Raw genomic sequence first — 56,665 nt, forward strand, 5'->3', positions numbered from 1 at the left:
GGATCCGGGCGCGCATCGGGCGGTCCAGCAGGTGTTTCGCGCCGCCGCCGATGTACGCGAGCCAGCCGATGTGCTTCTTCGCCGTCTCCGACGTGCCCTCCAGCATCTGCGCGTCGAACCCCATCCCGGCCATCACCACGAAGCACCTGTCGTCGAGCATGCCGACGTCGATCCGGCGGCGGCCACCCTCGAGAACCACCTGGAGGCCGGTGGCCGGGTCGCTGCCGAGTCCCAGGTTGGCGGCGAGCAGGTTGCCGGTGCCGGCCGGGAGCACGGCGAGGGCCACTTTGGTGCCGGCCAGGGCCGTGGCGACCGCGGTCACCGTGCCGTCGCCGCCGCACGCGAAGACCAGCTCCGCGCCGTCCGCCATTGCCTGCTTGGCCTGACCCCGGCCCGGGTCCTCGGCTGTGGTCTCGTACCACGTCGGCACGGGCCAGCCGGCTTTCGCCAGGCTGCCGCCGACGACGCGTTTCAACTGATCGAGATCAGCCACCTTGACGGGGTTGAACACGACGGCGGAACGGGGTCCAGTCACCTGGTCAGTCTGCCGGACACCGAGCACCCCGGCGACCCGGCCAGCCCGGCCTGGGTACCGTTACCTCGTGAGCGCGACATCTGTCACCTGGTGGGGACACAGCACCGTCTGGCTCGCCGACTCCGGCGTCACGCTGCTCACCGATCCGGTGCTCACCGACCGGCTGGTGCACCTGCGCCGGATGGCCGGTCCCTCGCCGGTCCTGCCCGGCACGCCCGACGCCGTGCTCCTCTCCCACCTGCACGCCGACCACTTCCACGTCGCCTCGCTCAAGTCGCTGCCGGGCGAGCCGCTGCTGATCGTTCCGCGCGGCGCCGGCTCATTCGCCGCGAAAGCCCTCGGCCGCGATGCGGCCCAGCGAATCATCGAGCTCGCCCCAGGCGACGAGACAGCCATTTCCGGGGTACGCGTACGCGCGGTGCCCGCCCGCCACGACGGTGGCCGTGGCCCGTGGTCCCGGGAGAAAGCGGTCGCCATCGGTTTCGTCGTCGAGGGCGCCGCCCGCACGTGGTTCGCCGGCGACACCGGGCTCTTCGAGGAGATGACCGGGATCGGACCGCTCGACCTCGCCCTGATACCGGTCGGCGGCTGGGGCCCGACGCTCGGCGCGCACGGTCATCTCGACCCGGTGGACGCGGCCGAGGCGCTGCGCCGGGTCAAGGCGTCCTGGGCGGTGCCGGTGCACTACGGCACGTTCTGGCCGGCCGGGATCGGCCGGATCCGGCGGCACATGTTCGACGAGCCGGGTGCGCGGTTCGCTGAGCACGCTGGGCGTACGTCGCCGGAGACCCGGGTGCGGGTGCTGACCCACGGCGAGACGCTGACGGTGGAACCCGCCTCGTGACCACCTCGGTTCTGCTCGCGGAACTCGGCACCATGGGCTGGCTGCTGCTTGTCGTGCTGTTCGGCGCGATCGTGCCCATCGTTCCGACCGGCGCCGCGGTCAGCGGCGCGGCCGCGCTCGCCTTCCACAACCAGCCGCTGACCGTGGTCCTGGTCGTGGCCGCCGGCGCGGCCGGGGCGTACCTCGGTGACCTGGTGGTGTACGCCATGTGCCGGCAGGGCGGGGAGTCCCTGGCCCGGCGGCTGCGCTGGCTGCGTGACGAGGACCGGCTCGCCTCGGTGAAACACCGCCTGGAGGAGAAGCAGGTGCCGGTGCTGCTGGTGTCCCGGCTGATCCCGGGCGGCCGGGTGCCGGTGCTGCTCGCCGCCGCGTTCGTCGGCCTGCCGTGGCGGACCTTCGTGGTCGCCAACGCGCCGGCCTGCGCCCTCTGGTCGGTCGTGTACGCCGCCATCGGCCTGGCCGGCGGCTCGATCTTCCCGGAGCCGTGGCAGGGCGTGGTGGCCGCCGTGGTGCTGATCCTGATCGTCAACCAGTCGATGACCTGGATCAGCAGGTGGCGCGATGCCCGCGCCAGCACCTCAGAGGCTTAGTACTTCAGGTTTGTCCTGGTCAGCTTGGCCGCTTTCTCCACGACCGTGATCCCGCCGGACATCGTCTTGTTGGCGTGCGACAGCACCGCGACCGAGACGTTCACGTCGTCTCCGGTGACCCGGCCGACCGTGTTGATGATCCAGAGGCCGCCCTCGGTGGAGCGGGACAGCCAGCCGTTCTTCACTGTCGCCTCCTCGCCCGTGGCCGCGATCGCCGGGATGCCCCAGTCCTGATCGGCGGAGACCGTGCTCATCAGGGTGTCCGCGTACTTGCGGGAGCTGGCGTTCAGCTCGCCGTCGTCGTCGACCAGGGCGTCGAGCAGTTTCACCTGGTCCTTCACCGTGGTCCGGGTCAGGCCCCAGGAGCTGCTGACCTTGGTCTGGGTGAGGCCGAGCCGCTTGTTGCAGGCGCTGATGGCACTGGCCCGGCCGAGCCTGCTGAACAGCGACGTGGTGGCGGCGTTGTCGCTGTACCGGATCATCTTCTTGGCGAGCGCGTCCTCGCTGGAGGTGACCTTGCGGTCGTTGTCCTGCGCGGTCAGCAGCAGACAGGCGAGGACCTGCACTTTCACCACGCTGGCCGTTTCGTACTTCTCGTCGCCACGGAACGCGTACGTCTCGCCGGTCTCCCGGTCGAGCACCGCCACGGAGAACTCGGGGACGGTTTTCGCGTACTTCTTCAGCGCCGCGTCGAGCGCCTTGACCCGCTTGGCGCGCGCCTGAGCGGCCAGCTCCTCGGGGGTCGGGCCGGTCGGTGACGGCGACGCGGACGCCTCCTGGAACACCCCGGCCAGGGGCAGCGCGCTGCTCGTGCCCTGCTCGCCACCGGTCATGCCGCGCGCCACCAGGACGCCGCCGCCCAGAATGCCGACAGCGGCCACCACCATGATGAGATTCCGGGTACGTCGCACCCATGCATAGTGCCGTGTCCCCCGCCTCCGATGCGGCCCAGAACCCTGTGGAAAAGATAAATTCGACCGTACGCCAGGGCCTCCGTACCGTGCGTCACCGATCTCAGGTGCGTCCCTGACGCATGATGGGAGGTATGGCCTTTCTCGTATCCCTCACCCGAGCCGCCCTGGCGGCCCCTGCGGTGGCCGCCGACCTCACCCGGTCCGCGATCGGCCAGGTCATCGAGACGGCCGCGACCGCAGCGACCATCCCGGTACGCGCGGTCGGTCTGATCGGCCAGGCCGAGCTCCTGATCAACCGGGTCAACCTGGCGGTCGCGCAGGCCGAGGACCTGATCGCCCGGGTCGGCACGGTGGCCGCCGCCGCCGAGTCGACGGTCTCCGAGGCCCGCGCCATCGCGACAGCGGCCGCCCTGACCGTCGAGGAGGCGGCCACCATCTCCGCGGCAGCGGGCTCTTTGGTACGCCGAGCCTCGACCACCGCCGAGGCCGCCAGCATGGTCATCGGCGACGCCGCGTCAGCCCTGGGCGAGGTGACAGCCATCACCACAGCCGCCTCCGGCGCGATCAGCGAGGTCTCCGGGATCACGGCTGCCGCTTCGTCAGCCGTCGGCGAGATCTCCGGGATCACGGCTGCCGCGTCCGGAGCCGTGTCCGAGATCTCCGGTATCACCGGCTCGGCGCGGGAGATCATCACGACCGCGTCCGGGGTCGCGGACCAGGCCCAGGGCGTGGTCACCCGGGCCGGCGCGATCTCAGGCGAGGTGGACGAGCTGCTCGGCGGCTATTCGCAGACGCTGCGCGACGCCGCCCCACTCGCGTCCCGCTTCGTCACCGAGCTGACGCCGGACGAGGTGACCGCCGCGATCCGGATGGTCGACCAGCTCCCCCAGCTCCAGGAGCACCTGATCAACGACGTGATGCCGCTGCTCGGCAAGCTCGACCAGGTTGGACCGGACCTGCACAAGCTGCTGGAGGTCACCGAAGACCTGCACCTGGCGATCGCCGGCCTCCCCGGCCTGAAAATGCTCCGCCGCCGCGGCGAAGAACGAGCCCACGAGTCCTGACCCGCCCGCGCATCCCCGGCCGCCCTGCAGCAGCCCGAAACCCCAAGTTCCGGCCCAGCCCGCTCTCGCGTACCGCCGCTCCCCGCCCCACCCCCGACGCGTGTTGATTTAGGGTGCGATTCAAACCTGAAGTCCACACGCAACAGCCGTTCCGCGGCGTGCGTGTGGACATGGGGTGCGGATCGAACCCTAAATCAACACACGGGGCTGTAAGCCCGACCCACTGGACCGCAAGCCGACATGCTGGGCCGTAAGCCGACACGCTGAGCCCCGGTCGTGCGGTCGTGCGGTCGTGCGGTCGTGCGGTCGTGCGGTCGTGCGGTCGCTCCGGCGCCGGGCGAAACGGTGCTGGGTGGTGGGTGCGGCGGTGGAACTTGTGGGGTGGGCACGCATGAATCCGGCGCCCCGAGGACGCCGGATTTATGCGACTTATCGTTTATAGAGCCGCCGAGAAACTCAGTAAACCGAGACGCCGTACGCGTTCAGGGCCTCCACGACCGGCTGGAAGTACGTGACGCCGCCGGAGGAGCAGTTGCCGCTTCCGCCCGAGGTCAGGCCGAGTGCGGTGCTGCCCGAGTACAGCGAGCCGCCGCTGTCGCCCGGCTCGGCGCAGACGGTGGTGCGGATCAGGCCGGAGACCGAGCCCTCGGCGTAGTTCACCGTGCTGTTCAGCGCGGTGACCCGGCCGGAGCGGGTGCCGGTGGTGGAGCCGCGGCGGGAGACCGTGGCGCCGACGGCCGGGGTGGCCGCCGAGGTGATGTCGATCGAGGTGCCCACGCCACCTGTCTTGGTGATGGTCGTGTTCGTGTAGCGGACGATGCCGTAGTCGTTGCCCGGGAAGCTGGTGCCGGACCGGGTGCCGAGCGTCGCCGAACCGTTGGTCCAGGTCGACGAGATGTTGGTGCAGTGGCCGGCGGTCAGGAAGTACGTGGTGCCGGCGCTGTTGCGCACGTTGAAGCCGAGCGAGCAACGACCGCCGCTGGGCGCGTAGATCGCGTCACCACCGGAGATCTTGACGGTCATCTTGCCGGCGACGGTCTCGATGCGCGCCGCGGAGCCGAGCTTCGCGACGGTGGCCTTGACCGCGGCGAGCTTCGCGCCGGTGACGCTCTCGTCGACGCTGACGACGACCTGGTTGCTGACCGGGTCGACAGCGAACGCCGTTCCGGGCGTCTTCAGGCTGGACTTCAGGGAGTTATCGGCGGCGGTCAGGGTGGCGCCGCTGCGGGTCACGTAACGAGGGGTCGCACCGGCCGCTGTCACTTCGGCGGCGGTCGCGGCGTCGGTCACGTTGACCACGAGCTTGCCGGAGGAGTCCACGTACGAGCCGGCGTCACGCGTACCCAGCTTGGTGTCGAGGTTGGTGGCCAGGGTCGACGTGGCATACAGCCCGTCGGCGGCGACCGGGGCGGCAGAGGCGAGGCCGGGCATGGCGGCCAGTCCGCTGCCGACGAGCACGCCCACGGCCAGGCCGACGATCGGCCGGCGCAGCTTCGGGTTGAGCACGGTTCCTCCCAGGGGGACGGGTGGTTGGCACGCCGGTCAGGCGTACCCGTGCTCGCAAGTATTTAAATCGATCTATCTTGTGGCAAGGGTCGGAGTGGATCACGAAAAGGCGATCAACACGGTCGTGAGCAGGTGAAACAACTGCCCCATACCGTGAGCCTATGACCCTTTCGGGATGAATCAGTAATGAACAGCCGAAAACAAAATCGGCCGGTGGCACCGAGGGCCACCGACCGATTTTTTCCGGTTGCTACATCGACACACGGCGTCTCCTGTTACCGGTCCACGACGGAGATCGGGGCTTCGTCGGCGAGCCGGTAACCCAGCCCGTACACCGTCGTGATCAGCTCCGGGTCGTCCAGCTTGGTACGCAGCCGGCTCACGTGGACGTCAACCGTGCGGTTGGTGGTGTGCCGGTGGCCCCACACATGGGTGAGCAGCTGCGCCCGGCTGAAAACCTGGCGCGGGTGGCGGGCCAGGAAGAGCAGCAGGTCGTACTCCAGGCGGCTGAGCTCGAGCAGCCGGCCGTCCCGGAACGCGGTGCGGGCGCGCGGGTCGAGCTGGATCTCCCCGTCGGCACGCGGCTCCGCCACGGCCGGGTCCAGTTCGACGGCGGCCGAGGGGCCGGCCGCGTCGACCAGCTCGCGCAGCGCGGCGAGCACCCGCTCGCGACCGCTGGCGCCACCACTGATGCTGATCGTCACGGTGACCGGCGGCTCCTCCTCCCTGATGGAGGGGACCGGCCGTAGCCGGACCGGCCGCGGGTACGTGGCATGTGGATGAGCGATGGCGAGAGCGGACATCTCAACTCCTTCGACGGATATCGAACAGGCACGAGGCGTAGAGCAACAATACATTTCCTATCTGTTAGATAGGCAAGATGCCACCCAGTGGCGGGCGTCTCATCCAGCATGGTGCTAATTCCCCATAGGTTTACTAGGATATATGGCAGGCACAGCCCAGCACCCCGAGGGGGACCCCCATGACCGTCAGCTCACTCGTGGACGCCGACCTCTTCCGCAACCTGCTCCGCCGGCACGCCGCGGCGGTGGTCGTCATCACCGCCCCGGAGCCGCAGCCCGGCGCGCAGCCGGCCGGTTTCACCGCGACCTCGTTCACGTCGGTCTCGCTCGACCCGCCGCTGGTCTCCTTCTGCCTGGCGCACACCGCGTCGGCCTGGCCCGCGGTCTCGAACGCCGACGTCGTCGCCGTGCACGTGCTCACCGAGGAGCAGGAGCACGTGGCGCGGACGTTCTCGAAGCGCGGCATCGACAGGTTCGCCGCGCACGGTGACTGGGAGCCCGGCCCCGGCGGCGTACCGCTGCTCGGTGGTGTCCTCGCGCGCCTCGTCTGCCGGGTGGTCCGGCGGGTCGAGGCCGGTGACCACACGATCGTGCTGGCCTCCCCGGTGGCCGGCGCTGTGCACGACGACCTCGCGGCGACGCCGCTGATGTACCACGACGGCACCTACCACAACCTGCGCAGAGCAGCCTGAGCAGAGCAGCCTGAAAGGACATATCGTGACGGGAATCGTGGTGATCTCCGGCAACCCCCGCGCCGGTTCACGGACCTCCACCCTGGCCTCGGCCGTCGGCGCGGCCATCGCCGAGCAGATCGGATCGCCGGAGCCGCACCTGATCGAGGTCGGCGCGCTCGGCGCCGGGCTGCTCACCCCCGGCGACGAGGCGACGAAGGCCGCCCTCGCGGCGATCAGCGACGCCAGCCTGCTGGTGGTGGCCACTCCGACGTACAAGGGCAGCTACACCGGCGTACTCAAGGTGTTGCTGGACAATCTCCCGGCGCAAGCCCTCGCCGGAAAGCTCGCGGTGCCGGTGGTGACCGCCGGCGTGGCGCCGCAGGCGACCGCCGCGGAAGCGCTGCTACGGCAACTGCTCGTGGAACTCGGTGCCATCGCGGTCCGGCCAGGGCTGCCGGTGATCGAGGCGGATCTCGCCGAGTCGGTGGCGATCTCGCAGAAGTACGCGGCAGCGCTGGACTGGTGAAACTCGAAAGGGGGCAGGCCTGAGGCCTGCCCCCTTCACCGGGATTCACACGATGAGCATCGTGAACGACCGCGTCGCCGCGCCGTTGAAGGAATCGGTGAAGCGCACGGTGAAGACGAACGCCCCCGCGGAGTCGCTGACCACGCCGCTGATCAGCCCGGTCGAATCCAGCGTGAGCCCGGCCGGCAGCGCGCCCGACTCCAGCGTCCAGGAACCCGAGCGCCCGTCCGCGACGGTGAGCTGCCCTTCGAAAGAATCACCGCTGACGGCGTCCGGCAGAACCGTCTCCACGATCGACGGCACCGAAGCAACCACCGGGATCACCACCTTGCGGGTCACCGCCTGCGGCACGTAATCGGTGAAGCGAACGGTCACCGTGCTGGTGCCCGGCGCGGTCGGCGTGCCGGACAGCACACCCGCCGAGGAAAGCTTCAAACCCGCCGGCAACGTCCCTGCCGCAAGCTGCCAGCTGCCGCGCCGGCTTGCGCCGAGCGCCAGCTTCATCGTGTACGCGTGACCGACCGTCGCCGTCGACGTCCGTGTCGTCGCGATCACCGGTGCCTTCGGAGGGGCCGGCACGAAGAGCAACCGGTCGGGCGCACCGGCCCGGGACGTGACCTTGCCTTTCGTGGAGTCGGCGACCAGCTTGTTGCGTACCTGGGCCGGGGTCAGCGCCGGGTTGGCGTCGAGCAGCAGCGCGGCGGCGCCGGCCACGTGCGGTGCGGCCATCGACGTGCCGCTCCAGGTCGCCTTCGCGGTGTTGCTCGTCGAGAGCGCCGAGGTGATGTCGACGCCCGGGGCGAAGATGTCGACCATGCTGCCGTAGTTGGAGAACGACGCCCGCTTGTCCCGCTTGTCGGTCGCCGCCACCGTGATCGCCTCGGGCACATCGGCCGGGCTGCTCAGCATGGCGTCGGTGTTCTCGTTGCCGGCCGCCGCCACGAACGTCACGCCCGACGCGATCGCGTCTCGAACCGCCCAGTCCAGAGCGGCGCTGCTGTCGCCGCCGAGGCTCATGTTCGCCACCGCCGGGTGCACGGCGTTCTCGGTGACCCAGTCGATGCCGTCGATCACGTCGGCGAGCGAGCCCGCGCCGTCGCAGTCCAGCACCCGTACGGCTACCAGCTTGACCTTCTTCGCGACCCCGTACGTGCTGCCGCCGATCGTGCCGGCCACGTGGGTGCCGTGCCCGTTGCAGTCGTCGGCCGAGGTGCCCCGGTCGACGAAGTCCTTGCCGGAGACGGCCCGCCCACCGAACTCCCGGTGCGTGGTCCGGATCCCGGTGTCGATCACGTACGCGTGCACCGAGTCCCCGTCCGCCGACGGCCGGTACGACTTCGACAGCGAACGGCTGCGCTGGTCGACGCGGTCCAGACCCCAGGTCGGGTTCTTCTGGGTGCCGGTGAGGCGTACCACGCGGTCCTTCTCGACGAAACGGACCGCCGGGTCGGCGGTGAGCAGCCGCGCCTGGGCAGCCGTCATCGAGGCGGTGAAGCCGGGGTACCGGCTGAACCGGTGCAGCACCCGTCCCGCACCGGCGCTCAACGTGGAGATCTCGGAACGTTCGCGAAGCGTGACGAGGTAACGGTCGGTGGACGCGGCCTGGGCCGGCATCGGAGCAACGACGAAGGCGGCGGCGACCGCCGCGGTGAGGGCCGAAGCCAGGGTCCACTTACGCATGCCCCGGAGATCGGACGTTTCGGATCGCCACTAAGAGCGGTTACGAGGCAGCCTGGTTGCGAACGGCTAGCAGGGCGAGCCGCACCCGGTTCGGGCTGCTGGTCTTGCTCATCAGCGCGGTGATGTGCGTCTTCACCGTGGTCACGCCGATGTGCATCCGCTCGCCGATCTCCGCGTTGCTCAGGCCCTCACCGACCAGGTCGAGCACTTCCTGCTCGCGGGCGGTCAGCCCGGCCGGCCGGCGCGGCGGCTCGGGACGGGCGTCGACAGCGCGCCGCACGAGCCGGCGCAGCACGTCCTGGCTGTACGGGCTCTCCCCCGCCGCGGCCAGCCGGATCCCGTTCAGCAGCTCGGCCGGCGGGGCGTCCTTGAGCAGGAACCCGCACGCACCCGCCTGCAATGCCGGGTACAGATGGTCGTCGTCACCGAACGTGGTAAGCACCAGCACCCGTGACGACGGCCGCTCGCCGATGATCCGGCTGGTCGCGGTGATCCCGTCGACGCCGGGCATCCGCAGGTCCATCACGATCACGTCGGGGGTGAGCCGGGCGGCCAGCTCGACGGCGGCCCGGCCGTCGCCGGCCTCACCGACCACCTCGATGCCGGTCTCGGCGTCGCAGAGCATCCGCAGGCCGGCCCGGACCAGCTGTTGATCGTCCACGAGCAGGACCCTGATCACGAAATCTCCCCTGGCAGGACCGTGGCGACCCGCCAGCCCTTGCCGGAAGGTCCGGCGGTCAGTGTCCCGCCGAGCACCTCGACCCTCTCACGCATCCCGATGAGGCCGTGCCCACCGCTCAGAGGAGCGCCGGCCACGGAAGAGCCTCCATCATCAACGACTTCCCACTCCAGATCAGACCCACGTAAAACCACCGAAAAGCGCGCCACCGAGCCAGGACCCGCATGTTTTGCCACGTTCGTCAGCGCCTCCTGGGTCAGCCGCAGCACTGCCAGCCCTCGCACCGCGTCCAGCGAACCCACCGCCGGGTCGATCTCCGCCTCCACGATCACGCCGGCCAGCCGGGCCGTCTCCACTGCCCCGTCGAGTGCCGCCGGAAGAGCAGAGGGGTCGATCGCGGTGAGTGCGGCGTCTCCGCGTACCCCATCGGGGTCTCGCAACACGGCAACCAGCCGGCGCAGGTCCGCCAAGGCCGCGGTCCCCGTCCGGTGGACGTCGTCGAAGACGGCGTCCACCGCGGGGTCGACCTTCGGAAGCACATGCTGAGCCACGCCCACACGCAGCACCATCGACGCGACGTGGTGCGCCACGACGTCGTGCAGCTCGCGCGCGATGGCGCTGCGTTCGTCGGCACGGGCCGCGCGCTGCTCGGAGATCATCCGGCGTTCGGCCTGAACGCCCAGCTCCCGGGTGGTCCGGACGACAGTGCCGATCAGCACCGGCAGGCCGAGGTTGATGCAGAGGCCGACAAGCGACTCGGTGAGCCCGTCGGTCTGCCGGTTGAAGACCAGATAGACGATCGAGACCCCGCCGACGGTGCCCCACAGATAGCGGCCGCGCGGCGCCCAGAGCGCCATCTCACCGAGCGCCCATGCCGTGCCGACCTGGTTGATCGTGGTGTCGTCAAGCGTCGCCAGCGCCACCGCGAAGAGCACTGTCTGCGCGAGCATGTTGATCGGTGGCCGGCGGTGCAGCAGCAGGCCCGACGCGAACGCGCAGGCCGCGAGCGTCCACTGCGGACCACTGACCGGGACGCCGGTCTGCCGGGGCACCAGCAACAGGTAGATCACGCCGGATGTGTTCAGCAGCAGCATCCGGGTGAACGTCTCCCGGACGTCGAAGAGACGCCCCATGATGGTCAGCCTAGAGCTTCCGGACCGCCAGATAGGCGGCCAGTCCCAGCGGTCCGAGCAGAATCGTGAGCAGCAGGATCGGTGCCATCACCAGCGGCGAGATCTCCCGCTCCCGGCTGTCCAGAAACGCCCACCGGCCGACGAACAGATCGAACGCGAGCATGTGCGCCCATCCCGCCGCCGCGCCGGCCGGTGAGCCGAGCAGCTCGGCCACCCCGTCCAGGGTCGGGTTCGTCACCGCCGGCAGCACGTCGCCGAACGCCGGGATCACCAGCACCGCGTAGATCACCACTATCGGCAGGACGATCAGCGGACTGGAGATGATCCGGTTCGTCCACGACCACCGCGGCAGCAGGATCATCAGCGCCCAGAACGGCGCCGCCAGCATGAACGTCAGGCTAAACAGAAAGCCGGTCATGTCCCTCATGCCCTTCTGGTTGCTGCGTATGTCGCGCTCGCGGTCACCGCGGCCAGGGCCGCGAACGCGATCATGGTGGTCCCATCCGGTTCCAGCAGCGGTTGCGCTCGCAGCGCCTGCCAGGTCAGCAGAAGCACGAGTACGGTGTACGCCCCACCGGCGATCAGCACGAGGCGGGCTCTCACCTTCCCGGCGAGCCGCGAGCGGCCCAGCAGATAGGCGATGATCGGCAGCGCCTGGAGGGCGTGCAACCCGATGAAATGGCCGATTCGCAGGTCGCCGCCGGTGGTGCTCCACCCGGTCAGCGGCATGCTCGGCCCGCCGTCCGGCACACCGACCGCGTGCGCGCCGATCGCGCCGCCGACGCCGGTCTGCGAGGTCATCAGGAACCCGAGAGCCATGCCGAGCAGCGAGATCAGCAGGCCGAGGCGGATCGCGAAGGCGGCCGGCCGGTCCGCGATCCGCTGGCGCAGCGCGGCGACAGCGATCACCACGTGCGCGAAGAACAGGACCATGATGGATGTTCCCATGGCCGACCAGAGGATCGCGTCGAGCGGCGTCGCCACGTTGTAGTGACTCGTCCGGCCCCGGATCACCTGGAACACGATGATCGTCAGCTCGATCACGGCGACACCGACGATCACGACGCCGGCCCACTCGCCGGCACGGCTGCGCTTCGGCAGGATCGCCAGCATCCAGGCGAGCGTCCAGGCGTAGACCACGAACGAGACGGCGAACTTGAACGGCTTCAGCCAGATCGGCACACCGGTCAGGATTCGCGGGTCGGTGAAGATCCCGATACCGGCGACGATCGCCAGGACCACCGACGCCACGGTGAGCGCCAGCAGGGCCCGGTTCCAGCGCACCGGGCTGCGCAGAGCGAGGGTATCGACCGTTGTCATAACGGCAGCCTCTCGCCCCAAGAGGGGTGAATCGCCCTACCGGCGGCCGCTCCTCTCCTCCTTTGGTAGGAGCCTTGGTAGGAGCTTGGCAGGGACGGCCATACTGGCGCGGTGCCTCACTCCCCCGCCCTGACCGACTTCCCCGCCGACGAGTCCGGTCGCCGCAGCAGCAGTGCTTTCGGCCAGGCCGTCGTCGCCGACGCGCTCCGGGCTGCCGACCCCGCCGCGGCTGACGCCGCGGAGCGGGAGACCGACTGGAGGCGCGGATACCTGCGCCATTTCAAGGCCCTCGTCGAGACCGGGTTGTCAGCGGACGGGACCGTTGCGTACGAGATCGCCGAGGCCGGACTGGCCTCGGTGCAGGCCCGGATGCGGTACCGCCGCGACGACGGCGAGTTCACCCTCGCCCAGGCGCTGATGGCAACGCCGTCGCGGCACCTGGAGACGGTCGAGGTGGCCGGCAGCGGCGCCGCCGAGAAAGAGCTGGTCCTGCCGTTCCAGGGCGCACTGCTCCGCGGCGACGACCTGTCCCGGCGGCTCGACCTCTGGGTGATGACCGGCGCGATCGAGGAGTCGGCCGCCGAGGCCATCCGCGAGGTGGCCGCCAACCCGGACTGGCTGAACCTCAGCGACCAGCGGCTCGTGACGTTCGGCGCCGGCTCCGAGATGGGCCCGCTCGCCTCCGTGCTGAGCTGGGGTGGCACGGTTCTCGCCGTCGACCTGCCCAGCCAGAAGTTGTGGGAGCGCACCGCGGCGCTGGCCTCGAAATCAGCCGGCCGTCTCCTTGCCCCGCTGACCGCCACCACCGGCCCGGTCGACGACCCGGTGGATGCCGCCGACCCGTCGGCCATCCCCCGGCCGGTCGCCGGCGTTCCCGGCGCGGACCTGCTCAGCGACCTCGCGCCGGTGGCGCAGTGGCTGCTCGGGTTCGACGAGCGGCTCATCCTCGGCAACTACGTCTACGCGCCGGGTGGCACGTACCCCCGGCTCGCCGCGGCCCTCGACGCCCTCTTCGTCCACGTACGCCACCAGCGGCCGGACACCGCGTTCGCCTTCCTCGCCACGCCTACCGACGTCTATGCCGTACCGGGCGGCGCGGTCGAGCAGAGCCGCGCGCGGTTCGCCGCCCGCTCCCAGCGCGCCCGGGCCGGGACTCTGCTCTCCGGCCGGCGGTTGCTGCGCCCGAACTATCCGTACGACGCCGTGCCGGGAATCAACGACAGCCTGGTGCCGCAGCAGGGCCCGAACTACGCCCTCGCGAAACGCATCCACCGCTGGCGGGCCACTGTCGCCCGGCGGGACGGGGTGGTCAGTTTCAACGTGGCGCCGCCTACGCGTACCCGCTCGGTGCTCAGCAACCGGCTGCTGGCCGCGGCGTACGCGGGCGCCCACCTCTTTGATGTCGAGATCTTCGAACCGGCGACGGCGAGCAGGCTGATGGCGGCCCTGATGGTCCATCAGATCCGCCGCCCCCGCCCGGCCGATCCGGCGGCGTGGAAGGACGAAGCGGTGGCGGCGGCACACGGTGGGTTGTGGCGCTCGGCCTACCACCCACGGACGGCGCTGCCGCTGGCCGCTGTCCGAGGGCTGGTCCGCCCTTAGCCCACCGGCCGTCCAACGCTGGCCGTTCCGGGGCGGTGGTGGCTGGCTGGGGTTTTTCGATCTTGTGGAGTTCCCCGCAAACGGTTCGGGAAAGTCCACAAGATCTGTGAGGGAGCGGAGCGCGCGAAGACGTGCGGCTGGCGATTGTCAGCCCCGCCAACCGCCCCGCCGGGTATCCGGCGGCGGCGATCTTTGGGGGCGCTATCGTCGGCGGATGAGTGTGGCTGGGCTGGTTCTGGCGGCCGGGGCCGGTCGTCGTTACGGGATGCCTAAGGCTCTCGTCCGGCACGAAGGGCAGCTGTTTGTCGAGCGGGCCGCCGACACCCTTCGCCGGGCCGGCTGTGAGCGGGTGCTCGTCGTTCTCGGCGCGGCCGCTGACGAGGTGCGCGCCGCCGCGCCCGGGCTACCCGAGACCGTCGTCAACCCGGACTGGGCGACCGGCATGGCGTCCTCGCTGCGCACCGGCCTGGCCACGCTGGCCGGGACACCCACCGCCACCCCGGGCGAAACGCCGGCCGCCACCCCGGAGGGCAGCAGACCGGTCACCGCCGTGGTCGTGCTGCTTGTCGACATGCCCGGGGTCGGTGCTGAGGCCGTTCGCCGGATTGCCGTGCACGCGAGCCCCGGCGCTCTTGTCATGGGCGGTTACCACGGTCGGCGTGGGCACCCGGTTCTGCTCGGGCGGGACCACTGGGCCGGCGTGGCCGCCACAGCCACCGGGGATCGAGGCGCGCGCGACTATCTGCGTACCCAAGAGGTCTTGATCGTCGATGTTGGTGATGTGGCCGATGACGAAGACTTTGATTTTCCGGGCAACCTTTCGGCGACCAGCGACCACTGAGCCTTTCGACACCTAAGTTCGAGGGAAGGCTTGACTGTGTTCAAGAATCTGCGGAAGCGCTGGCGTGCCGGGATCGTGGCGGTCGCCGCGGTCGGACTGGGCCTTGGTGCCGTGGTCTATACCCAGGGCGCTTCGGCGGCGACCTGGCCGAGCGCTACCGGCACGGTCAAGCTCACCGCGAGCAAGGCGGTCTCCGGCACGCTGGACGGCGGCCTGAAGCGGTACGTCGGCAGCGGCGCGCTCGGCAGCGACTCGCAGGACGAGGGCCAGGACCCGCTGTTCGTGCTGGCCGACGGCGCGGTGCTGAAGAACGTCATCATCGGTTCGCCGGCGGCTGACGGCGTGCACTGCAAGGGCTCCTGCACGATCCAGAACGTGTGGTGGGAGAACGTCGGCGAGGACGCGGCCACGTTCAAGGGTGGCTCCAGCGCGAAGTACACGGTCACCGGCGGCGGCGCGAAGTCGGCCGACGACAAGGTGTTCCAGCACAACGGTGGTGGCACGCTGACGATCAGCGGCTTCGACGTGAGCAACTTCGGCAAGCTGTACCGCTCCTGCGGCAACTGCTCGACGCAGTACAAGCGCACCGTCGTGGTGAAGAACGTGACCGTTGCCGCCCCGGGCAAGACCCTCGTCGGCATCAACACCAACTACGGCGACACCGCCACGCTCTCCGGCATCACGATCACCGGCGACAGCAGCAAGAAGATCTCGATCTGTGACCGCTTCACCGGCAACAAGACCGGCGCGGAGCCGACAAAGACCGGCAGTGGCCCGGACGGCACCTTCTGCAAGTACACGACGTCGAACATCACCTACAAGTAGGTCGCCAGTTCACGCAGCGTGCTGATGCGGTGCGCCTCGGAAGCCGGCCCGGTGCCGGTCCGGTCGAGGTGCACCGCCCGCAGGCCGGCCGTCCGCGCCGCCAGCACGTCGAAGGCGTGATTGTCGCCCACGCTGAGCACCGACCCGGGCTCGATCCCCCATCGAGAACAGGCGATCCGGAACGCGTCCGGGTCGGGTTTGGCGACCCCGAGATCGTCGGGAGTGAACACCGATGCGATGGAGCTCAGGCCCATCCGAGCCAGCTTGCCGCGCTGCTGAGCCGCGCTGCCATTGGTCAGCACCGCGACCGCCAGGCCGGCCTCGACAGCCCCGGCCACCGCAGCGGCCGCGTCGTCGTAGGCCTGATAACCGGTGTCGTAAAACGCGAGATAACCCGAAAAAATAGTATCTAGCGTCGGTTCTTGGTAGGAGACGCCAACCAGCGGCAGAAAATCTCGCAGCCGTCGCCGGCGCTGCTCGGCGTACCCGATCTCCCGCCGCCGCCAGGCGGCCAGATGCCGCTCGGTGATCTCTTCCCAGAGGGCCCTGTTCTCCGCCGAGGCCGGCACACCGATCGACGGCAGCCATGCGCCCAGCGCGGCTTCGACGGACCCGTCATGATCACCGAGCGTGCCGTCCAGGTCGAAGAGAACCCCATTCAAGATCATCAAACCAGGGTACGGGCTCGCAGGCGCCGCAACATCCGAGCGTCACCGAATCCCACGGCACGAGCCGCCGACTCCACGGTGGAGCCGTGGCCGATCAGATATTCGGCGCGTTCCACCCGCAGCTGCTGCTGATAACGCAGCGGCGTCTGCCCGGTGGCCGTGCTGAACAGCCGGGTCAGCGTCCGCTCGCTCACCCCGGCCTCGGCGGCGAGATCACCCAGCGGCAGCGGCTCGGCGAACCCGGCGTCGATCCGGTCCTGCACCCGGTGAACCACGTCGGACAGGTGCGAGCGGTGCCGCAGCATCGCGCTCTCCTGCTGCTCGTCGCCGTTGCGCCGGGCGTAGACCACCATCTCCCGGGCCACCTGCGCGGCGACCGCCGGGCCGTGCCGGAGCGCGACCAGGTGCAGTGCCAGGTCGATGCCGCTGGCGATGCCGGCCGAGGTGACCACCCGATCGTCGGAGACGAACAGCACGTCCGGCAGCACGGTCGCCGACGGATGACTGCGGGCCAGGCGTTCCTGCAGGTCGTGGTGGGTGGTGCAGCGGCGTCCGGCGAGCAGCCCGGCCCGGCCGAGGGCGTCGGCGCCGGAGCAGACGCTGGCCACGGTCCCACCGGCGGCGTGATGCGCGGCGATGCGGTCCAGCGTTTCCGGGGCGAAGAAGCCATATCCGGTACGCCAGCCCGGCACCAGAACCAGGTCGTCCGCGTCCAGCTCGGGCCAGGTCAGCTCGGCGTGCAGCGCGACGCCCTGCCACGTCGGCACCGGCGACTGCTCGGCGGTGTACGCCAGCTCGTAACCCGGGGCCGTGGCGAACACCTGCGCCGGGCCGGCCAGGTCGAGCAGGTGCACCTGAGGCGTCAGCACGAAGAGCACCCTGCTCACGATCCGGTCACTCCCCGAGAATCTCCGCGACGGTCCTGATCGTGGCGAACCGGCCGGCCAGAGCGTATTCGGTCCGGGTCACCACGTCCTGCGCGGAAAGCGTACGCGGGTCGGCCAGCAACTCCTCCACGGTCTGGTCGGCCGGGGCGTCCCGGTGCGGAATCGGGCTCGTGGAGGTGGCGTCGACAGCGAACGTGACGTCGTACCCGAGGTCGGACGCGACCCGGGCGGTGGTCTCCACGCACTGTTCGGTACGCAGACCGCAGACGGTCACCGCCCGCACCCCGCCGACGGTGAGCCGGTGCTGGAGATCGGTGCCGGTGAACGCGTTGTGCACGTACTTCACCAGCAGCGGCTCGTCCGCGGCCGGCTTCAGCTCGTCGACCACCCGGACGAATCCGCTCTCCGGGTCGAAGACGCCGCCGGTGCCCGGCTCCGAGTGCACCACCCAGATCACCGCGTCGCCGGCGGCCCGGGCGGCGTCCACCAGCCGGCCGACATTCTCGATCACGTCCGGGTTGCTGTTGGTCCGCCAGAGCGGCCGGGCCCGGAACGATTCCTGTACGTCGATCACGATCAGCGCGTTGGTCATGCTTCGATCAAACGCTGTCCGCGGCCGCCGCAGAAGGCATCATCGGGACCGGAGGCGGACCGATCCGGTCACGATTGGCGGCTCCAGGATCGCTCCCGCGCGTACTCCGCCAGCCGGTCGATCTCGGCGGCCGTGCGCGGTCCGGGATTCACCACGCTCCCCCAGCTCTGCACCCCGTAAGCCGGGTGCGGCACAAACACGTCCTCCGCCGCGAAGTCGATCTCCGCCCGTTTCGCGGCCAGCTCCTCCGGACCGAAACCGAATATCCGCCGGAACTCGTCGCGCCCCAGCTCCAGGTTGATCCGGAAGGTGTCCGGCCGGTTCAGCCGCGACTGTTCGTCGAAGCCCGGGACGTCGTGCCCGACAATCGTGGCGAACGGCCGCATCCGGTCCTCGCCCGCGAAGAAGAAACAGTCACCCCAGGTGTAGTCCGGCATGCCGGACTCCGGCTCGATGCGGGTCATCGCCACCCCCGGCAGCGCGAGAATCCGGGCGGCGAGAGATTCAACGGTCATGGCCTCTACCGTATCGTTGACTCCCCCAGTGAACGTTTCGTCGCTCTTCCCGCAGAGGTGCCGCTTGAAGTCTCAAAAGGGCATCTATCGCCCTGCGGACCTTGCCGAGCTGCACGGGCTCTCCGCGCAGGCCGTGCGCAACTACGAGCGCGACGGCTTCCTCCCGCCCGCGCGGCGATCCGCCGCCGGCTATCGCCTCTACACCGACCAGCATGTGGCCGCGCTCAGCGCCTTTCTCGCGCTTGTCCAGGGGTACGGGCATCACACGGCCGGCGTGATCATGCGGCTCGTCCACGAAGCTGATCTTCCGGGAGCGCTGGCCGCGATCGACCGGGCACACGTGCAGCTGCAGCGCGATCGGGAGACCCTGGAGTCCGTCTCCGAGGCGGTGACCGTTCTTGCCCACCCGGCGCTACCCACATTCACCGGGTCGGCCCCGGTCACCGTCGGCGTGCTCGCGCACCGGCTCGGCGTCGTCCCGGCCACGCTGCGCAAGTGGGAGCGCGCCGGAATCCTCACGCCGGCCCGCGACCGCACGGCCCGGGTCTATTCACCGGCCGACGTCCGGGACGCCGACCTGGCCCATCTGCTGCGCCGCGGCGGATACCTGCTCGGCCACATCGCGTCGGTGCTGCGCCAGGTCCGCTCGGCCGGTGGCCCGGAACCGCTCGCGGCATCCCTGGCCGGCTGGCAGGACCGGATCAACACCCGGGCGCGGCTCATGCTGACGGGCTCCGCGCGGCTCGCGTCCTACCTGGAATACGCCGCCCCGCCCGTGGGGGTTACGGGCGGGGCGGCGGTCCATGATGACGATCAGCGCGGATAGTCGCGGTAGTTCCCGGTGTAGTACTCACCGACCTGCTCGCGATAGTCCTGCGTCTCGAACGTCTCCTTGTCATACTCAGGAGAGCTCTTGATCTGCTCCTTCGTACGATCCACGTAGACCTTGCGGTCCGTGTGATCGATGTTCTGAACCGTGCCGGCCGGCAGAATCACCTTCCGCCCGAAAATCCACGGTCCCGTGTCGACCACGAGGTACGCAGCCTCGACGTCATAACTGGCCTGGTCGATGGACCCGATGTGCCCGTCGGTCGCCTCGACCTTGAATCCGACCAGATCCACACTGGACCGCCCGGTTTCGCTTTCCTCCAGGCTTTCGACTCCGGCCGGGTCACGGTCGCTCCCAGCCAGCCCAGCCGGATCCCGCCACGACCAGGGAGTGAACGGCGTTGGTTGCATCACAGCCTCCTCACACAGATGAATTGGCGTCCCCCAACCCGTACCCGCACCCCAACCCCACAAACCCCACCGCCCCCAACGACGCCGCACCGGGGCCGCCCGCCCGCGCTCACCCGGCGCTCACCCGGCGCTCACCGCTGCCGCCCGCCAGATCTTGAGTGATGTTCAACCTCCCGCGGTAGAAAATCGCTCAAGATCCGGAATCCCGCTGCCCGGAACCCCGCTGCCCGGAACCCCGCCGCCCGAAGCCCCGCCGCCCGGAACCCCGCCGCCCGGAACCCCGCCGCCCGAAGCCCCGCTGGCCGCGGAGTTCCGGGCCGTCTCAAGCTCGATCGTGGAACCAAAATCGACACGGCCCGGCGGCCGGCTACCGAACTCGTGAGTTTGCGGTCGATCGGACGGCCGAACCGCACAAGATCTGCAGCAACGCCTCGCGCCGCGAGCTGCCGCGCCGCCCGGCAACGGGCAGGTGGCGGCAGCCTGGAACCGTCAGCGGTTGATGTCTGTGCCGCCCAGGGACTGGAGGTCGGTTCGGGTGGGCAGGCCCTCGCAGTCCCCCGGCACCGTCACGGCAAATGCTCCCGCCTCGATCGCCGTACGCAAGCGGTTGGCCGCCGGCAACCCCGCCAGCCGGTCCGCCAGATAGCCCGCCACGAAGGCATCCCCCGCGCCGACCGGGTCGATCGACGACACCGACAGAGCCGGCAACGAGAAGCGGGAGCCGTCGATCAAGGCGACGCACCCACGAGCCCCGTCCTTCACGATCACCTCGGTCGGGCCAAGACCGGCCAGGCCCTCCACCGGATCAGCCGAGCCCAGGAAGATCGCTGCCTCGTCCGGGCCGGCGAAAACCACGTCGGCGCGGCTCACCAGGTCGCGCAGCACCGGCGCGGCGTCGTAGGTCGACCACAGCTTGCTGCGGTAGTTCACGTCGACCGACACCGTCACGCCGGCGGACCTGGCCGTCTCCACGGCGGCGAAGACCGCCGACCGGCAGCTGTCGCTCAGCGCCGGCGTGATCCCGGTGACGTGCAGGATCGAGGCGGCCGCGATCTCGGACTCGGGTACGTCGGACCGGCTGAGGCGGGATCCGGCACTGCCCGCCCGGTGGTAGTCGGCGTGGATGAACTGCGCGGACCGGCGGTACCTGATCATCAGGCCGGTGAACGCGTCGTCTTCGAGGGCGATCACGCGTACCCCGGAAGAGCGCAAGCGGGTCGCGATGAGCGACCCCGCAGCGTCCGTGCCCAGGCGGCCGAGCCAGGTGGCGTCGCCGCCGAGGCGCGCGACACCCATCGCCACGTTGCTCTCCGCGCCGGCGACGCCGAGCGTGAAGCCGCGGGCGTTGTCGAGAGTCCCGATGCCGTCGGCAACAAAGATCCCCATCGCCTCGCCGAAGGTCAGGAGGCCTCCAGTGCGGATCGGGGCGGCGGCCGGGGTAGCTGGGTGGGTGGTCATGAGCGCGCGTAAGCCACGGCGCCGACCGCGTGGCGGGCGCGGGCGGCCAGGGCGGTGAGGCTGCCACCGGACGCGGCGTCGCCGATCAGCGGACCGCCGACCCCGACCGCGGCGGCGCCGGCTTCCAGCCACTTCGCGATGTCGCCGAGGCCGATGCCACCGGTCGGCATGACGCGGACGTCGGGCAGCGGGCCGCGCAGGTCGCGCAGGTAGGACGGCCCGAGGCCACCCGCCGGGAAGAGTTTGATCAGGGGTGCGCCGGCCCGGTACGCCGTGAAGATCTCGGTCGGGCTGAACGTGCCCGGGTAGAACGGCACGTCGGTCGCGATCGGCACCGACGCCGGCGAGACCAGGAAGGTGGCGCCCGCGTCGACGGCTGCTTTCGCATCGTCGTCACTGAGCACCGTGCCGGCGCCGACCTGGACTGCCGACGGCAGCTGACGGCGCAGACCGGCGATGGCTTCCAGGGCGCCGTGCGACGTGAGGGTGATCTCGAGCGCGGTGACACCCGCCGTGACCAGCACGTCAGCAACGGCGGAGAAGGCAGCGGCGGTCGGCGCCCGCAGGATGGCGACGAGGCCCGCGTCGGCGATGGCGGCGGAGACAGGATCGAGGGGTGCGCGTTGGTCGGTCACACCTCGATCCTGCCCGATGTCCGCGGCAGCGAAAAAGCCCTCAGCGGGCTCCGTTCAGCGAAGCCGGCGGCGTGTCCTTGATCTGGAGTTCCTCACGGACCGCCGCCTCGAACTCCTGCATGACCAGCGGCACCTGGGCGAGCAGTTCCCGGAAGTGGGTACGCGGCTCGACACCGACCACCGCTGCCGGGTTCATCTCGCTGTGCAGCCGTTCCAGCTGGAGGTGCACGGCGAGCGCGGCCGAACGCACCGGCCCGGACGCGAGCAACCGGACCGGCATGAGCGCCGGACCGACCTGATCCATGTAGTCGAGAGGGCTCGGTGTCTTCTCACCGGCGTCATATGCCGCACGGAGCCGGTACGTGGCCCGCTCGAAAGCCGCCAATAACTGGACATATGCGTCTTTGCGCTCGTCGTACCACTGCCGGGAATGCCGGCGCCGGGTCAGCATTTCACTGTTACGGGAAGCGGCGAGAAACACGGCCGCCGCCCCGGCAAGGGCGAATACGACGGCCACCAGGGGAAGTCCCCACCACGGGATCTGAGACACCCGATAACGGTATCGACCCGGGGGCGGGCGGTCTGTCAACCACGCCCTCGCGCGAGCGCGGCTTCGATGGAACGGGCCGCTTCCTCGGTCACCCGGGCCGCCCCGAGTACCGTGCCACGCCGGGTCAGCTCCGCCACCCGGGCCACGCCGAGCCGTTCCCGGGCCGCCCCGCGCGCCCGCTCCAACCGTGCCGCCTCGGCGGGGTACACCCGGGCCGGCGGCAACGCCGCGTCGAGCAGCACCGCCGTCTCGTCCTCGCCGACCCGGGCCAGGAGCACGATCAGGTTGCGCAGCGCGGCCGTCTGGAGCGTGTTGTTGCCGGCCCGCCGCCACAGCCGCAGCACGTCCCGGAACGCGGCGAGCGCCAGCGCCGGATCACCGTGCCGGCTGCGGATCGCGACGGCTGCCGTACCGGAAGCTGCCTGGAAGAGCCGGTCGTCGACGGTCGCCGCCAGCGTTTTCGCCTCGCCGAGCAGCTCCAGCGCCCGCGGCGGGTCGAGGTCGCCGAGCGCTTCGCCGAGGCCGTACCGGGATTCGGCCCGCGCGCCGGGATTGCCGGTGCTGTCGGCGAGCTCGACGGCGGCGCGGCCGAGCGCCACCGCTTCGCCGGATCGGCCCGACCAGGCCAGGACCAGCGTTTCGCCGACCATGCCGGAGACCCGGGCGACGGGTTCGCCGGTCATCGCCCGATAGTGGGTGAGCGCGGTCTCGACGTCGCATTCGACGAGGGCCACATCGCCAAGGACCTCATGGGCGAGCGGGTGGGAGAGCGTGGCGAGGCGACGGGCTTCGGCCAGGTCGCCACGGCCCCAGGCGTAGGTGGCGGCCGAGGCGTTGTGCCCTGACGACGCGAGATGACCCCAGGCCAGCACCTCATATTGCTGACATCGGTACCCATATCGGTACATCGCTGCCACCAGCCGGCCCTTCACCCCGTCGTCACCCCGTGCGAATGCCAGCCGTAGATCGGGCAGAAGGGCGTCGATTTCGCGTACCGTCGCCGCCTGATCAACCCCCCGCATGCGTGAGTCGAGGTCCTCGGCCGCCGCGGCCATGGCCGCGGCGTGCCGATGCGCAGCCGCGGTGACCTCGGCGCCCTGCTCCAGCGCGGCGGCCCGCGCAGTCTCCAGCGCGTAGGCACGCACGGTCTCCAGCAGCCGGAACCGCCCCGGACCGTGCCGGACCACCAGCGACCTGTCGACAAGTCCGGCGAGAAGTCCCGCGACCCGGGTACGCGGCAACCGCTCATCACCGGCCACCGCCTCAGCCGTGGCAACCGTGAACCCACCAGCGAACACGGCGAGCCGCCGCAGCAACCGCGCCGAAGCCACATCGAGCAGCCCGAACGACCACTCCACCACGGCACGCAACGTCCGATGCCGCGGATCCGCACCCCGCCGTCCCCGGTCAAGCAGGTCGAGCCGATCGTCCAGCCGCGCGGCAAGCTCGTCCACACCGAGCGCGCCGGCTTGAACGGCAGCGAGCTCGATGGCGAGCGGCAACAGATCCAGCCGTTCGACGATCTCGCCGACGACACCGGACGGGGCAACCCGGGCACGCTCACAGAACAGCCTTCGCGCCGCCTGCGGATCCAGCGGCCCCAACCGCAGCACGCGTTCGCCGTCAGCCCGCAGACTTTCCTGACTGGTCACCACGACCCGAACCCCACGCAACGCCTCCACCAGCGCGGCTGCCGCACCCAGCACGTGCTCGCAGTTGTCCAGCACCACGACAGCCCGCGTAGCGGCAGCCTCAGCGATCACCGCCAGCGGCTCGTCATGCGGCGCCACCCGCGCACCGACCCCGACCGCGACGGCCTCCAGAAAGTCCGCCTCCCGCACATCGGCGGCATCCACCCACGCCACTCCGGGCGTAGCCCGCACGGTCTCCGCCACCAGCCGCGTCTTGCCCACCCCACCAGGCCCGACGACACTCACCAGGCCCGGCTCCGCGATCAGTCGCGCCAGCTGCCGCTGCTCACTCTCCCGACCCATGAAAGACGAAAATCTCAGGGGTACGCACAATGCCAGGCCCCTCTGGTTCTCCGGGGCGACCTGGGTGGTGGGCCAAGCCTTTGCCGCCCGTTCCGGGCGGAGCTGCAACTCATCGTTGACGTGGATGCCTCGAAGAAGAGCTCGCTGGATCTGCTGGACCCGCTCCGAAGGGTCCAATCCCAGCCGGTCGACCATCGCATCGGCGTGCCGGCGCAGCACCTCCAGCGCTTCACCCCGGCAGCCGGCCGCCACGAATGCCCCGGCCAGCGCGACCGCACCGTCCTCCCAGCAGGGGTCAGCGCCGGACGGCTCCCGCAACAGCTCAGCCGCGTCGGCGGGCGCCAGCGTCTCGGCATGCCGAACCAGCGCACCCCGATAGAGCGCCCCGAGCCTCGCCGCGATCCCCCGGAACGGCTCCCCCGGGAACTCCACGAGCGGCACCCCACGCCAGAGCCCCACCGCCTCCGCAACGTTTCCCGGCCGCGCATCCCGGCCGTTTCCCGGCCGCGCATCCCGGCCGTTTTCCGGCTGGGGAACCCGGCCACGCAGCAGAGACTCGAAGCGGAGCACGTCAACCGCGTCGCCCGGCAGATGGAGGCAGTAACCGGCCGGCCCATGAGTGATCAGCCCAGGAACACCGAGCCGCGAACGCAGCCGAGCCACATGAGACTGAAGCGTGTTACGAGCCGACACCGGCGGGTCCTCCGGCCAGAGCGCGTCAACCAGCTCACCGACCGCGACCGGCCGCCCAGCCCGCAGAGCGAGCAACGCCAGCACAGCACGCTGAGACCCACCGGCCACCACAACCGGCCCGCCCTCACCCTCCACTTCGAAGGGTCCCAACATCCGGACCAACACGCCCACGACGGTAGGCCGCCCCACCACACCCACCGCAACCCACAAACAGCCGAACCGCTGAAATCCGACTCTCCACTCCGGGCGCGGTTACTGAAGTTGGTAGAAGCGCCAGAAGTCGTTGGCGATGTCGAGGACTGCCGGCGACCGGAACCCTGCCTCGGCGGCCCAGGCCAGCAGGGTAGGCGCGCGCAGGATTGTGCCGTTGGCGAGTACCGGGTTCTCGGCTCGGGTGGCGGGCAGGCAGTGCAGGACGCTGAACGCGTACTGGAGGCGTTCCACCTCGCCGGCCGGGGCGGTGAACTCGTCGGCGACGCGCTCGTCGGCGACGAAGACGCCGCCGCCGGGGCTGAGCAGTCCACGGGCATTGCCGAGCACCCCCACCGGGTCCCCCATGTCGTGCAATGCCTCAAAAATCGTGATCAGGTGGTATGAACCGGTCACCGATGCCGCGTCGGCGACCGTGAAGCTGACCCGATCGGCCACCCCCGCCGCCGCGGCCACCGAGCGAGCCACGGCGATCGAGTCCTCGTCCAGGTCGACGCCCCGTACCGTCACGGCGGGGTAGGCCAAGGCCATCGCCACCGACGAATACCCCATGCCGCAGCCCAGATCGAGCACCCGCGCCCCCGACCGCAACCGAGCCTCGATCTCCGGTACCGCCGGCAGCCACGCCGTAGTGAGCAAGTGGTCGAACATCGGCCGGTTGAACCCGGCGATCCCATGCCGGACATGCGCGTATTCGGAGTAGGGCACCCCTTCCCCACTCCGGAACGCCGCGATGACCCGCGGAGTCAACAAGGCCACGCCGACAGCGAACTGGCTGGCCGCGCCGGCATAAAACGGCCCGCCCTCGTCCAGCAGCACCTCGGCAGCGCCCGGAGCAAGAGCGAAGTCAGGCGTCAGAAAACTGGCCGCGGCCTGCTGTTCCAGCCACTCCCGGGCATACCGATCGTCGATGCCGGCGGCCTTGGCGAGCTCCGACGGGGTCAGTGGGCCGTCCCGCAACGCGGCATACAGACCGAGCTCCCGCCCGATCTCGACGGTGAAGAGTTCCAGGGCGCCGGTGAGCGCGCCGAAAAGGCGTTCGCCCAAAGCTTCAGCAGTAGTCATGAGAAGAGCAGAACCCGGCCCGCGTGCAGAACGCTTGACCTCAACGTGAGTTCAGCTTGCAGGGTGGTCACATGAGAGCTGTCGTCTTCGACCGATACGGCCCGCCCGACGTCCTGCGCTTCGCCGACCTGCCCGATCCGGAGCCGCAGCCCGGCGAGGTCCTGATCCAGGTGTACGCGGCCGGGGTGCAACCGTTCGACGTTGCGGTCCGGACCGGCCGCATGCCGTGGGTACAGGCCCGATTCCCGCAACAAATCGGCCAGGAATACTCAGGTGTCGTGGTGAAAGGGGACTTGACTCCGGGCACCCCCGTCCTCGGCTCCACCATGCTCAACGGCGTATCCGAAAAACTCACCGTCCCGGCCGAGAACGTCGTGATCAAGCCGGACCACCTCGACTTCCCCACCGCAGCCGGCCTGGTGGCGGCCTCACAAACGGCAAGCGGCGCGATCCAGGAACTCGAGATCACCACCGGCGACGTCTTCCTGCTGCACGCCGCTGCAGGCTCGGTGGGAACGATCGCCACCCAGCTGGCGATCCGAGCGGGCGCCACGGTCATCGGCACGGCCAGCCCGAACAACCACGATTACCTGCGCGAACTGGGTGCGCTCCCGGTCGCGTACCAGGGTGGTCTGATCGAAGCAGTGCGCGCCACCGGCCTGAAGCCGACCGCCGCTCTCGACGCCGCAGGCGGCGATGCGATCGCCCAATCGATCGCGCTGGGCATTCCGGCGGAGCGCGTCGGCACGATCGCCGACGACAAGGCGGCGGCCGAGCACGGCGCCCGGGTGGTGCGTGCGGGGCGCTCGCCGCAGCGGCTGGCCGAGACGATCAACATCGCGGGCCTGCGAATGCCGATCCGCCAGTTCCCGTGGACGCAGGCCGCCGAGGCGCACGCCGCGGTCGAGTCCCGGCACGGCCGCGGCAAGGTCGTCCTAACGATCGATCATCACGGCTGACCCGCCGAGCAAGCGCGCAAGTATCGCGCCGGCACCCGCATCTCACCGAGCGCCGAGCCGCGCACCCCGAGCGCCGCACCCCGCGCCCCGCGCCCCGAGCCCCGCGCCCCGAGCCCCGCGCCCAGCACCCCGCACCCCGCGCCCCGAGCCCAGCACCCCGAGCGCCGAGCGCCGAGCGCCGAGCGCCGAGCCGATCATGGCAAGCGTCAGGTGCGGGTCCGGCGACCACCGTGCCGACGCCGGGCCGGGCACCGTGCCGATGCCGGCCGGGCCACCGTGAGCCCTTCCTCGCGCAGTGCCGCCTGGGCTTTCGTGGCGGTGGCGATCGCGATGCCCCACTCTCGGGTGATGGCCCGCGCCGATGGCACTCGCTCCCACGGGGCGGCGTGGCGGTTTCTCGGTGCGAGGTGCCGCTCAGAGATCTTGTGCGGTTCGGCCAGCCGATCGACCACAAGTGCACGACTTTGTGGGGACGGCCATCCACGGCATGTCGTTTCGGGTGGTTTGTGAGCGTTGTAGTGACGCTGCCACGACCGCGGGTGGACGGTTCCGGATCTTGGACAGTCATGGGTGTTCCATGCCCCACCGGTTTCCAAGGTCCGGCCGACGCGGTGCTTCCAGTTCCGACGTGGCGAACGCGGTTTTCACCGATCTTGTGGACTTCGGCGAACCGTTTGCGCGCAACTCCACAAGATCGGCCACGCCTGTTCGATCTTGTGGAGTTGCGCGGGCACGCCTGCGGAGAAATCCACAAGATCCAGGCGAGGCAGCACCAGGCGAGGCGGCACCAGGCGAGGCAGAGCGGCACCGGGCGGGGCAAAGCGGCACCAGGCAGAACGCCACCGGGCGAGGCAGCACCAGGCGAGGCAGAGCGCCACCGGGCGGGGCAAAGCGGCACCAGGCAGAGCGCCACGGCGCAGAGGCGTGGCAATCCGGTAGCCGCCGGTTGCAGCTCTGGATCACCCGCTCAGCGCCCGGCGGTACACGTCGAATCGCCGGGCATGCGCCTGCTGAACCGCCTCGTCGCCGTGTCCCTGGCCGCCGTCGTCGGCCTGGCCGCCCCCGCACCTCAAGCGGCCGGAGCAGCGCCTCTGCAAGCCCAGACCACCCCGATCCGGATCATGCCGCTCGGCGACAGCCTGACCTTCGGCAAGGGTGACCGGACCGAGAACGGTTACCGCACCGATCTGCACACCTGGCTCACCGCCGCCGGCGTCGACACCGACTTCGTCGGCTCGCAGGCCAACGGATCCGGCGCCGACACCGCCCACGAAGGACACCCCGGCTGGCGGATCTCCTGGATCACCCGGCACACCGGGTACTGGATGAAGAAGTACAAGCCGCAGGTCGTCCTGCTCGACATCGGCACCAACGACCTGCTGCGCCACCAGGCCCTCGGCGCCCCGCAGCGCCTCGACAAGCTGATTGACAAGATCATCGCGACCGACCCGGGCACCCGGATCGTCCTGGCGAAGCTGCTGATCGTGAAGGGCAAGCACGAGCGCGAGTTCCGGTCGTTCAACTCGAAGCTGGCCAAGGCCGCGGCTCGCCATCCGCGCAACGTCACGCTCGTCGACATGTCGGTCATCCCGGCGTCGGACACCGTCGACGGCGTGCACCCGAGCCAGGCCGGTTACCGCAAGATGGCCGCCCAGTGGTACCAGGGCCTGCGCAAGGTCCTGCCGATGACGACCCCGGTCACTCCAGATATGTGACGCCGTCCAGCGACACGGAACCGCTCTCCACCTGCACCTTGATGGTGTGCGTGCCACTCGCCGGCCACATCCGGGTCCACACCGCCTGCCGGAACATCGGCGTCGCCGACCGCAGATTCACCACACCCTGGTCACGCCCGTCGAGGAAGACGCGCACCGTGCCGGAGGTCGCCGTGCGTGCGGCCACGAGCGCGGCCGACCGGCCGGTGACGGTCCAGGTCAGCGACGCGCCGCGAGCAGACGCGCCGGCAGCTTCGCTGCCGATGAAAGCACTGTCGCGCTGGGTGCGCCAGGTTCCGGTCCGTCGTGCGCCGGCTTCGGCGACGAGCGCGAGGGTACGCGTAACCGAAGCGCTCGCCACGTTCCCCGCCCGGTCCGCGGCCGTCACGGTCCACGATCCGTTCTCGCCCAGCGGCACGGCCGAGTCGAAAGTCCGTGCGGCGCCGCTGAGCACGCCACGGCCGGTGCCGGTGACCCGTACCGATCGCAGGCCGCTGGCGTCGGCGGCGGTCCAGGCGACCCGCACCGGGACGGTGCCGGTGATCGAGCCGGTCCGCAACGTCACCTGCGGTTCGCCCGCGAACGACGGAGGCACCGGGTCGGCGAGGATCCGCGCGCTGGACAGTGCCGTGCGACCGGAGAGGTGGACCCCTTTGACCACGACGGTGTGTGCCCCGGCCGGCAGCTGCAGCCGGGACAGCCGGTGCCCGGCCGGCACGGCGGTGAAGAGCCGCCCGTCGAGCCACACCTCGAAGCGGTCCATCATCCGGGTGGGCGTGGAGAGCGTCCAGAGCGGCTGGACCAGTCCCCGGGTGTAGAACTTCCCGGCGTACGCGCTGGCGCCGCTGAGCTGCTGGAACCGCAGTCCGATCGGTGCGCCGCCGGCAAGCGCCCGGATCGACGGGAGCTGGGCGTACAGCCCGTTGCCCGGGCACTCGGTGGATCCGGCGTCGCGGTGCCCGGAGATCCGGTTGAGGTTCGCGGCCTTGCCGGCCGGATATTTGTTGCTGCCGCCGGACACGTACGACACCCGTCCGGCCGGCGGGCTCCCCCACGCCCCGAGTTTGTACGCCGCGACCTGCGCGACCGAAGCCCGCGCCTCCGCCGGGATCCCGGTGGCCCGGAAGTCGCCGATCACCGCGATGGCGCTGGCGTTGCTGTTGAAGCCGAGGGTGTGCGCGCCGAGCACCGAGCGGTGCACCCCGCCCCGGCGTCCCTCGAAGACGGTGCCGCACTTGTCGACCAGGAAGTTGTACCCGATGTCGTTCCAGCCCTTGCTCTTCACCTGGTACGCCTCGATGCCCCGCATGATGCTCGCCGACTGCCCGCAGTTGTAGCCGTTGCCGGACGCGGTGTGGTGCACGAAGACGACCTGGATCGGCCCGGTGAAAGCGGTCTGCCCCTTCACGATGGCCTCGTTGGCACCCCAGCCGGCTCGGGTGACGATCTTCGGGACCGGGCGGGCCGGCAGTTTCGGGCTCCGCCGGGCCTCGCTGACGGCGGCCACCGGGGCCATCACCGCCGGTGACGCCACAGCGCCGTCCGGGTTGATCAGGTCCACCCGCAGGTCATCGGGCACGTGTTTCCCCGCCATCCTGGCCTGCACGCCGTCGGACGGCCCGACCCAGAGCGGATCGCTGGCCCCGCGTGCCCCTTCGGCGCCGCCGGACGCGTCCGGGTTGTCGGTCTCCAGCACCTGCCACGGCGTCCACCGTCCGGTCTCGGCGGCCCGGGTACGCACCTCGATCCGGCCCTCACTCGCCGCGCGCGGATCCGCCCAGGTCACACCGACCATGCTGAACGGCTCGGTGGCACGCCGAGCGAGTTCGGCGAAGGAGGTTCTTTCAAAGGCGGCCAGCCTCAGGCCGTCCTGGCGTGCGAAACCGAACGTCTGCAGCACCGGGCCCGTGGTGACCGGCTCGCCCGGTTTCGCCACGGCTACGGCCACTGCGACCGCCGGGGTGACAGCGACCAGGGCGGCAAGCAGGCGACGCATGGAGACTCCCCCGGCCACCGGCGGAAGGGGTCAAAACGGGGCTTTCCGGTGACCATGTGCCACCTTGCCGGTGGACGGAGTGACGCGTGGGGAGTTCCGTGAAAAAAGCTCGGATTTTTACCCGTGAGGCTTTCTTACGTTGGAAGCCTCAGTTGGCCGACCAGATTGCCGCATTCAGGGCAGTGGCGAAGCCGACCCACCCCAGGTACGGCACCAGCAGCCCGGCGGCCACCTTGGAGACCGGCCGGAACTTCCAGATGGTCACCACGATCAGCACCCAGAGCACAACGATGTCGATCAGCGCGAGCCCGTACTGGCCGGCACCGAAAAAGATCGGGGTCCAGATCGCATTCAGGACCAGCTGGGCGGCGTACCAGTTGAGCGCGGCAGACCAGCCCGTACGGCGCCAGACCAGCCAGCCGCTCATTGCGATCATCGCGTACAGAACGGTCCAGACGGGGCCGAACAGCCACGATGGTGGCGCCCAGGACGGTTGATTGAGGCTGTTGTACTCGTTCGCGGTTCCGGCCACGCCGAGCCCACCGATCAGCGCCGCCACCGCGACGGCCACACCGAAACCGGCCAGGGCGAGCCAGGGCGAGACTCGCCTTCCGGAACGCACCACATGACTGCTCATGCCCTGCGAATTACCCGGCGGCGTGCCAATCAATCTCGATTATCAAGAATTCCCGCTTGCCTGGTTAACCAGTCCGGTGATCACCCAGTCCGCGATCTGCTCGAAGCCCGGCGGCGATCCGCCGCTCTCGGCGAAGGCCGCCGCAAGCCGCGGGAAGTCGCCGCTCGCCATCGCCGCGACGATCTGGGCGGCCTGTTCGGTGCCGGTCGAGTCACCGGCCAGCTCAGCGGTCACGTACGACGCGACGAAGCCGGTGAGCAGCGCGAGCACCGCCATCCGGGTGCCGCCGGAGAGGCCGGACGGCTCCAGCGCGCCGAGGCCGTGCTCCAGATAGGTGAGCAGGTTGAGCCCCGTCACCGACCGGCCGGTGAGCGCCCCGGTCAGCCACGGGTGCTTCAGCATCATCGCCCGCTGGACGCCGACCAGGGCGAACACGTCGGCCCGCCAATCGCCGGTGAGCGCCGGCAACGCCAGCTCGCCGGCCACCCGGTCCACCATCAGGTCGATGAGGTGTTCCCGGTCCGGCACATAGGTGTAGAGCGACATCGCCCCGGCGCCGATCTCGGACGCGACCCGCCGCATGGTGACGGCGTCCAGTCCGTTCGCGTCGGCGAGCCGGACCGCAGCGGCGAGCACCTGGTCACGGTTGTGGACCGGTGGACGGCCTCGTGGCACGGGAAACCTCCTGCTACTGTTTTCAGTACAGCGTACGAAAAAGGGAGCGTGACGTATGCAGCAGCTGCCCTTGATCCTCCGAATGATGCGGCGGCGGGCCCGCAAGGGCCCCGCCGCACGCTACGACGTCACCTGGGAGCGGGCGGTGCCGATGCCCGGCGCCGACGGGAACACCCTGCTCACCGACCACTACGCGCCGGTCACCGGCGAGCCGTGCCCGACGATCCTGCTGCGCGCGCCCTACGTGCGCGGCGGCTTCCCGTGGAACTACCTGTACGGCGCTCTCTTCGCTGAGCAGGGCTTCCACGTGCTGCTGCAGAGCAGCCGGGGCACCGGCGGGTCGGACGGCGAGTTCCACACCTGGCGCAACGAGGCGCCGGACGGCCAGGCCGCGGTCGAGTGGATCCGCAAGCAGGAGTGGTTCACCGGTGATCTGTTCACGCTCGGCGCGAGCTACATGACCTACAGCCAGCTCAGCCTCGCCGCTGAGCCGCCGCCCGAGTGGCGCGGAGCGATCGCCCAGGTCGGCCTGCTGAACCCGCAGCCGTTCTTCTGGCCGGGCGGGTCGTTCGCGCTGGAGCGCTCGCTCGTCGGCGGGCTGGGCATGTTCGGTCAGGCGGCCACCTTCTGGGACAACGTGAAGGCAGTACTCCGCCTGCAGCGTCACCTGCGCCGGGCCACCCTCGGCCTGCCGCTGGCCGAGGCATACCAGGCGCCGTTCGGCGGCCGGCGCCTCGAGTTCGAACGGTGGCTGGCCGCGCCCGACGCCGACGATCCGTATTGGGAGGGCGCCGACGTCACCGGCTCGGCCGCGGCGCTGCCCATCCCGGTCACCCTGATGACCGGCTGGCACGACCTCGCCACCGACCAGGTGATCGAGCTGTACCGGCGACGCCATGCCGCCGGGCTGCCAGTCGAGCTGCTGATCGGCCCGTGGACACACACCAGCTCGCTCGGTGAGGGCTGGACCGAGACGTTCACCCAGGCCCTGCGGACGCTGCGGGGCGAGACGCCGGCCCAGCCGGTCCGCGTACACATGGGTGGGATCGATGAGTGGCGCGACCTGCCCGATTGGCCGCCCCCCGGGCGTCCGTCCGCCCTCTTCCTCTCCGCAGGCACGTTGCGCTCCGAGGCCGGTCCCGGTTCCACCACATTTCGGTACGACCCAAACTCCCCGACGCCGTCGATCGGAGGCGCTCTCCAGTCGCCGACCCAGGGCACCCACGACAACGCCAAGCTGGAGAAACGATCCGATGTGATCCTCTTCGACACCGATCCGCTGCCCGATGCGGTCGAGGTGATGGGCGAGGTGCGATTCGTGGCCGACGCGTCGACCACCGCGGCCAGCGGCGATCTCTTCGCCCGGCTCTGCGACGTGTCCCCGGACGGGAAGTCGATAAATGTGTGTGACGGCCTGGCCCGGATCGCCGGCGGGCGGACCGAGGTGTCGCTCGGCTCCACGGCACACCGGTTCCGGCCCGGGCACCGGATCCGGCTGCTGGTCGCCGGCGGCGCGCACCCGAGGTTCCTGCGTAATTACGGGACCGGTGAGCCGCCCGGCCCGGCCACCCGCATGGTCACCACCGACACGACGGTCCGGAACACCTCGTTCGTGGTGCTTCCGGTCGTATAAGCGAGGGCTTGCGGTTTAGTGCTCATCGCGGTGGGGGTACAGCGTCGCCGCTCTACCCCCACTCATCGAGGAGCACTCATGTCCATCCAGGGACTCTTTTACTTGATCGCGATCATCCTGCTCGTCCTCGCGGCGCTGCCGATCGGCACCCGCGGCGTCAGCCTGGCCCTGCTCGGCGCGGCGTTCGCCCTGCTCGCGTACTCCTGGCCGACCCTGACCGAGGGCTGAGCCGGGTCTTTCTAGACCGACCTCCGATAGACCACGGCCTGCCAGGGGGCGATCGTCGCGTCGACGGGCGCCTCCGGCAGGTTGTTCAGGATCAGATCCCCGTCCAGATCCAAGTCGGCGACGACCGGCTCGCCGGTGAAGTTGCCGATCACCAGCAGTTCGGTGCCGCCGAGTCGTCGCGTGAAGGCGTACAGACGCTCGTCGTTGGGCAGCAGCATCGTGAAGTCGCCGTCGACAACGGCCGGCTCGGTGTGCCGCAGCTCGATGAGCTTGCGGTACCAGTGGAACACCGAATCCGCGTCGGCCTGCGCGGCAGCGGCGTTGATCTCGGTGTGGTTCGGGTTGACCGCCAGCCAGGGCGTCCCGGTGGTGAAGCCGGCGTGCGGCGAGCCGTCCCACTGCATCGGGGTACGCGCGTTGTCCCGCCCCCGCGCCCGCAGGACCGTCAGCACCTCGTCCGGACTCCGGCCCTCCATGTCGAGGGCCTGCCGGTACTGGCCGAGCGCCTCGATGTCGCGGAAGTCCTCGATCCCGGCGAACGGGTAGTTCGTCATCCCGAGCTCTTCGCCCTGATAGATGTACGGCGTCCCGCGGTGCAGGTGCAGCACCGTGCCGAGCATCTTGGCCGACGCCACCCGGTACTGCTTGCTGTCGTCGCCGTACCGGGAGACCGCGCGCGGCTGGTCGTGGTTGTTCCAGTACAGACTGTTCCAGCCCAGGTCGGCGAGCCCGGCCTGCCACCGGCCGAAGATCGCCTTCAGGTTGGTGAGCTGCAACGGCATCAGCAGCCACGGGTCCGGGCCCCGGTCGACCCACACGTGGTCGAACTGGAAGACCATGTCGACCTCGTGCCGTTCCGGGTCGGTGTGCAGCCGGGCCTGTTCCACGGTGACGCCGGGCGTCTCACCGACGGTCAGCAGACCCTCCCGGCCGGCGAAGACCTCCCGGTGCATCTCCTGGAGGAACTCGTGCAGCCTCGGGCCGCCGATGAAGGAGTCGGAGCCGTCCGCGTACGCCGCCCCGGCGCTGAGCCGCCCGTCGCGCAGCGATCCGTCCTCGCCGATCACCTTGGAGATCATGTTGATGACGTCCATCCGGAAGCCGTCCACGCCCCGGTCCAGCCACCAGCGCATCATCGCGTAGACGGCCTGGCGGACCTCCGGGTTCTCCCAGTTGAGGTCGGGTTGCTTCGTCGAGAACAGGTGCAGGTAGTACTCGCCGGTCTTCTCGTCGTACTTCCAGGCCGGGCCGCCGAAGACGGAACCCCAGTTGGTCGGCTCGGCGCCGGGTGTTCCCGGTTCCATGCCGTCGCGGGCCGGGCGCCACCAGTACCAGTCGCGTTTCGGGTTGTCCTTCGACGACCGGCTCTCGGCGAACCACTGATGCTCGTCGGAGCTGTGGTTCACCACCAGGTCCATGATCAGTTTCATGCCGCGGGCGTGCGCGCCGGCCAGCAGCTCGTCGAAGACCTCCAGGTCGCCGAAGAGCGGCTCGATGTTCTGGTAATCGCTGATGTCGTACCCGTTGTCATCCTGCGGCGACGGATAGATCGGCGACAGCCAGAGCACGTCGACGCCGAGTTCGGCCAGGTAGTCGAGGTGGCCGACGATGCCGCGCAGGTCGCCCATGCCGTCGCCGTCCGAGTCCGCGAAGCTTCGCGGATAGATCTGGTAGACGACAGCCTTCTTCCACCACGAATCCGTCATGGCTCTTCTCTAACACGAGTTCGCTCTTGATACCGGCCAGGCATACTGTCGACGTGGTTATGACAGGAACACGTGGAATGTCATGAAGGTCGCACTCCTGGGCCCCATCGCCTGGCGTACGCCACCGCTGCACTACGGCCCGTGGGAGCTGATCACCAGCCTGATCACCGAGGGGCTGGTCGCCCGCGGCGTCGACGTGACGCTCTTCGCCACCCTTGATTCGGTCACCGCGGCCAGCCTCGACGGCGTGGTACCCACCGGGTACGAGGAGAACGACGAGATCGACGGCCGGGTCTGGGAGGCGATCCACGTCAGCCACGCGCTCGAACGGTCCGGCGAGTTCGATCTCATCCACAACCATCTGGACTGGTTGCCGCTCGCCTTCTCGGCACACTGCCGGGCGCCGATGCTCACCACCATCCACGGTTTCTCCGGGCAGAACATCCTTCCGGCGTACCGAAGGAGTCGCTCGCACTTCGTGAGCATCTCCGACAGCGACCGTTCTCCCGATCTGGAATATGTGGCAACCGTTCATCACGGCATCGACCTGAGAGGTTTACCGTTCCATCCGGACGGCGGTGACGACCTGATCCTCTTCGGGCGCATCCATCCCGACAAAGGAACCGACATCGCCATCGAGATCGCCCGCCGGGCCGGGCGGCGGCTCATCATGTGCGGAATCGTGCAGGATCGCGATTACTTCGCCGAAAAAGTGGAACCCATGATCGACGGCGAGGGTGTGATCTATCGCGGTTCGGTCGGCCCGGAGGAACGGGCCGGGATCCTCGGCTCCGGAGCGGCGCTGCTGCACCCCATCAGGTTCGCCGAACCGTTCGGACTTTCCGTCGTCGAGGCCATGGCGTGCGGCACGCCGGTGATCGCGTACCGAAATGGTTCGATGCCTGAAGTGGTGGACGAGGGTGTCACGGGTTACGTTGTGGATACCGTCGACGAGGCGGTGGCGGCGGTCGGGATGATCGCCGCGGTCGATCGAGCGGCCTGTTCGGCACGTGCGCGGTTACGCTTCTCCGCCGACCGCATGGTCGAGGAGTACTTGGCGATTTACCGAAAAATCATCAGCTGATTAGCTGGATCTTGTTAACGTCGCAATGTGAATTGCGCGTTAAACGGCCCTTTTTCTCGGACCGCCTCTGCGCCGTTCCCGCGCGGTTTACGACACCGTGCCCGCGCGCGCTGAGTCCGTGCTGCGGGGAGGCAGCCGGCCGAGGAGAAAGGCCCTGTCATGCCCGCGACATACGGGTTTCTGAGCACATATCCACCCACGCAATGCGGTTTGGCGACATTCAATGCGGCACTCGCGACCCACCTGGTTGCCGGGTCCCCCGGCTCAGGCGTCGTACGCCTGCTCGCCAGCGACAACACGAGCGGTGGGATCGAGCTCGACGGGGCAGCCCCACGGGTCGTACACACCTGGCACACCGACCGCCCCGGCGGATGGGTCGCCGCCACCACGGCCCTGAACCGATTCGACGTGGTGATCGTCCAGCACGAGTACGGCATCTACCCGGGCGACGCCGGCGCCGAGATCCTGCCGGTGCTGCGCGGCCTGCGCGTCCCGGTGATCGTGGTCCTGCACACCGTGCTGACCCACCCGGACCAGCAGCAGCGGACCGTCCTGGAGCAGATCGTCGCCACGGCCGACGCCGTGGTGACGATGACCGACACCGCGCGTACCCGGCTCACCGGCTTCTACGACGTGGACCCTCGCAAGATCACTGTGATTCCGCACGGCGCGGCCAGTCACGCGGGCCTGCCCCGGTCGGCCGCGGACGAGCCGAACCACCGGCCGCACCTGCTCACCTGGGGCCTGCTCGGACCCGGCAAGGGCATCGAGTGGTCGCTGCGGGCGCTGGCGTTCCTCGACGATGTCGAGCCCAGGCCGATCTACACGGTCGCTGGGCGTACCCACCCTTCGGTCCTCCAGCAGCAGGGTGACGCGTACCGGGACTCGCTCAAGGCGATCGCCGAGGAACGCGGTGTCGCCGACTGTGTCCGCTGGGCCGACGTCTACCTCGACCCGGACGAGCTGTCCCGGCTGATCACCTCGGCCGACGCGGTCGTGCTGCCGTACGACTCCACCGAGCAGGTCACCTCGGGCGTGCTCATCGAGGCGGTGGCGGCCGGGATCCCGGTGGTCGCGACCGAGTTCCCGCACGCGGTCGAGCTGCTCGCGGACGGGCCCGGTCTGCTCGTACCCCATCAGGATCCGGAGGCGATGGCGATGGCGATCCGCAGGGTCCTGGCCGAGCCGGGCCTGCCCGGCCGGCTCACCGGCCTGGCCGGTGGTCCGACGCTGCGCTGGCCCGCCGTGGCCGCGCGGTACTCATCGCTCGCCGCCCGCCTGACCGCCGCCCGCCGGCCGCTCGCAGTGCAGACCATTTCCGCATGAGCGAGCCTGCGAGCTCATGCGGACGCATGAATTCAGTGGAGTTGGCAGCATGAGCGTTCCGTTGAGGCTGATTCCGCCGCCGATTCAGCTTCGTGATGTTCCGGAGCCCCGCTGGGATCACGTGTTCCGGCTTTCCGACGACACCGGACTGTTCGAGCACGCCCGCAACGCGATCGTCCGGCGCGAGCACGGATACTGCGTCGACGACGTGTCCCGCGGCCTGCTCGCGATCGCGCGCGAACCCCGGCCCGGACCCGAGCTGGTCCGGCTCGGCGAGCGCTACCTGGCGTTCCTCACCCACGCGCAGGGCGCGGCCGGCGCTTTCCGCAACCGGATGAGCTACGACCGCCGCTGGCACGACGAACCGTCCCTGGGTGACTGGTGGGGCCGGGCGCTGTGGGGTCTCGGCACCGCCGCGGCGCGGGCCCGGACGCCGTGGCTGCGGCGGGAGGCGATGCAGGCGTTCCGGCAGAGCGTGCGCTGCCGGTCACCGTGGCCGAAGGCGATGGCGTTCGCCGGGCTCGGCGCCGCCGAGGTGCTGCGCGCCGACCCCCGTGACCGCGAGGCCGCCCAGCTGCTCGGCGACGCGGCCACCGTGATCGGGCTGCCCGGCTCCGACCCGCACTGGATCTGGCCGGAGCGCGAGCTGACGTACGCGAGCGCGTCGTACGCCGAGGTCGTCATCGCCGCCGGTGACCTGCTCGGTGACGAGAGCATGCTCACCGACGGGCTGCGGATGCTGGCCTGGCTCTGCGAGGTCCAGGAGCACCACGGTCACCTCTCCACCGTCCCGGTCTGCGGCTGGCGGGCCGGCAAGCACCGCAGCCGGATCGGCGACATCGGCTCGCTCGCGCCCGACCTGCTCGACCAGCAGCCGATCGAGGCGGCCGCCACCGCGGACGCCTGCGCCACCGCGGCCGCGGTCACCGGCGACGAGCGCTGGGATGCCCCGCTCTTTCAGTCCATCGCCTGGTTTCTGGGCGACAACGACACCGGAACAGTGATGTGGGACAGCGAGACTTCTGGTTGTTATGACGGATTGACGGTTAATGGTCCTAATCTGAATCAAGGAGCCGAATCCACCCTCGCGCTCGTCTCCACCCTGCAGCACGCCCGCAGGCTGGCGAGCCGGAGCGCGACCCGACCGTCAGGCGGCCTAGCGTGACCGCAACCGTGAATACGCAAGACATCACCCGTCACAACCTCAGCATGACGCCGGACGCCCGTCGCGTCGTGATCAAGCTGTTCGTCCCCGGCGAGGACGCGCACGCCACCCACAACCGCGCGGCTTGCATGATCGAGCGGATGCTGCAACTCGACGAGAGCGACATCAACGCGCTGCTGGACGACGTGCTGAACCGTTTCGCCGGGCGGCACCACGACGTCCTGTCGACGTTTCAGCACCACTACGAGGTCGTCCAGCACCGCGTGCCGTCCGAGATCGAGCTGTCGCCGGCCGCCCGGACGCTCATCGGGGCGTACTTCAGCCACGAGTTCTCAGTGGAGGCGGCAGCGCTCTGCAACCCGTCGATCGTCCCGCACCCCGACCAGAGCGATGTCGCGCCCGGCGAGTTGCGGGCGGCGCTGAGCCTGCGGCAGATCGGCGAAGGGCACATCTCGTCCATCGGCTTCTGCAGCCTGATCCTCGGACCGGGCGGCGCCATCCGCCTGGAGGACCGGGACGGCCCGCTCGGCATCGGCCAGCGTGTCGGCGCCAAGCACATGCGGCACCAGCTCTTCGCCGCTCTCGGCGACGAGGACATCGACACCGAGGCGTCGGCCTACATCCTCGGAGCTCTTCCCGAACGGTACGACGACCAGGTGTTCGAGGACATCCTCAGCCACCTGCCGCCGGAGATCCTGGCCCGGCCGAACACGCCGATGACGCTGGAACTGATCCGGCGGATCGTCATGGACGACTACGCGGTCACCTACCCGCCGACAATGCCGCTGCACCAGCGGGTCATGTGGCCGACCACCCCGAGCGAGAGCCGGGGCATGGAGGACGCACGGTTCGTCCAGGTGATCGACCCGGACGGGCGGCCGGCGTACCAGGCGACGTACACCGCCTACGACGGGTTCAACATCTCCGGGCGGGTCATCTACAGCCGGGACCTGCGGCACTTCGAGGTCACCACGCTGCACGGACCCGCGGCCCGGAACAAAGGCATGGCGCTGTTCCCGCGGTACATCAACGGGAAGAAGATGGCGCTCTGCCGCTCCGACGGCGAGACCCTCGGGCTGGCCGTCCGCGACGAGAAACACCGGTGGCAGCCGGCCGGGCCGCTGCTCGTCCCGCATCGGGGCTGGGACCTGATCCAGGTCGGCAACTGCGGCTCACCGATCGAGACCGAAGCCGGGTGGCTGGTGCTCACCCACGGCGTCGGCCCGATGCGCCGGTACGCCATCGGCGCCATGCTGCTCGACCTGCACGATCCATCGAAGGTGATCTCGGATCTCCCGCAGGGCCTGATCGACCCGGACGAACTCGAGCGGGAGGGGTACGTGCCGAACGTGCTCTACTCCTGCGGCGGTCTCGTGCACGACGGCCGGTTCTGGCTGCCGTACGCGTCGAGCGACGTGCGGATCGCGTTCGCCAGCATGCCGCTGGACCGGCTCCTGCACCGCATGCAGCCGATCAACTAGAAGTCAGTCATCCGGGAACCGTCCCCGCCACCACCCAGATGGTGAGGACGGCCAGGAAGGTGCCGCTCGCCCCGGCCGCGTCGACGCAGGCAAGCCACTCGTCGCGCAGGCCGGGCGGCGTCGCCCAGGTCTCCTCCGGCACCCGCGGGTTGACCATCGGCAGCACCACGGCAGCCGACTCCGGCGTGGTGAAGACACAGGTCACCGGCGTCGCGGTGATGGTGCTCAGGCCGTTCGCCACGAGGCGGCGCCGCAGCGTACGCCCCATGTCGTGCTGTTTCGGGGTGAAGTGACCGCGGACGTGGGCCATCACCACCTCACCGAGGCCGGCCGGCATCCCGTCAAAACCGAGCGACGACCAGTCGGTGTCGACCAGGCAGATGCGCCCGCCCGGCCGGGTCACCCGGATCAGCTCGCCGATCGAAGCGTCGGCGCTGTCCACGTGCTGCAGGACGCGCTCGCACCAGACCCCGTCGACGCTGTCCGAGGGCAGGTCCATGGCGCCGACGTCGCCGGTCACGTACCGCACGTTGCTGCCGTCGTGCCGGGCGATCGCGGCGGCCGTGATCGACGCCGAGTGGTCCAGGGCGATCACCTCGCCGGTCGGCGACACCTCGGCGGCGAGCCGGCGGGCCACGTCACCACTGCCGGAACCCGCGTCCAGCAGCCGCTGCCCCGGACGTGGGCGCAGCATGTCGAACGCGACACGGCGAACCCGCCGGATCTCGGTATGCCGCCCCATCTCAGTGAGGGCGTCGAGCACCATCGCGGACATCGAGGCCGGCAAGCCGTCGATGTCGGCGAACGGGGTCCGTTCCTTCTGTGCGGGTTCCATGGGTCCGATTGAACATCGGCGAGGGCCCGATCGGCTGTCCCCGTCATCCATCTGACAGGGGCCGCACCTGCCCTTTCGCTAGATCGCACGTCCTTGTGTGCGTAATCCGCACGACGAACTGCCTCGACTTGCGATACACCCTGAGTGATGGGGCGTGCATCACACGTAACGGCGGAGATCGTGTGCAACAAGGTGGCAACGGATGTGAAAAACTTCCGGACATGATCGAGCGGGTTAAGTTCGGGCTGGTCGGCTACGGCACCGGTGGACGCGTCTTCCACGCGCCCCTGATCGCCTCTGCTCCGAACATCGAGTTCGTCGGCGTGGTCACCACCTCCGCGGAGCGCCGGGCCCAGGTCGCGGAGCAGTTGCCGGGTGTCGTGGCGTACGACTCCATCGCCGCTCTGGCCGCCGCCGGCGTCCAGGCCGTGGCGATCTCCACTCCGGCGTCCACCCATGCCGAGCTGGCCGCCGAGGCCATCGCGGCGGGCCTGGCCGTGGTCGTCGACAAGCCTTTCGCCCTGGACGCGGCGGCCGCCCGCAAGGTGGTGACGTCCGCCGAGGAGGCGGGCGTGCTGCTCACCGTCTATCAGAACCGGCGTTACGACTCCGATTTCCTGACCATCCGCAAGCTGATCGAGGACGGCCGCCTCGGCGACATCCGCCGCTTCGAGTCGCGGATGGAGCGCTGGGCGCCGGACCGCGAGCCCCCGGCGGCCGGCGGTGGCACGCTGCTCGACTTCGGCTCCCACCTCGTCGACCAGGCACTCCAGCTGCACGGCCCGGCCACCCGGGTCTACGCGGAGATGCGCGGCGAGCCGCTCGACGACGACTGGTTCGTGGCGCTGCACCACGCGAGCGGCGTCGAGTCGCACCTGTGGGGCAGCTGGCGTCAGGCCGGCCCGGGTCCTCGTTTCCGGGTCACCGGCACGGCCGGCACGTTCATCTCACCGGACCTGGATTACCAGGAGACGCTGCTCAAGGCGGGCAAGACCCCGGCGAAGCTGGGCGACCGCTGGGGTGTCGAGCCCGAGCACCGCTGGGGTCACCTCTTCCGCGGCGCGACCGGCGCACCGGTCGAGAGCTGCCGGGGACGCTGGGACACCTTCTACCCCGCGGTGGCCGACGCTGTCCTGGGCACCGGCGCGCTGCCGGTCGACCCGTGGGACTCGGTCCGCGCCATGGAGGTCCTCGACGCCGCCCGCCAGAGCGCCACAACAGGCGCCGCGGTGACCCTCTAACCCCTCCAGCGTGTTGAGTTCGGGTGCGCTCCGCACCCCAACTCCACACGCAACGAGTGGCGTCCTCAGTGCGAGCGGACGCTTTCGTCGACGACGCGGGCTGTTGCCAGGCAGTCGGCGAAGCCGTCCGGGTCCCATTCCAGGCCGCCCGCTACCCAGGCCACCTCGGAGCTATCACTTTCGGTCATGGCCGCCAGGATCGCGCTCGGGTCCAGGCCTGCGCCCCGCAACGACTCGACCTCGCGTGTGTTGATGCCGGCCGGCAGTGGGCCGTTGCCCAGGTCGGTGCCGTACCGGACGCTTCCCCCGTACGAAAGGAAGCGCCGCAGGTTGTCGACGGCGATCTCCCTCGCCGGGTCCGGATCTCCCCAGCCGTGGATGTCGAGCGTGCTGATCCATCGCATGCGCGAGGCGCAGGCGCGGGTGAGCGCCTCGTCGAGCCGCTCTGTCCAGGGCGTATGCGCCAAGATGTCGGCTCCGGCGGCCAGCGCGGCGGCGACCGTTCCGGCGCCCTCGGCGTGCATGACGACCTCGAGTCCGGACGCGTGCGCGGCGCTGACCAGCGCCCGCAGCGTGTCCTGCGGCAGCATCGGACCGCCCACGTGCGCGGTCACCTTGATCAGCGTGGCGCCGGACGACCGGGCCTCGGCGACGGCCACACCGGCGTCAGCAGGCGAGTTGATCTCACGCCAGCTGCCGGCAGGCGCCCACGGGCGATCGCTCGGATAACCGCCAGGAGCGATCAAAAACGGTCCGGCATAGCGGATGCGTGGCAGCTTCGCGCCCGGCTGCCGGGCGCGTTCGGCAAGATCTTCAACCGCCGACGGTACGCCGCCGAGGTCCCAGACCGCCCCGATCCCACCGGCCCGGACCGCACCGAGATCGACGAGCGCCGAGTGCACGTGCGCGTCGACGAGGCCGGGCAGCAGCGTCCCGGGGAAACGCCGGGTCCCGGCGACCGGGGCGAGCGCGGCCGGAACCGGCTTGATCACGCCATCGTCGCCGACGCGCAGCGCGACGCCCTTGCGGAGCCGCCCACCCCACCAGACCGAGTCCGCGATCAGCCACTTGGTCGGTGCGGCGCAGCCGCCCCGCAGCGCCGAGACCCCGCAACCGTCACCGGAAAGCCCACAGCAGGCAGCGCTCATCGCTGCTTCTCCAGCAGGTCGCGCAGCACCGCCAAGCCCTGGTGAACTTCGGTGAAGCTGGTGCTCAACGGCGCCGGCCCGATGCGCAGCCCGTCCGGGCGCCGGTAATCCGGGATGACCCCGCTGTCCCAGAGCGGCTCCAGCAGCGCCTCGAACCCGGCCCGCCGCAGGGTCACGTGCCCACCACGCCGTTCCTGATCACGCGGGCTGACGACCTCGACCCCGAACGGCGCCAGCCACTGATCCGCCAGGTCCAGCACGTAATCGGTCAGCAGCAGCGACTTGGACCGGACCTTCTCGATGCCGGCCTCGGCCAGCATGTCGAGGTTGGCGTGCAGTGGCACCATCGCGAGGATCGCCGGTGTGCCGCTGAGCAGCGCGCGGATGCCCGGCGCGGGCTCGTGGCCGTGTCCCATCTCGAACGACGCCCGGTGGCCCATCCAGCCCTGGATCGGCTGGCGCAGCGAGTCCTGCAGCTCCCGGCGCAGGTACGCGAAGGCAGGCGCGCCCGGCCCGCCGTTGAGGTACTTGTACGTGCATCCGACGGCGAGGTCGACACCCCACTCGTCGAGCGAGATCGGCACCGAACCGGCCGAGTGGCACAGGTCCCACATGGTCAGCGCACCGGCGGCGTGGGCGATCCGGTTGATTTCCGAAATGTCGGCAAGCCAGCCCGACCGGTAGGCGACGTGGCTGAACAGCACGAGCGCAGTCCGCTCATCGACGACCGAAGAGACCTGGTCAGGGTGCACACCGGAAACCGGGTCAGTGGAGATCCACACCAGTTCGAGGTTCCGCTCGGCGGCGATGCCCTCCAGGACATAGCGGTCGGTCGGGAAGTTGTCGGTGTCGAGCACCACCCGGTTGCGGCCCGGACGGGCGTCGACGGCGGCCCGCGCCAGCTTGTAGATCAGCACCGTGGTGGAGTCGCCGATCACGGTCTGCCCGGGCGCCGCACCGAGGGCGACGGCGCCGAGCCGGTCGCCGAGGGTGATCGGCCAGTCCAGCCAGCCGTCGGTCCAGCCACGGATCAGCCGGCCACCCCACTGCTCGCGGATGAACGACTCCATCAACTCGGCCGTGGCGGAAAGGGGCCGGCCCAGCGAGTTGCCGTCCAGGTAGGAGAGCAGGTCGGACCCGGGCGCGGTGAGGAACCTGTCCCGGAACGACGCGAGCGGATCGGCAGCGTCCAGAGCAGTGGCACGGCCCAGCAAGTCGCTCAACGGGGGACTCCTATCTCGGTACGGACGGCGTAAAGCTCCGGGAAGAATGTCAAATCGAGAGCCGCCTTCAGGAACGAGACCCCGGTCGAGCCGCCGGTGCCCCGTTTGAAGCCGATCGTCCGTTCCACCGTCTTGAGGTGCCGGAACCGCCAGAGCTGGAAGTTCTCCTCCAGGTCGACGAGTTCCTCGCAGGCCTCGTACACGTCCCAGTTCTGATCCGCGTTCTCGTAGATCGCTTGAAAGACCGGAAGAAGTGAAGCCTGGTAATCCCAGGGTTCGGTGACGTCCCGCTGAAGAACGTCGACCGGCACGTCATGGCCGCGCCGCGCCAGGAAGTGCAGGAACTCGTCATAGACCGACGGAGTCGCCAGGGCGTCCTCAAGCAGCGCGCGGGCGGCCGGCTGATCGTCGAAGATGCTCAGCATCCGGCGGTCCTTGTTGCCGAGCAGGAACTCGATCGCCCGGTACTGGTACGACTGGAAACCCGACGAGGTGCCGAGGAAGCTGCGGAACTCCGCGTACTCGGTCGGGGTGAGCGTGGCCAGCACGGACCACTGCTCGGTCAGGGTCCGCTGGATGTGCTTGACCCGGGCCAGGCCCTTGAGCGCCGGGCGCAGCTCGTCCTTCGCCAGGTACTGCTGCACCGCGCGCAGCTCGTGGATGACCAGTTTCAGCCAGAGCTCGGACGTCTGGTGCTGCAGGATGAAGAGCAGCTCGTCGTGATGCGCCGGCTGGCTCACCGGATGCTGCGCCTCAAGGATCTCGTCCAGGTGCAGGTACTCGCCGTACGAGAGGTTGACCTTGAAGTCGCGGACGATCCCGTCCTCGATCGGCCGCTGAGCCGGCATCTCATTCTCCTTCGAGCGGTAGTGGCCCCCAGTAGACCCACTGTCCCTCGTATCGCACGAACCGGCTCAGTTCTTCCATCACGCCGGGCTTGCCGCCTTCGCGGTAGTGCGCGCGGAATCGGACGGTTCCCTCGGCGTCGAACATCCCGCCGCCGGTGGTGCCGAGCACCTCCAGGCGTACCCACGTGAGGCCCGGCTCGTCGGCGAGGTCGGCCTCGTGCTCGGGCCGCGTCTCCGGATGCCAGGTGCGGTGGACGTAGTCGGTGCGTCCCAGCGCATACGCGCTGAAACGCGAGCGCATGAGAGCTTCCGGACTCGCCGCCGGCTTCCCGTCGTGCAAGGCCTGACAACAGCTTCGGTACGCCGGAGAGCCGCACGAACAGGTCGAGGAGGACACACGCCGTTTCGCCATGGCGGGATTGTTGCAAACCAGCCCAGTCAGCCGGCCTGCTGCTCCACGACGATGCCGCTGATCACCTTCTGGCAGCGGTCCAGCTCCTCGATGAGCCCCTGCATCTCCTCGATGGCGGAGACGGCGTTCTGGGTGTCCGAGCGGATCCCGCCGACCTGCGTACCGATGTCGTTCGTGGCCGTGGCGGTCTCGTTCGCCAGGTCCTTGACCTCGCTCGCCACCACGGCGAACCCGCGGCCCGCGTCACCGGCCCGCGCCGCCTCGATGGTCGCGTTGAGCGCCAGCAGGTTGGTCTGTTTGGCGATCGTGGCGATGAGCTGCACGACCTTGCCGATCTCGGTGCTGCTCGCTTCGAGCCGCTGGATCACCTGGACCGCGGTCTCGGCCGCCCGCACCGCCGCCTGGGTCGCGGTGGCCATGTCGTTGCTGACGTTGGCGAGCCGGGACACGGAGTCGCGCTGCCGTCCCTGCGCGCCCGCCGACCAGTCGTCCTGGATGGCTTCGTCCTGCTGCCAGTCGGACATGTGGTGGCGGCCCCTTTCTCACGGTTGTCGTAAACATCCCATCTCCACCGTTGTTTGCGAGGCGTTTTCCCTGAACAAGGCTGGCGCGGCCCCGACGGGGACGCACGAGGATTGCAAGCACTACCAAAATGGCCTCTCTCGAAGCGCTTCGCACGGTTCAGTTTTTGCAAGAAACTGACGTAGGATTCCGACGTGACCAAACGTCTTGCCGAGGTGGCAAAAAAAGCCGGGGTCAGTGAGGCGACCGTCAGCCGAGTCCTCAACGGGCGCAGCGGCGTCTCCGAGGCCACCCGCACGTCGGTTCTCACCGCCCTCGATGTGCTGGGCTACGAGCGGCCCACCAAACTCCGCGGCGAGCGCGCCCGCCTCGTCGGCCTGGTCCTGCCCGAGCTGCAGAACCCGATCTTCCCGGCCCTGGCCGAGGTGGTCACCGGCTCACTGGCGCAGCGCGGCTTCACCCCGGCCCTCTGCGCCCGCACGATCGGCGGCGTCCCCGAGTCGGATTACGTCGAGATGCTGCTCGACCACCAGGTCTCCGGCGTGATATTCGCCGGCGGGTCCTACGCGCTGACCGACGCCTCGCACGAGCACTATCGCCGGCTCACCGATCGCGGCCTTCCGGTCGTGCTGGTCAACGCGGGCGTCGACGAGCTGGGCTTCCCCCGGGTCTCCACCGACGACGCGGTCGCGGTCGAGCAGGCATGGGGTCACCTGCGCTCGCTGGGCCACGAGCGGATCGGCATGGTCCTCGGCCCGGAGGGGCACGTCCCGTCCGGCCGCAAGCTCGCCGCGATGATCCAGGTCGCCGGCGACAACCCGACGTTCGTCGAGCGCTCCAGCTTCTCCATGGAGGGCGCCCGGGTCGCCGCCACGAAACTGGTGGAGCGCGGCGTCACCGGCATCATCTGCGCCAGCGACGTGCTCGCCCTGGGTGCGATCCGGGCCGCCCGCCGGCTGGGCAAGGCCGTGCCGGCCGACGTCTCGGTTGTCGGTTTCGACGACTCCGCGTTCATGACCTGCACCGATCCGCCGCTCACCACGGTGCGCCAGCCGATCGAGACGATGGGCCAGGCCGCTGTGGACATCCTGGTCAGCCAGATCGAGGAGGCCCGGGTCCTCAGCGACGAGCTGCTCTTCGAGCCGGAGCTGGTGGTGCGCGGCTCCACCGGGCCGGCACCCGCCCACTAGAAAAATTCGGCAAGGCCGTCGACTGCTTCCAGCGGTCGGCGGCCTTTTTGCATGCGCAAAACCGGCCATGAAACACGGCCGAAACACATCGCATCGCCCAAAACGACCTCTTGTCAGAATCTGCCGATACAAAGTCGATTCTTTGCAAAGCACGATCGAAACCTTGCCGACATAAGTCCGTCTCGTTACAGTGACTCCACTCACTCCCCCACGGAGCGCAAGCCACCAGAAGCTCTCCGTGGGACCCACTGATTTCAAGCGATGACCGTGGATAACACCCGTTCCCGAAGGGATGGACAGATGTCCGTACCGAAAAACCGGAAGGTCGCAGCGCTGGCGCTCGTGGCCGGCCTGGGGCTCAGCCTTACGGCGTGCTCCACGAAGAGCGACGACGGCGGACAGGAGGCCGGCGGCAAGGTCACCATCACGGTCGACTGCCAGCCTGTCGGCGCGCAGAAGGAGCTCCTGGCGAACTGGAACGAGGACGTCGCGGCGTTCCAGCAGGAGAACCCCGACATCATCATCAAGAGCGTGAGCGTCGGCGAGCAGTGCAACAACCCGCCGGACTTCACGGCCCGCCTCGCCGGCGGCACCATGACCGACGTCTTCTACGGGTACATGACCGACCTGGCGCAGGTGCTGGACTCCGGTCAGGCGATGGACATCACCGAGTTCGCCACCAAGGAGAACATCCCGACCTGGGACAGCGTCGACCCCGCGCTCAAGGAGGTCTTCACCGACGGCGGCAAGCTCTACGCCGTGCCGGTGAAGAACTACTCGATGGGCCTGGTCTACAACAAGGTTCTGTTCCAGAAGGCGGGCCTCGACGCCGCCAACCCGCCGAAGACCTGGACCGAGGTCCGCGACGCGGCCAAGAAGATCTCCGCGCTGGGTGACGGCATCGCCGGGTACTCGGAGTACAGCGCCGGCAACACCGGCGGCTGGCACTTCACCTCGCTGCTCTACTCGCAGGGCGGCACCGTCCTGTCCGAGGACGGCAAGAAGGCCGCCTTCAACACCGCCGAGGGCAAGCAGGTCCTGCAGAACCTCAAGGACATGCGGTACGGCGACAACAGCATGGGCAGCCGTCAGCTGCTGCAGTGGGGCGACCTGCTGACCAACGCGGGCGCCGGCAAGGTCGGCATGTTCGTCGGCGCGCCGGACGCCACCCAGGCGATCGTCAGCCAGTTCCAGGGCAAGTTCGAGGACTGGGCGATGGCTCCGCTGCCCGGCCAGGCCGGCGCGGCCAAGGGCACCCTCGGCGGCGGCGAGGGCTACTTCTTCAAGAAGGGCCTCACTCCGGAGCAGGTCAAGGCCGGCCTGAAGTGGGTCGCGTACCAGAAGCTCACCCCGGGCAAGGGCCAGTTCGACTACGCGCGGGCCAAGCCGCAGAACTACCCGGTGGGCCTGCCCCAGCCGCTGCTCTTCGCGAACGGCACCGAGGCGCAGAAGCAGGAGTTCGACCTGCGTAAGGCGAACGCCAACGTGGACACCGCGAACTTCGCGCTCTTCGAGGCCACCCCGGTCGCGATCAAGGGTGAGCCGCGCAACGCGCAGGCGATCTACGCGGTGCTCGACTCGGCGATGTCCGGAGTCCTGACCGACAAGAACGCGAACATCGACGCGCTGCTCAAGACCGCTGAGGAGAAGGTCAACCGGCTGCTGGCCGCTGGTAGCTGACCCGGATAGGTGCGGGGGCCCCGGTGCCCCCGCACCTGTAGTGAACTAGGAGTTTCCCTTGGCGATCCTGACCGCCCCCGCGCCGCCCCGGACAGCGGCAGCACCCGCGCCCTCGTCGAAAAGCCGCCGCAAGATCCGGGACAACCTCACCGGTCACGCGTTCCTGATCGGGGCGGTCCTCTGTTTCGCCCTCTTCATGTGGTACCCGATGATCCGCGGCGTCGTGATGAGCTTCCAGCGCACCCGGCGCGGCGAAACCACCTGGGTGGGCTGGGACAACTACGTCCGGATCGTGGCCGACCCGAGCTTCTGGACCGCCTGGCAGAACACCTTCTACTTCACGGTCCTGGCGCTCGTCCTCGGTTACGTGATCCCGTTCCTGGTGGCGATCCTGCTCAACGAGTTCCGGCACGCCAAGGGTTACCTGCGGGTCCTGGTCTACCTGCCGGTGATGCTGCCGCCGGCCTCGGCCCTGTTCCTCTTCAAGTTCTATGCGTACGACCCGAGCGAGGCGGGACTGTTCAACGCGATCCTCGCCGGGCTGGGCCTGCCCACCTCGGAGTGGATGCAGTCACCGACGATGACGATCCCGGCCATGGTCATCGCGTCCACCTGGATGAACATGGGCAGCGCCGTCCTGATCTATCTGGCCTCGCTGCAGAACATCCCGGGCGAGCTCTACGAGGCGGCCGAGCTGGACGGCGCCGGCCTGGTGAAGCGGATCTGGCACGTGACGATCCCGCAGACCAAGCTGATCCTGGCGCTGCTGGCGATGCTCCAGATCGTCGCCACCATGCAGCTCTTCATCGAGCCGTTGATCCTGGCGAACGGCGCGGGCACCCAGGACTCGGCCACCTCGGTCGCGTACCTCATCTACCAGCACGGCTTCTTCCAGAACGACCTCAACGGCGCGGCCGCCCTCGGCGTGATCATGCTCGTGGTCCTGGCCGCCTTCTCCGCCGTGTACGTCCGGCTGAGCACGAAGGAGAACTGAGATGTCGTCCCGGACCCTCGTCTCGCAGGCTCAGCTTCAGCGTGGCCGCGGCAAGGTCGTGTACTGGATCCTGCTGTCGGTCGTCGTCCTCGGCTTCACCCTGGTCTTCCTCGGGCCGCTGTACTGGATGGTCACCGGCGCGCTGAAGAGCGGCCAGGAGATCGCGCAGACCCCGCCGACGCTGTGGCCGCAGGACCCGCAGACGCAGAACTACGTCGACGCCTGGACCAACCTGGCCCTCGGCAAGCTGCTCTTCAACACCTTTTACTACGCGGCCGGCGCGGTGGTGTTCCAGCTGGTTTTCGACACGGCGGCGGCGTACTCGCTGTCGAAGCTGCGGCCGGTTCTCGGCAACGTGATCCTCGGTCTCATGCTGGCGACGCTGATGATCCCGGCGATGGTGCTGATCGTCCCGCAGTACGTCACAGTGATCGACCTGCCGATCCTGCACATCAACCTGCTCGACTCGCCGTTCTCGATCTGGCTGCCGCTGGTCGCGAACGCGTTCAACATCTTCCTGCTCAAGCGGTTCTTCGACTCGATACCGGAGGACCTGATGGCGGCGGCGATGATGGACGGCGCGTCACCGCTGCGCACGCTCTGGTCGATCATCCTGCCGATGTCACGGCCGATCCTCGGCGTGGTCGCGATCTTCTCGGTGACGGCGGTCTGGAAGGACTTCCTCTGGCCGAAGCTGGTCATGCCGTCCCCGGAGACCCGTACGGTCAGTGTCGGTATCTACGCGTTTGCCGGCGGTACGCCGCAGAACGTGGTGATCGCGGCGTCGGTGATCGCGGCCATCCCGACGGTGATCATCTTCTTGATCTTCCAGCGCAACATCATGTCCGGCCTCACCTCGGGCAGCCTTAAAGGTTAAATCCGGATTTATCGGGGTGGACGATGTGGTCCGCCAGGTTCAGCACGCCCAAAAACGTCGCAGAAAGCAGGTGCTCGTGTCCTCTTGGTGGAAGAGCGCGGTGATCTACCAGGTGTACCCCCGAAGCTTCGCCGACTCGAACGGCGATGGTGTCGGCGACATCGGTGGCATCCGTGCCCGTCTGGGGCACCTGCGCGACCTCGGGGTCGACGCCATCTGGATGAGCCCCTGGTACCCGTCGCCGATGGCGGATGCCGGATACGACGTCGCCGACTTCCGCGACATCGACCCGGTCTTCGGCAGCCTCGCCGAGGCGGAGGCGCTCGTCGCCGAAGCGCACGCGGCCGGCATCAAGCTCATCGTCGACATCGTCCCGAACCACATCTCCAGCGCGCACCCGTGGTTCCAGGCCGCCCTGGCCTCGCCGGACGCACCGGAGCGAGACTACTTCTGGTTCCGTCCCGGTAAAGACGGAAAAATGCCTACTAAATGGACCGGGGAGTTCGGCGGCACCACCTGGACCCAGGCACCCGACGGTGATTGGTACCTGCATCTGTTCACCCCGGAGCAGCCCGACCTCAACTGGGAGCACCCGGACGTCCGGAAAGAGTTCGAGAGCATCCTGCGGTTCTGGTTCGACAGGGGTGTCGACGGCATCCGGATCGACTCGGCGGCGCTGCTCTTCAAGGACACGACGTTTCCCGAGGTGACCGACGGCGCCCCGCACCCGTTCCACGACCTGGACGCCGTGCATGACGTGTACCGCTCGTGGCGGCGGGTGGCCGACGAATATCCCGACCGGGCGCTGATCGGCGAGGTCTGGATGCCCGAGGTGGACCGTTTCACCAATTACCTGCGCCCGGACGAGCTGCACGCCGCGTTCAACTTCGACTTCCTCGGCTGTGCCTGGGATCCGGCGCTCATGCGGGCGTGCGTCGACCGTACCCTCGAAGCCCATGCGACGGTGGGCGCGCCGCCCACCTGGGTTCTCTCGAATCACGACGTCACCCGGCACGTGACCCGGTACGGCCGTGCCGACACCACGTTCAGCTTCGACAACAACCTCGACGGCACGCCGGTGGACCTCACGCTGGGCACCCGCCGGGCCCGGGCCGCCGCGCTGCTGTCCCTCTCACTGCCCGGCTCCGCCTACGTCTACCAGGGCGAAGAGCTCGGTCTCTGGGAGAACGAGAACATTCCGGAAGATCAAATTCAGGACCCGATGTACGCGCGACGCGGCCACACCCGGGACGGCTGCCGGGTTCCCCTGCCGTGGTCCGGCGACGAGCCGCCCTACACCTTCACCGAGGGTGACCCGTGGCTTCCGCAGCCCGCCGAGTGGAAGGACCGGACCGTCCAGGCGCAGACCGGCGACCCCAGCTCGATGCTGGAGCTGTACCGCGCGGCGATCACCCTGCGCCGGGCCGAGCCGGGGCTGCACGCGCCCGCGATGACCTGGCTCGACGGCGACCCGGACGTGCTCGCGTACACCCGCGGGCCGGACTTCGCCTGCGTGCTGAACCTGTCCGGCGGCCCGATCCCGCTGCCGGCCGGAACCACTCCGCTGCTGCTCAGCGGTCCTCTCGACGACGGTGGTCTCCTCCCCGTGGACACCGCCGCCTGGCTGCGGCTTTAAGACAGCCGCAGCCCTTTCGAGAACAGTCGTCCGGGCGTCACGGGTCCACCGCCGGTGACGCCCGGCGTGCACCACCCCCGTCCCCGTTCAGAGAGGCGCTCCCCAAGATGTCTCGACTACGACGAAGGATCATCGCCGCGACGGCCGCGGCCACTTTTGTCGCCGCGCTCGTCCACGCGCCGGCAGCATCGGCGGCCGGACCCAACCTGGCCGCCGGAAAGACGTTCACCGCCAGCAGCACCTCGGACGTCTACGGCGCCGGCAACGCCGGTGACAGCAACGCGAACACGTACTGGGAGAGCGCGAACAACGCCTTCCCGCAGTGGCTCCAGGTCGACCTCGGCGCCGCCACCGACGTCAACCAGGCCATCCTGAAACTGCCGCCGGCAACCGCGTGGGCCACCCGCACGCAGACGCTGACCGTGCAGGGCAGCACCAACGGCTCATCGTTCAGCACGCTCAAGGCCAGCGCGGGTTACGTCTTCAGCCCGGCTTCGGCAAACACCGTGACGATCGACTTCAGCACGGCGAACGTCCGCTACGTCCGGCTGACGATCACCGGCAACACCGGCTGGCCGGCCGGTCAGATCTCCGAGCTGGAGGTCTACGGCCCGACCGGCGGCAACCCCGACCCGGATCCGGACCCCACGACCCCGCCGCCGACCGGCACGAACCTCGCGGCCAAGAAGCCGATCGAGGCGTCGTCGACGGTGCACACGTTCGTCGCCACCAACGCGAACGACGAGGACACCAACACCTACTGGGAGGGTGGCGCGTACCCGGCCACGCTCACCACGAAGCTTGGCGCCAACGCGGCTCTGACCTCGGTCGTCGTCAAGCTCAACCCGAGCAGCGCGTGGGGCACCCGGACCCAGAGCTTCGCGATCCTGGGACGGGAGCAGTCGGCTACCTCTTTCACGACCGTGAAGGCCGGTGCGGCGTACACATTCAATCCCGCGAGTGGCAACACGGTGACCATTCCGGTCAGCGCGACCGTCTCTGACCTGCGTCTTTCCTTCACCGCGAACAGCGGTGCGCCGAGCGGTCAGGTCGCCGAGGTGCAGGCCTACGGCTCCTGGGCGCCCAACCCGGATCTCACGATCACCTCGACCGGCTTCACTCCCGCCGCGCCGGTGGAAACCGACGCGATCACCGCGTCAGCCACGGTGCGTAACGCGGGCTCCGCCGCGTCCGCGGCCACAAACGTCAACTTCTACGTCGGTACGCCCAGAGCGGGCACCGTAGCGGTTCCAGCTCTCGCGGCCGGTGCTTCGACGACCGTCTCGGTGAACATCGGCGCCCGTGACGCGGGCAGTTACCAGCTGTCCGCGAAGGTCGACGAGGCGAACACGGTCCTTGAGACCAACGAGGCGAACAACAGCTGGACCCACCCGTCGGCACTGGTCGTCACCCCGGTGAGCAGCTCCGACCTGGTCACCTCGGCGGTCAGCTGGTCCCCGGGCACCCCGGCGGCCGGCAACACCGTCACGTTCTCGGTGACCCTTCGCAACCAGGGCTCGGCCGCCTCGGCCGGTGGCGCGCACAACATCACGCTGACCGTGCTGAACGGCTCGACGGTGGTCCGGACGCTGACCGGTTCCTGGACCGGCACGCTCGCCGCCGGCGCTTCCTCCCCCGCGATCAACCTGGGCACCTGGACCGCGGCAAACGGCCGCTACACGGTCCGCACGGTAATCGCGAACGACGGCAACGAACTGCCGGTCAAGCAGGCGAACAACACCAGTGAGAAGCCGTTCTTCGTGGGTCGCGGCGCCAACATGCCGTTCGACTTCTACGAGGCCGAGGACGGGCAGACCGGTGGCGGCGCGGCGGTCGTCGGACCCAACCGTACCGTTGGTGATCTTGCTGGTGAGGCTTCCGGCCGCAAGGCCGTGACGCTCAACGCGACCGGCGCCTACGTGCAGTGGACCACCCGGGCCGCGACGAACACGGTGGTCGCGCGCTTCTCGATCCCGGATGGATCTTCCAGTTCGGTGAACGTCTATGTGAACGGCTCGCTCAACAAGACGCTGCCGCTGACCTCGCGGTTCGCGTGGCTGTACGGCAACGAGGCGGCGCCGCAGAACTCCGGCACCGGGCCGCGGCACATCTACGACGAGGCGAACATCATGCTGACCGGTTCGTTCCCGGCCGGCAGCACGATCAAGCTGCAGAAGGACGCCGCGAACTCGGGCAACATCGCGATCGACTTCATCAACACCGAGCAGGTCGCGGCCCTGCCGAACCCGGATGCGGCTCGCTATGTCGTGCCGGCCGGTTTCGATCAGCAGTCGGTGCAGAACGCGCTGGACTCCGCTCGCCAGGACACCTCGAAGCTCGGTGTGTACCTGCCGGCCGGTGACTACTCCACCTCGAACAAGTTCCAGGTCTACGGCCGGTCGATCAAGGTGGTCGGCGCCGGGCCGTGGTTCACCCGGTTCCGTACCCCGGACAGCCAGACCGAGACGGACGCCGGCTTCCGGGCCGACGCCACCGCCAACGGGTCGACGTTCGCGAACTTCGCGTTCTTCGGCAACTACACGATCCGCATCGACGGCCCCGGCAAGGTGTTCGACTTCGCCAACGTCGCCGACGTCACGATCGACAACATCTGGGCCGAGCACGTGGTCTGTCTCTACTGGGGCGCCAACACGGACCGCATGAAGATCACCAACTCGCGGATCCGGAACACGTTCGCCGACGGTGTGAACATGACCAACGGCAGCACCGACAACCTGGTCGACAACAACGAGGCCCGGGCCACCGGCGACGACAGCTTCGCGCTGTTCTCGGCGATCGACGCGGGCGGCGCGGACGAGATCAACAACGTCTTCTCCAACCTCACGTCGATCCTGACCTGGCGCGCCGCCGGCCTCGCGGTCTACGGCGGTTACGCCAACACGTTCAAGAACATCTACATCGCGGACACCCTGGTCTACTCGGGCATCACGATCAGCTCGCTCGACTTCGGGTACCCGATGAACGGGTTCGGCGCTTCCCCGCCGACCAGCTTCGACAACATCTCGATCGTGCGGGCGGGCGGCCACTTCTGGGGCGCTCAGGTCTTCCCGGCGATCTGGGTGTTCAGCGCGTCGAAGGTGTTCCAGGGCATCCGGGTCAGCAACGTCGACATCGTCGACCCGACGTACTCCGGGATCATGTTCCAGACCAACTACGTCGGTGGTCAGCCGCAGAACATCATCAAGGACACCATCTTCACCAACGTCACGATCACCGGGGCGCAGAAGAGCGGCGATCAGTACGACGCCAAGTCCGGTTACGGCATCTGGGCCAACCCGCTGCCGGAGGCCGGGCAGGGTCCCGCGGTCGGCTCGGTGACCTTCAACAACCTGCAGATGAGCAACAACTTCCGCGACATCGAGAACCCGACAAGCACGTTCACGATCACCCG

Annotated in this window: 52 protein-coding genes and 1 pseudogene (2 of these 53 running past the window's edge); 24 read left to right on the forward strand and 29 right to left on the reverse strand. The window is 69.3% G+C overall.

Features of this window, described 5'->3' with window-relative positions:
* Positions 1-535: the 5' portion of a diacylglycerol/lipid kinase family protein gene (locus ACQP2E_RS30795; protein ID WP_433826442.1), read on the reverse strand. 413 nt of this gene lie to the left of the window's left edge; the window shows 535 of its 948 coding nt (coding positions 1-535); its start codon is at positions 533-535; the stop codon falls past the left edge of the window.
* Between the two features lie 67 nt (positions 536-602).
* Here ACQP2E_RS30795 and ACQP2E_RS30800 point away from each other — a divergent pair, with 67 nt between their 5' ends.
* Both ACQP2E_RS30800 and ACQP2E_RS30805 read left to right on the forward strand, forming a co-directional pair.
* Positions 603-1,379 (forward strand): MBL fold metallo-hydrolase, encoded by a 777-nt coding sequence (locus ACQP2E_RS30800; protein ID WP_433826443.1) that lies wholly within the window; start codon positions 603-605, stop codon positions 1,377-1,379.
* The gene (locus ACQP2E_RS30805) at positions 1,376-1,969 is read left to right on the forward strand and encodes a DedA family protein (protein WP_433826444.1); all 594 of its coding nucleotides are present in this window, start codon (positions 1,376-1,378) and stop codon (positions 1,967-1,969) included. The genes ACQP2E_RS30800 and ACQP2E_RS30805 overlap by 4 nt, the downstream gene beginning before the upstream one ends.
* Here ACQP2E_RS30805 and ACQP2E_RS30810 read toward each other — a convergent pair.
* Positions 1,966-2,880 (reverse strand): serine hydrolase, encoded by a 915-nt coding sequence (locus ACQP2E_RS30810; protein WP_433826445.1) that lies wholly within the window; start codon positions 2,878-2,880, stop codon positions 1,966-1,968. The two genes, ACQP2E_RS30805 and ACQP2E_RS30810, sit on opposite strands and share 4 nt — an antisense overlap.
* Before the next feature lie 134 nt (positions 2,881-3,014).
* Here ACQP2E_RS30810 and ACQP2E_RS30815 point away from each other — a divergent pair, with 134 nt between their 5' ends.
* On the forward strand, positions 3,015-3,947 hold the full coding sequence (locus ACQP2E_RS30815; protein WP_433826446.1) for a hypothetical protein: 933 nt from the start codon (positions 3,015-3,017) through the stop codon (positions 3,945-3,947).
* A 456-nt stretch (positions 3,948-4,403) separates the two neighbouring features.
* Here the strand turns inward: ACQP2E_RS30815 and ACQP2E_RS30820 are convergent, their stop codons facing one another.
* Together ACQP2E_RS30820 and ACQP2E_RS30825 are read right to left on the reverse strand one after the other, a co-directional pair.
* Positions 4,404-5,453: a S1 family peptidase gene (locus tag ACQP2E_RS30820; RefSeq protein ID WP_433826447.1), complete on the reverse strand. Its 1,050-nt coding sequence runs from the start codon at positions 5,451-5,453 to the stop codon at positions 4,404-4,406.
* A 275-nt stretch (positions 5,454-5,728) separates the two neighbouring features.
* A complete protein-coding gene (locus tag ACQP2E_RS30825; protein ID WP_433826448.1) occupies positions 5,729-6,256 on the reverse strand; it encodes a winged helix-turn-helix domain-containing protein in 528 nt (175 codons plus the stop codon).
* A gap of 179 nt (positions 6,257-6,435) precedes the next feature.
* On the opposite strand from ACQP2E_RS30825, the gene ACQP2E_RS30830 reads away from it, so the two are divergent.
* Positions 6,436-6,948 (forward strand): flavin reductase family protein, encoded by a 513-nt coding sequence (locus ACQP2E_RS30830; RefSeq protein WP_433826449.1) that lies wholly within the window; start codon positions 6,436-6,438, stop codon positions 6,946-6,948.
* Positions 6,949-6,973: 25 nt separating this feature from the next.
* Positions 6,974-7,456, forward strand: a complete 483-nt coding sequence (locus ACQP2E_RS30835; RefSeq protein ID WP_433826450.1) for an NADPH-dependent FMN reductase — start codon at positions 6,974-6,976, stop codon at positions 7,454-7,456.
* A gap of 45 nt (positions 7,457-7,501) precedes the next feature.
* On the opposite strand, the gene ACQP2E_RS30840 is transcribed toward ACQP2E_RS30835, so the two are convergent.
* Genes ACQP2E_RS30840 through ACQP2E_RS30860 form a run of 5 tightly spaced genes read right to left on the reverse strand, consistent with a single transcriptional unit; the run spans position 7,502 to position 12,268 of the window.
* On the reverse strand, positions 7,502-9,136 hold the full coding sequence (locus ACQP2E_RS30840; protein WP_433826451.1) for a S8 family serine peptidase: 1,635 nt from the start codon (positions 9,134-9,136) through the stop codon (positions 7,502-7,504).
* 40 nt (positions 9,137-9,176) lie between these two features.
* Complete coding sequence (locus ACQP2E_RS30845; protein ID WP_433826452.1) at positions 9,177-9,815, reverse strand: response regulator transcription factor; 639 nt, start codon at positions 9,813-9,815, stop codon at positions 9,177-9,179.
* Positions 9,812-10,948 carry a sensor histidine kinase gene (locus ACQP2E_RS30850; RefSeq protein WP_433826453.1) on the reverse strand — a complete coding sequence of 379 codons (1,137 nt, stop codon included), beginning with the start codon at positions 10,946-10,948 and terminating at the stop codon, positions 9,812-9,814. Before ACQP2E_RS30850 ends, ACQP2E_RS30845 begins: the two co-directional genes overlap by 4 nt.
* A gap of 10 nt (positions 10,949-10,958) precedes the next feature.
* A complete protein-coding gene (locus ACQP2E_RS30855; RefSeq protein WP_433826454.1) occupies positions 10,959-11,366 on the reverse strand; it encodes an ABA4-like family protein in 408 nt (135 codons plus the stop codon).
* Positions 11,367-11,371: 5 nt separating this feature from the next.
* Positions 11,372-12,268, reverse strand: coding sequence for a hypothetical protein (locus tag ACQP2E_RS30860; RefSeq protein ID WP_433826455.1), 897 nt, complete (start codon positions 12,266-12,268; stop codon positions 11,372-11,374).
* A gap of 111 nt (positions 12,269-12,379) precedes the next feature.
* On the opposite strand from ACQP2E_RS30860, the gene ACQP2E_RS30865 reads away from it, so the two are divergent.
* The 3 genes from ACQP2E_RS30865 to ACQP2E_RS30875 all read left to right on the forward strand — a co-directional run bounded on the left by ACQP2E_RS30865 (position 12,380) and on the right by ACQP2E_RS30875 (position 15,536).
* Positions 12,380-13,870, forward strand: a complete 1,491-nt coding sequence (locus ACQP2E_RS30865) for a hypothetical protein (protein WP_433826456.1) — start codon at positions 12,380-12,382, stop codon at positions 13,868-13,870.
* Positions 13,871-14,084: 214 nt separating this feature from the next.
* Positions 14,085-14,711, forward strand: coding sequence for a nucleotidyltransferase family protein (locus ACQP2E_RS30870; RefSeq protein WP_433826457.1), 627 nt, complete (start codon positions 14,085-14,087; stop codon positions 14,709-14,711).
* Between the two features lie 36 nt (positions 14,712-14,747).
* Positions 14,748-15,536, forward strand: coding sequence for a pectate lyase (locus ACQP2E_RS30875; protein WP_433826458.1), 789 nt, complete (start codon positions 14,748-14,750; stop codon positions 15,534-15,536).
* Here the strand turns inward: ACQP2E_RS30875 and ACQP2E_RS30880 are convergent.
* From ACQP2E_RS30880 to ACQP2E_RS30895, 4 genes and pseudogenes are all read right to left on the reverse strand, one after another.
* Positions 15,527-16,204 carry an HAD family hydrolase gene (locus ACQP2E_RS30880; RefSeq protein WP_433826459.1) on the reverse strand — a complete coding sequence of 226 codons (678 nt, stop codon included), beginning with the start codon at positions 16,202-16,204 and terminating at the stop codon, positions 15,527-15,529. The genes ACQP2E_RS30875 and ACQP2E_RS30880 overlap by 10 nt on opposite strands.
* Positions 16,204-17,091, reverse strand: a complete 888-nt coding sequence (locus tag ACQP2E_RS30885; RefSeq protein WP_433826460.1) for a GlxA family transcriptional regulator — start codon at positions 17,089-17,091, stop codon at positions 16,204-16,206. Before ACQP2E_RS30885 ends, ACQP2E_RS30880 begins: the two co-directional genes overlap by 1 nt.
* 7 nt (positions 17,092-17,098) lie before the next feature.
* Entirely contained in the window at positions 17,099-17,683 is a 585-nt protein-coding gene (locus ACQP2E_RS30890; protein WP_433826461.1) for a cysteine hydrolase family protein, read from the reverse strand.
* Between the two features lie 68 nt (positions 17,684-17,751).
* Positions 17,752-18,180, reverse strand: a pseudogene (locus tag ACQP2E_RS30895) (DUF6194 family protein); the annotation flags it as partial.
* A 100-nt stretch (positions 18,181-18,280) separates the two neighbouring features.
* Between ACQP2E_RS30895 and ACQP2E_RS30900 the strand changes: the two are divergent.
* The gene (locus ACQP2E_RS30900) at positions 18,281-19,024 is read left to right on the forward strand and encodes a MerR family transcriptional regulator (RefSeq protein WP_433834102.1); all 744 of its coding nucleotides are present in this window, start codon (positions 18,281-18,283) and stop codon (positions 19,022-19,024) included.
* Here ACQP2E_RS30900 and ACQP2E_RS30905 read toward each other — a convergent pair.
* The 6 genes from ACQP2E_RS30905 to ACQP2E_RS30930 form a co-directional block, all read right to left on the reverse strand.
* Positions 19,012-19,437 carry a PRC-barrel domain-containing protein gene (locus ACQP2E_RS30905; RefSeq protein ID WP_433826462.1) on the reverse strand — a complete coding sequence of 142 codons (426 nt, stop codon included), beginning with the start codon at positions 19,435-19,437 and terminating at the stop codon, positions 19,012-19,014. The genes ACQP2E_RS30900 and ACQP2E_RS30905 overlap by 13 nt on opposite strands.
* Before the next feature lie 489 nt (positions 19,438-19,926).
* Positions 19,927-20,895, reverse strand: a complete 969-nt coding sequence (locus ACQP2E_RS30910; RefSeq protein WP_433826463.1) for a sugar kinase — start codon at positions 20,893-20,895, stop codon at positions 19,927-19,929.
* Positions 20,892-21,530, reverse strand: coding sequence for a bifunctional 4-hydroxy-2-oxoglutarate aldolase/2-dehydro-3-deoxy-phosphogluconate aldolase (locus tag ACQP2E_RS30915; RefSeq protein ID WP_433826464.1), 639 nt, complete (start codon positions 21,528-21,530; stop codon positions 20,892-20,894). Before ACQP2E_RS30915 ends, ACQP2E_RS30910 begins: the two co-directional genes overlap by 4 nt.
* Before the next feature lie 40 nt (positions 21,531-21,570).
* Positions 21,571-22,080, reverse strand: coding sequence for a hypothetical protein (locus ACQP2E_RS30920; RefSeq protein WP_433826465.1), 510 nt, complete (start codon positions 22,078-22,080; stop codon positions 21,571-21,573).
* A gap of 35 nt (positions 22,081-22,115) precedes the next feature.
* Positions 22,116-24,932, reverse strand: a complete 2,817-nt coding sequence (locus ACQP2E_RS30925) for an AfsR/SARP family transcriptional regulator (RefSeq protein ID WP_433826466.1) — start codon at positions 24,930-24,932, stop codon at positions 22,116-22,118.
* 87 nt (positions 24,933-25,019) lie between these two features.
* A complete protein-coding gene (locus tag ACQP2E_RS30930) occupies positions 25,020-26,042 on the reverse strand; it encodes a class I SAM-dependent methyltransferase (protein WP_433826467.1) in 1,023 nt (340 codons plus the stop codon).
* A 71-nt stretch (positions 26,043-26,113) separates the two neighbouring features.
* Between ACQP2E_RS30930 and ACQP2E_RS30935 the strand changes: the two genes are divergently transcribed.
* The gene (locus ACQP2E_RS30935) at positions 26,114-27,001 is read left to right on the forward strand and encodes an NADP-dependent oxidoreductase (protein ID WP_433826468.1); all 888 of its coding nucleotides are present in this window, start codon (positions 26,114-26,116) and stop codon (positions 26,999-27,001) included.
* Between the two features lie 1,001 nt (positions 27,002-28,002).
* Positions 28,003-28,716, forward strand: a complete 714-nt coding sequence (locus tag ACQP2E_RS30940) for an SGNH/GDSL hydrolase family protein (RefSeq protein WP_433826469.1) — start codon at positions 28,003-28,005, stop codon at positions 28,714-28,716.
* On the opposite strand, the gene ACQP2E_RS30945 is transcribed toward ACQP2E_RS30940, so the two are convergent.
* The 3 genes from ACQP2E_RS30945 to ACQP2E_RS30955 form a co-directional block, all read right to left on the reverse strand.
* Entirely contained in the window at positions 28,700-30,712 is a 2,013-nt protein-coding gene (locus ACQP2E_RS30945; RefSeq protein WP_433826470.1) for a peptidoglycan recognition protein family protein, read from the reverse strand. The genes ACQP2E_RS30940 and ACQP2E_RS30945 overlap by 17 nt on opposite strands.
* 148 nt (positions 30,713-30,860) lie before the next feature.
* The gene (locus ACQP2E_RS30950; RefSeq protein WP_433826471.1) at positions 30,861-31,349 is read right to left on the reverse strand and encodes a TspO/MBR family protein; all 489 of its coding nucleotides are present in this window, start codon (positions 31,347-31,349) and stop codon (positions 30,861-30,863) included.
* 42 nt (positions 31,350-31,391) lie between these two features.
* Positions 31,392-32,024, reverse strand: a complete 633-nt coding sequence (locus ACQP2E_RS30955) for a TetR/AcrR family transcriptional regulator (protein WP_433826472.1) — start codon at positions 32,022-32,024, stop codon at positions 31,392-31,394.
* 55 nt (positions 32,025-32,079) lie between these two features.
* Between ACQP2E_RS30955 and ACQP2E_RS30960 the strand changes: the two genes are divergently transcribed.
* Both ACQP2E_RS30960 and ACQP2E_RS30965 read left to right on the forward strand, forming a co-directional pair.
* On the forward strand, positions 32,080-33,657 hold the full coding sequence (locus ACQP2E_RS30960) for a CocE/NonD family hydrolase (protein WP_433826473.1): 1,578 nt from the start codon (positions 32,080-32,082) through the stop codon (positions 33,655-33,657).
* Positions 33,658-33,735: 78 nt separating this feature from the next.
* Positions 33,736-33,885 carry a hypothetical protein gene (locus ACQP2E_RS30965; protein WP_181557796.1) on the forward strand — a complete coding sequence of 50 codons (150 nt, stop codon included), beginning with the start codon at positions 33,736-33,738 and terminating at the stop codon, positions 33,883-33,885.
* Between the two features lie 11 nt (positions 33,886-33,896).
* Here the strand turns inward: ACQP2E_RS30965 and ACQP2E_RS30970 are convergent, their stop codons facing one another.
* Positions 33,897-35,591 (reverse strand): glycoside hydrolase family 13 protein, encoded by a 1,695-nt coding sequence (locus tag ACQP2E_RS30970; RefSeq protein WP_433826475.1) that lies wholly within the window; start codon positions 35,589-35,591, stop codon positions 33,897-33,899.
* A gap of 82 nt (positions 35,592-35,673) precedes the next feature.
* Here ACQP2E_RS30970 and ACQP2E_RS30975 point away from each other — a divergent pair, with 82 nt between their 5' ends.
* The 4 genes from ACQP2E_RS30975 to ACQP2E_RS30990 all read left to right on the forward strand — a co-directional run bounded on the left by ACQP2E_RS30975 (position 35,674) and on the right by ACQP2E_RS30990 (position 40,647).
* Positions 35,674-36,675, forward strand: coding sequence for a glycosyltransferase family 4 protein (locus ACQP2E_RS30975; protein ID WP_433826476.1), 1,002 nt, complete (start codon positions 35,674-35,676; stop codon positions 36,673-36,675).
* A 159-nt stretch (positions 36,676-36,834) separates the two neighbouring features.
* Positions 36,835-38,001 carry a glycosyltransferase gene (locus ACQP2E_RS30980; RefSeq protein ID WP_433826477.1) on the forward strand — a complete coding sequence of 389 codons (1,167 nt, stop codon included), beginning with the start codon at positions 36,835-36,837 and terminating at the stop codon, positions 37,999-38,001.
* Positions 38,002-38,050: 49 nt separating this feature from the next.
* On the forward strand, positions 38,051-39,166 hold the full coding sequence (locus ACQP2E_RS30985) for a glycosyltransferase (protein WP_433826478.1): 1,116 nt from the start codon (positions 38,051-38,053) through the stop codon (positions 39,164-39,166).
* 8 nt (positions 39,167-39,174) lie between these two features.
* Positions 39,175-40,647: a glycoside hydrolase family 130 protein gene (locus tag ACQP2E_RS30990; protein WP_433826479.1), complete on the forward strand. Its 1,473-nt coding sequence runs from the start codon at positions 39,175-39,177 to the stop codon at positions 40,645-40,647.
* A gap of 7 nt (positions 40,648-40,654) precedes the next feature.
* On the opposite strand, the gene ACQP2E_RS30995 is transcribed toward ACQP2E_RS30990, so the two are convergent.
* On the reverse strand, positions 40,655-41,482 hold the full coding sequence (locus ACQP2E_RS30995; RefSeq protein WP_433826480.1) for a methyltransferase domain-containing protein: 828 nt from the start codon (positions 41,480-41,482) through the stop codon (positions 40,655-40,657).
* Between the two features lie 221 nt (positions 41,483-41,703).
* On the opposite strand from ACQP2E_RS30995, the gene ACQP2E_RS31000 reads away from it, so the two are divergent.
* Positions 41,704-42,723, forward strand: a complete 1,020-nt coding sequence (locus ACQP2E_RS31000; protein ID WP_433826481.1) for a Gfo/Idh/MocA family protein — start codon at positions 41,704-41,706, stop codon at positions 42,721-42,723.
* Positions 42,724-42,788: 65 nt separating this feature from the next.
* On the opposite strand, the gene ACQP2E_RS31005 is transcribed toward ACQP2E_RS31000, so the two are convergent.
* The 5 genes from ACQP2E_RS31005 to ACQP2E_RS31025 all read right to left on the reverse strand — a co-directional run bounded on the left by ACQP2E_RS31005 (position 42,789) and on the right by ACQP2E_RS31025 (position 46,878).
* Entirely contained in the window at positions 42,789-43,871 is a 1,083-nt protein-coding gene (locus tag ACQP2E_RS31005; RefSeq protein WP_433826483.1) for an amidohydrolase family protein, read from the reverse strand.
* A complete protein-coding gene (gene kynU / locus ACQP2E_RS31010; protein WP_433826484.1) occupies positions 43,868-45,094 on the reverse strand; it encodes a kynureninase in 1,227 nt (408 codons plus the stop codon). Before kynU ends, ACQP2E_RS31005 begins: the two co-directional genes overlap by 4 nt.
* The gene (locus ACQP2E_RS31015) at positions 45,091-45,942 is read right to left on the reverse strand and encodes a tryptophan 2,3-dioxygenase (protein ID WP_433826486.1); all 852 of its coding nucleotides are present in this window, start codon (positions 45,940-45,942) and stop codon (positions 45,091-45,093) included. The genes kynU and ACQP2E_RS31015 overlap by 4 nt, the downstream gene beginning before the upstream one ends.
* A gap of 1 nt (position 45,943) precedes the next feature.
* On the reverse strand, positions 45,944-46,243 hold the full coding sequence (locus tag ACQP2E_RS31020) for a YchJ family protein (RefSeq protein WP_433826488.1): 300 nt from the start codon (positions 46,241-46,243) through the stop codon (positions 45,944-45,946).
* A gap of 137 nt (positions 46,244-46,380) precedes the next feature.
* Complete coding sequence (locus ACQP2E_RS31025) at positions 46,381-46,878, reverse strand: methyl-accepting chemotaxis protein (RefSeq protein WP_433826489.1); 498 nt, start codon at positions 46,876-46,878, stop codon at positions 46,381-46,383.
* A gap of 192 nt (positions 46,879-47,070) precedes the next feature.
* Between ACQP2E_RS31025 and ACQP2E_RS31030 the strand changes: the two genes are divergently transcribed.
* The 6 genes from ACQP2E_RS31030 to ACQP2E_RS31055 form a co-directional block, all read left to right on the forward strand.
* Positions 47,071-48,066 carry a LacI family DNA-binding transcriptional regulator gene (locus ACQP2E_RS31030; RefSeq protein ID WP_433826490.1) on the forward strand — a complete coding sequence of 332 codons (996 nt, stop codon included), beginning with the start codon at positions 47,071-47,073 and terminating at the stop codon, positions 48,064-48,066.
* Positions 48,067-48,366: 300 nt separating this feature from the next.
* The gene (locus ACQP2E_RS31035) at positions 48,367-49,746 is read left to right on the forward strand and encodes an ABC transporter substrate-binding protein (protein WP_433826492.1); all 1,380 of its coding nucleotides are present in this window, start codon (positions 48,367-48,369) and stop codon (positions 49,744-49,746) included.
* Between the two features lie 58 nt (positions 49,747-49,804).
* Positions 49,805-50,740 carry a carbohydrate ABC transporter permease gene (locus ACQP2E_RS31040; protein ID WP_433826493.1) on the forward strand — a complete coding sequence of 312 codons (936 nt, stop codon included), beginning with the start codon at positions 49,805-49,807 and terminating at the stop codon, positions 50,738-50,740.
* 1 nt (position 50,741) lies between these two features.
* On the forward strand, positions 50,742-51,617 hold the full coding sequence (locus tag ACQP2E_RS31045) for a carbohydrate ABC transporter permease (protein ID WP_433826494.1): 876 nt from the start codon (positions 50,742-50,744) through the stop codon (positions 51,615-51,617).
* A gap of 76 nt (positions 51,618-51,693) precedes the next feature.
* Positions 51,694-53,253, forward strand: coding sequence for a glycoside hydrolase family 13 protein (locus tag ACQP2E_RS31050; RefSeq protein WP_433826495.1), 1,560 nt, complete (start codon positions 51,694-51,696; stop codon positions 53,251-53,253).
* 107 nt (positions 53,254-53,360) lie between these two features.
* On the forward strand, positions 53,361-56,665 hold the 5' portion of the coding sequence (locus ACQP2E_RS31055; RefSeq protein WP_433826496.1) for a discoidin domain-containing protein. 7 nt of this gene lie beyond the right edge of the window; the window shows 3,305 of its 3,312 coding nt (coding positions 1-3,305); the start codon lies at positions 53,361-53,363; the stop codon falls past the right edge of the window.

Source organism: Actinoplanes sp. CA-015351, from assembly GCF_050955685.1.
GTDB lineage: Bacteria > Actinomycetota > Actinomycetes > Mycobacteriales > Micromonosporaceae > Actinoplanes.

Excerpts from the sequence above, each read along its gene's own strand:
- ACQP2E_RS30815 (WP_433826446.1), top strand. The coding sequence starts at position 3,015 with ATGGCCTTTCTCGTATCCCTCACCCGAGCCGCCCTGGCGGCCCCTGCG.
- ACQP2E_RS30825 (WP_433826448.1), bottom strand. The coding sequence starts at position 6,256 with ATGTCCGCTCTCGCCATCGCTCATCCACATGCCACGTACCCGCGGCCG.
- ACQP2E_RS30830 (WP_433826449.1), top strand. The coding sequence starts at position 6,436 with ATGACCGTCAGCTCACTCGTGGACGCCGACCTCTTCCGCAACCTGCTC.
- ACQP2E_RS30840 (WP_433826451.1), bottom strand. The coding sequence starts at position 9,136 with ATGCGTAAGTGGACCCTGGCTTCGGCCCTCACCGCGGCGGTCGCCGCC.
- ACQP2E_RS30850 (WP_433826453.1), bottom strand. The coding sequence starts at position 10,948 with ATGGGGCGTCTCTTCGACGTCCGGGAGACGTTCACCCGGATGCTGCTG.
- ACQP2E_RS30855 (WP_433826454.1), bottom strand. The coding sequence starts at position 11,366 with ATGACCGGCTTTCTGTTTAGCCTGACGTTCATGCTGGCGGCGCCGTTC.
- ACQP2E_RS30860 (WP_433826455.1), bottom strand. The coding sequence starts at position 12,268 with ATGACAACGGTCGATACCCTCGCTCTGCGCAGCCCGGTGCGCTGGAAC.
- ACQP2E_RS30870 (WP_433826457.1), top strand. The coding sequence starts at position 14,085 with ATGAGTGTGGCTGGGCTGGTTCTGGCGGCCGGGGCCGGTCGTCGTTAC.
- ACQP2E_RS30880 (WP_433826459.1), bottom strand. The coding sequence starts at position 16,204 with ATGATCTTGAATGGGGTTCTCTTCGACCTGGACGGCACGCTCGGTGAT.
- ACQP2E_RS30890 (WP_433826461.1), bottom strand. The coding sequence starts at position 17,683 with ATGACCAACGCGCTGATCGTGATCGACGTACAGGAATCGTTCCGGGCC.
- ACQP2E_RS30905 (WP_433826462.1), bottom strand. The coding sequence starts at position 19,437 with ATGCAACCAACGCCGTTCACTCCCTGGTCGTGGCGGGATCCGGCTGGG.
- ACQP2E_RS30910 (WP_433826463.1), bottom strand. The coding sequence starts at position 20,895 with ATGACCACCCACCCAGCTACCCCGGCCGCCGCCCCGATCCGCACTGGA.
- ACQP2E_RS30930 (WP_433826467.1), bottom strand. The coding sequence starts at position 26,042 with ATGACTACTGCTGAAGCTTTGGGCGAACGCCTTTTCGGCGCGCTCACC.
- ACQP2E_RS30935 (WP_433826468.1), top strand. The coding sequence starts at position 26,114 with ATGAGAGCTGTCGTCTTCGACCGATACGGCCCGCCCGACGTCCTGCGC.
- ACQP2E_RS30940 (WP_433826469.1), top strand. The coding sequence starts at position 28,003 with ATGCGCCTGCTGAACCGCCTCGTCGCCGTGTCCCTGGCCGCCGTCGTC.
- ACQP2E_RS30945 (WP_433826470.1), bottom strand. The coding sequence starts at position 30,712 with ATGCGTCGCCTGCTTGCCGCCCTGGTCGCTGTCACCCCGGCGGTCGCA.
- ACQP2E_RS30950 (WP_433826471.1), bottom strand. The coding sequence starts at position 31,349 with ATGAGCAGTCATGTGGTGCGTTCCGGAAGGCGAGTCTCGCCCTGGCTC.
- ACQP2E_RS30960 (WP_433826473.1), top strand. The coding sequence starts at position 32,080 with ATGCAGCAGCTGCCCTTGATCCTCCGAATGATGCGGCGGCGGGCCCGC.
- ACQP2E_RS30965 (WP_181557796.1), top strand. The coding sequence starts at position 33,736 with ATGTCCATCCAGGGACTCTTTTACTTGATCGCGATCATCCTGCTCGTC.
- ACQP2E_RS30970 (WP_433826475.1), bottom strand. The coding sequence starts at position 35,591 with ATGACGGATTCGTGGTGGAAGAAGGCTGTCGTCTACCAGATCTATCCG.
- ACQP2E_RS30975 (WP_433826476.1), top strand. The coding sequence starts at position 35,674 with ATGAAGGTCGCACTCCTGGGCCCCATCGCCTGGCGTACGCCACCGCTG.
- ACQP2E_RS30980 (WP_433826477.1), top strand. The coding sequence starts at position 36,835 with ATGCCCGCGACATACGGGTTTCTGAGCACATATCCACCCACGCAATGC.
- ACQP2E_RS30985 (WP_433826478.1), top strand. The coding sequence starts at position 38,051 with ATGAGCGTTCCGTTGAGGCTGATTCCGCCGCCGATTCAGCTTCGTGAT.
- ACQP2E_RS30995 (WP_433826480.1), bottom strand. The coding sequence starts at position 41,482 with ATGGAACCCGCACAGAAGGAACGGACCCCGTTCGCCGACATCGACGGC.
- ACQP2E_RS31000 (WP_433826481.1), top strand. The coding sequence starts at position 41,704 with ATGATCGAGCGGGTTAAGTTCGGGCTGGTCGGCTACGGCACCGGTGGA.
- ACQP2E_RS31005 (WP_433826483.1), bottom strand. The coding sequence starts at position 43,871 with ATGAGCGCTGCCTGCTGTGGGCTTTCCGGTGACGGTTGCGGGGTCTCG.
- ACQP2E_RS31015 (WP_433826486.1), bottom strand. The coding sequence starts at position 45,942 with ATGCCGGCTCAGCGGCCGATCGAGGACGGGATCGTCCGCGACTTCAAG.
- ACQP2E_RS31020 (WP_433826488.1), bottom strand. The coding sequence starts at position 46,243 with ATGCGCTCGCGTTTCAGCGCGTATGCGCTGGGACGCACCGACTACGTC.
- ACQP2E_RS31025 (WP_433826489.1), bottom strand. The coding sequence starts at position 46,878 with ATGTCCGACTGGCAGCAGGACGAAGCCATCCAGGACGACTGGTCGGCG.
- ACQP2E_RS31035 (WP_433826492.1), top strand. The coding sequence starts at position 48,367 with ATGTCCGTACCGAAAAACCGGAAGGTCGCAGCGCTGGCGCTCGTGGCC.
- ACQP2E_RS31045 (WP_433826494.1), top strand. The coding sequence starts at position 50,742 with ATGTCGTCCCGGACCCTCGTCTCGCAGGCTCAGCTTCAGCGTGGCCGC.